The organism is Prevotella illustrans, assembly GCF_017426725.1.
In the GTDB taxonomy this organism is placed as follows: domain Bacteria; phylum Bacteroidota; class Bacteroidia; order Bacteroidales; family Bacteroidaceae; genus Prevotella; species Prevotella illustrans.
The window spans coordinates 1-50,096 of sequence record NZ_JAERMS010000018.1 but is presented as its reverse complement, the minus strand read 5'-3'; the positions used below and the strand labels follow the sequence as shown (position 1 = coordinate 50,096).

40 protein-coding genes, 2 tRNA genes and 1 pseudogene are annotated in these 50,096 nt (G+C 44.6%); 21 read left to right on the top strand and 22 right to left on the bottom strand.

The window, feature by feature from the left end:
* Positions 1–1,378: 1,378 nt before the first annotated feature.
* Positions 1,379–2,584: a nicotinate phosphoribosyltransferase gene (pncB, locus tag JHU38_RS07080; protein WP_107581091.1), complete on the top strand. Its 1,206-nt coding sequence runs from the start codon at positions 1,379–1,381 to the stop codon at positions 2,582–2,584.
* A 73-nt stretch (positions 2,585–2,657) separates the two neighbouring features.
* Here the strand turns inward: pncB and JHU38_RS07075 are convergent, their stop codons facing one another.
* Together JHU38_RS07075 and JHU38_RS07070 are read right to left on the bottom strand one after the other, a co-directional pair.
* Positions 2,658–3,287: a DUF4230 domain-containing protein gene (locus JHU38_RS07075; protein ID WP_107581090.1), complete on the bottom strand. Its 630-nt coding sequence runs from the start codon at positions 3,285–3,287 to the stop codon at positions 2,658–2,660.
* Entirely contained in the window at positions 3,277–3,948 is a 672-nt protein-coding gene (locus JHU38_RS07070) for a DUF4230 domain-containing protein (RefSeq protein WP_107581089.1), read from the bottom strand. Before JHU38_RS07070 ends, JHU38_RS07075 begins: the two co-directional genes overlap by 11 nt.
* An 80-nt stretch (positions 3,949–4,028) precedes the next feature.
* Here JHU38_RS07070 and JHU38_RS07065 point away from each other — a divergent pair, with 80 nt between their 5' ends.
* Positions 4,029–4,637, top strand: coding sequence for a DUF4738 domain-containing protein (locus tag JHU38_RS07065; protein ID WP_107581088.1), 609 nt, complete (start codon positions 4,029–4,031; stop codon positions 4,635–4,637).
* A 73-nt stretch (positions 4,638–4,710) separates the two neighbouring features.
* On the opposite strand, the gene JHU38_RS07060 is transcribed toward JHU38_RS07065, so the two are convergent.
* From JHU38_RS07060 to JHU38_RS07050, 3 genes are read right to left on the bottom strand one after another with little or no spacing between them, the layout of a single operon-like run.
* Positions 4,711–5,097, bottom strand: a complete 387-nt coding sequence (locus JHU38_RS07060; RefSeq protein ID WP_107581087.1) for a hypothetical protein — start codon at positions 5,095–5,097, stop codon at positions 4,711–4,713.
* Positions 5,098–5,107: 10 nt separating this feature from the next.
* On the bottom strand, positions 5,108–5,584 hold the full coding sequence (gene ribH / locus JHU38_RS07055) for a 6,7-dimethyl-8-ribityllumazine synthase (protein WP_107581086.1): 477 nt from the start codon (positions 5,582–5,584) through the stop codon (positions 5,108–5,110).
* Positions 5,585–6,283, bottom strand: coding sequence for a tetratricopeptide repeat protein (locus JHU38_RS07050; protein WP_107581085.1), 699 nt, complete (start codon positions 6,281–6,283; stop codon positions 5,585–5,587).
* 161 nt (positions 6,284–6,444) lie between these two features.
* Between JHU38_RS07050 and recF the strand changes: the two genes are divergently transcribed.
* Together recF and JHU38_RS07040 are read left to right on the top strand one after the other, a co-directional pair.
* Positions 6,445–7,548 (top strand): DNA replication/repair protein RecF, encoded by a 1,104-nt coding sequence (recF, locus tag JHU38_RS07045; RefSeq protein WP_107581084.1) that lies wholly within the window; start codon positions 6,445–6,447, stop codon positions 7,546–7,548.
* Positions 7,549–7,566: 18 nt separating this feature from the next.
* Positions 7,567–7,857 (top strand): DUF721 domain-containing protein, encoded by a 291-nt coding sequence (locus tag JHU38_RS07040; RefSeq protein ID WP_107581083.1) that lies wholly within the window; start codon positions 7,567–7,569, stop codon positions 7,855–7,857.
* Here the strand turns inward: JHU38_RS07040 and JHU38_RS07035 are convergent, their stop codons facing one another.
* The 10 genes from JHU38_RS07035 to JHU38_RS06990 all read right to left on the bottom strand — a co-directional run bounded on the left by JHU38_RS07035 (position 7,858) and on the right by JHU38_RS06990 (position 17,155).
* Positions 7,858–8,415, bottom strand: a complete 558-nt coding sequence (locus JHU38_RS07035) for a 5-formyltetrahydrofolate cyclo-ligase (RefSeq protein WP_107581082.1) — start codon at positions 8,413–8,415, stop codon at positions 7,858–7,860.
* A 15-nt stretch (positions 8,416–8,430) separates the two neighbouring features.
* On the bottom strand, positions 8,431–10,119 hold the full coding sequence (locus JHU38_RS07030; RefSeq protein ID WP_107581081.1) for a S41 family peptidase: 1,689 nt from the start codon (positions 10,117–10,119) through the stop codon (positions 8,431–8,433).
* Entirely contained in the window at positions 10,119–10,598 is a 480-nt protein-coding gene (locus JHU38_RS07025; RefSeq protein WP_107581080.1) for a deoxycytidylate deaminase, read from the bottom strand. The genes JHU38_RS07030 and JHU38_RS07025 overlap by 1 nt, the downstream gene beginning before the upstream one ends.
* A complete protein-coding gene (locus JHU38_RS07020) occupies positions 10,573–12,660 on the bottom strand; it encodes a M3 family metallopeptidase (protein WP_107581079.1) in 2,088 nt (695 codons plus the stop codon). The genes JHU38_RS07025 and JHU38_RS07020 overlap by 26 nt, the downstream gene beginning before the upstream one ends.
* A 101-nt stretch (positions 12,661–12,761) precedes the next feature.
* Positions 12,762–13,430, bottom strand: a complete 669-nt coding sequence (locus JHU38_RS07015; protein WP_107581078.1) for a Crp/Fnr family transcriptional regulator — start codon at positions 13,428–13,430, stop codon at positions 12,762–12,764.
* Positions 13,431–13,456: 26 nt separating this feature from the next.
* Positions 13,457–14,509 (bottom strand): FAD:protein FMN transferase, encoded by a 1,053-nt coding sequence (locus tag JHU38_RS07010; RefSeq protein ID WP_107581077.1) that lies wholly within the window; start codon positions 14,507–14,509, stop codon positions 13,457–13,459.
* 4 nt (positions 14,510–14,513) lie between these two features.
* Positions 14,514–15,209, bottom strand: a complete 696-nt coding sequence (locus JHU38_RS07005) for a DUF6048 family protein (protein ID WP_199222636.1) — start codon at positions 15,207–15,209, stop codon at positions 14,514–14,516.
* Complete coding sequence (locus JHU38_RS07000; RefSeq protein WP_107581076.1) at positions 15,157–15,636, bottom strand: DUF6452 family protein; 480 nt, start codon at positions 15,634–15,636, stop codon at positions 15,157–15,159. Before JHU38_RS07000 ends, JHU38_RS07005 begins: the two co-directional genes overlap by 53 nt.
* A 1-nt stretch (position 15,637) precedes the next feature.
* Positions 15,638–16,588 (bottom strand): glycosyltransferase family 2 protein, encoded by a 951-nt coding sequence (locus tag JHU38_RS06995; RefSeq protein WP_107581075.1) that lies wholly within the window; start codon positions 16,586–16,588, stop codon positions 15,638–15,640.
* A gap of 15 nt (positions 16,589–16,603) precedes the next feature.
* Positions 16,604–17,155, bottom strand: a complete 552-nt coding sequence (locus tag JHU38_RS06990; protein ID WP_107581074.1) for a DUF4199 domain-containing protein — start codon at positions 17,153–17,155, stop codon at positions 16,604–16,606.
* A gap of 1,179 nt (positions 17,156–18,334) precedes the next feature.
* On the opposite strand from JHU38_RS06990, the gene JHU38_RS06985 reads away from it, so the two are divergent.
* From JHU38_RS06985 to JHU38_RS06970, 4 genes are all read left to right on the top strand, one after another.
* Positions 18,335–23,671: an FG-GAP-like repeat-containing protein gene (locus JHU38_RS06985; protein ID WP_107581073.1), complete on the top strand. Its 5,337-nt coding sequence runs from the start codon at positions 18,335–18,337 to the stop codon at positions 23,669–23,671.
* The gene (locus tag JHU38_RS06980) at positions 23,671–24,219 is read left to right on the top strand and encodes a DUF3997 domain-containing protein (protein ID WP_107581072.1); all 549 of its coding nucleotides are present in this window, start codon (positions 23,671–23,673) and stop codon (positions 24,217–24,219) included. Before JHU38_RS06985 ends, JHU38_RS06980 begins: the two co-directional genes overlap by 1 nt.
* 88 nt (positions 24,220–24,307) lie before the next feature.
* Positions 24,308–25,111 (top strand): hypothetical protein, encoded by an 804-nt coding sequence (locus tag JHU38_RS06975; protein ID WP_146156972.1) that lies wholly within the window; start codon positions 24,308–24,310, stop codon positions 25,109–25,111.
* Positions 25,112–25,188: 77 nt separating this feature from the next.
* Positions 25,189–25,674, top strand: a complete 486-nt coding sequence (locus JHU38_RS06970) for a hypothetical protein (RefSeq protein ID WP_146156971.1) — start codon at positions 25,189–25,191, stop codon at positions 25,672–25,674.
* Between the two features lie 714 nt (positions 25,675–26,388).
* Here the strand turns inward: JHU38_RS06970 and JHU38_RS06965 are convergent.
* Together JHU38_RS06965 and JHU38_RS06960 are read right to left on the bottom strand one after the other, a co-directional pair.
* Positions 26,389–26,955 (bottom strand): annotated as a pseudogene (locus tag JHU38_RS06965) (IS982 family transposase); the annotation flags it as partial.
* A tRNA-Thr gene (locus JHU38_RS06960) sits at positions 26,945–27,018 on the bottom strand. The gene JHU38_RS06960 and the pseudogene JHU38_RS06965, both read right to left, overlap by 11 nt.
* A 251-nt stretch (positions 27,019–27,269) precedes the next feature.
* Here JHU38_RS06960 and JHU38_RS06955 point away from each other — a divergent pair.
* From JHU38_RS06955 to queF, 3 genes are all read left to right on the top strand, one after another.
* The gene (locus JHU38_RS06955) at positions 27,270–28,211 is read left to right on the top strand and encodes a calcium/sodium antiporter (protein ID WP_107582289.1); all 942 of its coding nucleotides are present in this window, start codon (positions 27,270–27,272) and stop codon (positions 28,209–28,211) included.
* Positions 28,212–28,381: 170 nt separating this feature from the next.
* On the top strand, positions 28,382–29,071 hold the full coding sequence (locus JHU38_RS06950) for a queuosine precursor transporter (RefSeq protein ID WP_107582288.1): 690 nt from the start codon (positions 28,382–28,384) through the stop codon (positions 29,069–29,071).
* Between the two features lie 6 nt (positions 29,072–29,077).
* Entirely contained in the window at positions 29,078–29,551 is a 474-nt protein-coding gene (queF, locus tag JHU38_RS06945) for a preQ(1) synthase (RefSeq protein ID WP_107581069.1), read from the top strand.
* Between the two features lie 21 nt (positions 29,552–29,572).
* Here queF and JHU38_RS06940 read toward each other — a convergent pair whose 3' ends face one another.
* A complete protein-coding gene (locus JHU38_RS06940) occupies positions 29,573–30,424 on the bottom strand; it encodes a lipocalin-like domain-containing protein (RefSeq protein WP_107581068.1) in 852 nt (283 codons plus the stop codon).
* Positions 30,425–30,629: 205 nt separating this feature from the next.
* Here JHU38_RS06940 and JHU38_RS06935 point away from each other — a divergent pair, with 205 nt between their 5' ends.
* The 4 genes from JHU38_RS06935 (at position 30,630) to JHU38_RS06920 (ending at position 36,092) form a co-directional block, all read left to right on the top strand.
* Positions 30,630–32,405, top strand: a complete 1,776-nt coding sequence (locus JHU38_RS06935; RefSeq protein ID WP_107581067.1) for an oxaloacetate decarboxylase — start codon at positions 30,630–30,632, stop codon at positions 32,403–32,405.
* A 22-nt stretch (positions 32,406–32,427) separates the two neighbouring features.
* Entirely contained in the window at positions 32,428–32,967 is a 540-nt protein-coding gene (locus tag JHU38_RS06930; RefSeq protein ID WP_107582287.1) for an HDIG domain-containing metalloprotein, read from the top strand.
* An 85-nt stretch (positions 32,968–33,052) separates the two neighbouring features.
* Complete coding sequence (locus tag JHU38_RS06925; protein WP_107581066.1) at positions 33,053–35,887, top strand: putative LPS assembly protein LptD; 2,835 nt, start codon at positions 33,053–33,055, stop codon at positions 35,885–35,887.
* A 131-nt stretch (positions 35,888–36,018) separates the two neighbouring features.
* Positions 36,019–36,092, top strand: a tRNA-Arg gene (locus tag JHU38_RS06920).
* A gap of 62 nt (positions 36,093–36,154) precedes the next feature.
* Here JHU38_RS06920 and JHU38_RS06915 read toward each other — a convergent pair.
* The 3 genes from JHU38_RS06915 to JHU38_RS06905 form a co-directional block, all read right to left on the bottom strand.
* Positions 36,155–36,799, bottom strand: a complete 645-nt coding sequence (locus JHU38_RS06915) for a nitroreductase family protein (RefSeq protein ID WP_107581065.1) — start codon at positions 36,797–36,799, stop codon at positions 36,155–36,157.
* 9 nt (positions 36,800–36,808) lie between these two features.
* A complete protein-coding gene (locus JHU38_RS06910; protein WP_107581064.1) occupies positions 36,809–37,894 on the bottom strand; it encodes an FMN-binding protein in 1,086 nt (361 codons plus the stop codon).
* Positions 37,895–38,025: 131 nt separating this feature from the next.
* Positions 38,026–38,574, bottom strand: coding sequence for a tetratricopeptide repeat protein (locus tag JHU38_RS06905; protein WP_158267264.1), 549 nt, complete (start codon positions 38,572–38,574; stop codon positions 38,026–38,028).
* A gap of 875 nt (positions 38,575–39,449) precedes the next feature.
* Between JHU38_RS06905 and JHU38_RS06900 the strand changes: the two genes are divergently transcribed.
* The 6 genes from JHU38_RS06900 to asnA all read left to right on the top strand — a co-directional run bounded on the left by JHU38_RS06900 (position 39,450) and on the right by asnA (position 48,192).
* Positions 39,450–40,199, top strand: coding sequence for a hypothetical protein (locus JHU38_RS06900; RefSeq protein WP_232369875.1), 750 nt, complete (start codon positions 39,450–39,452; stop codon positions 40,197–40,199).
* Positions 40,200–40,680: 481 nt separating this feature from the next.
* Positions 40,681–41,493, top strand: coding sequence for a hypothetical protein (locus tag JHU38_RS06895; RefSeq protein ID WP_107581060.1), 813 nt, complete (start codon positions 40,681–40,683; stop codon positions 41,491–41,493).
* A 79-nt stretch (positions 41,494–41,572) separates the two neighbouring features.
* On the top strand, positions 41,573–43,381 hold the full coding sequence (locus JHU38_RS06890; RefSeq protein WP_107581059.1) for an SGNH/GDSL hydrolase family protein: 1,809 nt from the start codon (positions 41,573–41,575) through the stop codon (positions 43,379–43,381).
* A 138-nt stretch (positions 43,382–43,519) separates the two neighbouring features.
* Positions 43,520–44,743, top strand: a complete 1,224-nt coding sequence (pepT, locus tag JHU38_RS06885; protein WP_107581058.1) for a peptidase T — start codon at positions 43,520–43,522, stop codon at positions 44,741–44,743.
* Entirely contained in the window at positions 44,743–46,998 is a 2,256-nt protein-coding gene (locus JHU38_RS06880) for a cation:proton antiporter (protein ID WP_107581057.1), read from the top strand. Before pepT ends, JHU38_RS06880 begins: the two co-directional genes overlap by 1 nt.
* A 156-nt stretch (positions 46,999–47,154) precedes the next feature.
* Positions 47,155–48,192 (top strand): aspartate--ammonia ligase, encoded by a 1,038-nt coding sequence (gene asnA / locus JHU38_RS06875; RefSeq protein ID WP_107581056.1) that lies wholly within the window; start codon positions 47,155–47,157, stop codon positions 48,190–48,192.
* Here the strand turns inward: asnA and JHU38_RS06870 are convergent.
* On the bottom strand, positions 48,189–49,991 hold the full coding sequence (locus JHU38_RS06870) for a DNA polymerase III subunit gamma/tau (protein WP_107581055.1): 1,803 nt from the start codon (positions 49,989–49,991) through the stop codon (positions 48,189–48,191). The genes asnA and JHU38_RS06870 overlap by 4 nt on opposite strands.
* Between the last annotated feature and the right edge of the window lie 105 nt (positions 49,992–50,096).

Below are 50,096 nucleotides of genomic sequence, written 5' to 3'. Positions count from 1 at the left end.
AGATAAGACTTTTTTGCCTTAGTGAAAACAACTTCCTTCACTTTTTTGAAAAATATTTAGGACACTATTGGGTAAAACGTGCTTTTAAACGCTAAATGCCACTTTTCAAAAGTGTTAAAATTCGGGATGGAATATTTACAAAAGCGCAACATTTTCAAGCATGGTTGTACCAGCCTTCTCTAAATGAACGAAGGTGGAAAAGCAGATTGTCGAGATAAAAATTAAGACTGTCTCACGACAGCCTTAATTCCAATTTTTTAACTAACTTATTATCAACTATTCATTACTATAGCATAATGGCGCAAAGTTACATCTTTTTATTGCAATTCGGAAAGAAAAAGCGTATAATGTACGCCGGTTCGGAATATGTTTTTTAAAATTCCGATTCTATATTCGTGTCCTGTCATAGCGTGGGATTTGTTTTCGTCTTTCAGGAGAGTAACCTTGCCGGAACTTGATACAGTGGGTAAGCTCGTCAACCATAGTGGTGGAAAAGCGCGGATACGCTATTGATGCGGCACAATCTGCGCAATCGTTTGCTTCAAGGAAAATGCTTTTATACGTTATTTTATGGCGCAGGATTTTCGGATTCGTCCTATCTTTGCGCCAGAATAAGGGAAGGCCTGTCGGGAAACAAGGCCTAAAGCATAGCAAAAAGATATTAGTTTTGGGTAAATGGATTGTTTTTAGAGACGCATAGAAATAAAGGATTTTAAATAGAAATAAAGGATTTAAAAAGGTTAGGCTACTTTGGTTGATTTTTGATAGATTGAAATTAAAAAGATCCTCGTCAAAGGATAAGATAAAGTTTTTGTTGATTTAGTGAAAATGCCGTTGCAGGGATGTAACGGCGTTTTTTATTTTGTCGGTTGTTTTTTCGTCGTTTATAAACAAAAAAAATCGGAGGGGATAACCCGCCCGACCATTAGGTTCGCACCTCACGGTGCTCCCCTTTATTTCATCTAATCGTTAACCTGAAAGTCTTTTTTACTTTACCTTAAAACTAATACTTAAACCTGAATAATCTTTAACCTAATAACTAAAAACCTAAAAAAATCTATTACTACTAACCTAAACAATCTATTAACCTTTTGATGACGCAAAGGTAGTGATTGTGCACGCGCACACCAAATGTCGGATGTTTATTTTTTCCGATTTGCATGAATTATTGATATGGGTCAAAAACATTGATCTTCATCAATGAGGAGGTTGGCTTCATTCAAGAATTGTTAATATCTTTATTTTTAGTGGCATTGTAGATGGTTAACTGCGAATAATCTATACCTTTGTAAATGGGTTGGATGGATGGGCTTAGGCAAGGCTATGGCGGCAGAAGGAGTATTCTCTGCGGTTGTGGAATAATAATGAAGATAAAATTATGCGGCAAATAATAACTCATTTTACAGACGATGATCTTTATAAGTTTTCGATGTGCTGTGCGGTAATTGACAATTATCCACGGGCGCATGTCAAATATTCTTTTGTGGATCGCGACAATACTGTTTATCCGGATGGCTTTGCCGAACGGCTGAGAGAGCAAGTCATGATGTTAGAAGAACTCGTGATCACGGAAGAAGAGATTGCTTTTATGCGGAATAAATGCTACTATATTCCTGATTGGTTTTATACTTATCTGAAAGGTTATCGATATAATCATGAATGGGTAGAGATTTGGCAGGACGCCGAGAATCATCTGCATATCGAGTTTGAGGGTAATTGGTCGGACACCATTTTGCTGGAAGTGAAGGTTCTGGCAATCGTTTCTGAGCTGTATTATATAATGACGGGACAGGTGGAGCGGCTTGATTATGAGCATTATTATGAGAAAACATACCGTAAGGCAGAGAAACTGCTGGAGGCAGGCTGTATTTACAGTGACTTTGGAACACGCCGCAGAGCCTCGCAGCAAGCTGAAGACATCGTGGTGAAGGCAATGAGTGACTGTTATCGTTCGAAGTCGTGGCCCGGGAAGTTTGTGGGTACAAGCAATGTTTACCTGGCCATGAAGTACGACGTGCTGCCTGTGGGAACGATGGCACATGAGTTTGTATGTGCCATCGGTGGTATGTATGGTCCGCAGATGGCTAATCATATAGCGATGAATAAATGGCGATACACGTTCAGAGGCGCTTTGGGAACTTATCTGTATGATAGTTTTGGCTGGAATATCTTCAGTAAGAACTTCTCAGAAGATTTTGCCAATTTGTTTAAAGGCCTTCGGGTAGATAGTGGAGACAACTATGACCAGTTGCAGAAGATTGCCGCCAAGTATCGCTCACTGGGCATTGACCCACGATCAAAACAGGTGATATTCAGCAACGCGCTCCATACCGATGACGCCATCGAAATACAAAAATACGCCCGAGAGCTTTGCCAGCCATCGTTTGGGATAGGAACGCACTTCACAAACGATTTTGATGGCGTGAAGCCGATGAATATTGTAATCAAGTTGGTGGGCGCCAAGATAACAGAGTCGTGGGATTTCTATAACGATACCTGTAAGTTATCGGAGGATAAGGGCAAGCATACGGGCAAGCCGGAAGTAATCAGGCGGTTTATGGAAAGTCTCCACTTTGAAGAATGAGCATCAGCCTTTATCTTGCGTTATGATATGAGACACCCGCCCGGTAAGCGGAAAGTTGGACGGTCGGGTGGATTTACCGATTTTGAAATCTGATTTTTACATGGTCATATCCCATAGACGTCAGTAGGTGATAAAATTGTCTGCCGGCGTTTTCTTGCGCGCTTTTAATATTTGAGGGTGTCATGCAGCGTCGCAGCATGGCATTGTATGCCTTTTGATAAAGCTGTTCACGGGCCTGCTCATTCCATGATCCGCTTTCGTAGAAAGACCGGGTCTTGGCTTCGTCGATGAAGTCTTTATCAAGCAGTTTGATGGGTGGGAGAGTAGCCACGATCGTGTCTTGACCGGCCCGTATCCATCCCGGTTGAGCCTCTCGTAGATTGATTCCTAAGCGAAGGGTGCCGTAATAGATTCTCACGAGTTCACTGTCACCGAAGAAACCTTTGCGTAGCGTGTCTACCAGTTCTTCGTCCGAAATGGCAAGAAATTCCCATTCGCCAATGTCTTCGATGGAACGGATCTGCGTTGGCGTGATTTCGATATTTTTGTTTTGTGAGATGGTTATGGAATTATCCTTATTGAGCAGATATAAACTTATGATGAGAAGTATTGAGATCGTGAGAAGGGTCGTGGGCAAAAGCCAAAACGTCTTGGAGGAGTGGCTGAAAAAGTATTTGAGATAACGAAGTGTCTTATTTTCCATTTTCTATCGTCGTTTTATCAATGAGCTTTTCTATGTCATTCAGATTAAATTGTTTTCTGAATGTAATCGTGATGTCTTCTTCGGCATATCCCATTTGCTTGATAAATGGGATGAGTGTTTTGGCGGCATTCTCTTTCGCTATGCCGATCATGTCAAGCGAGGGAATATCTTTGATAATAGCTGTTCTGCCTTGATTTTCAAAAGAAGTAAGCTCTTCGTCCGTGAAGTTTGACCGGGTAATAGCTACATATTGTTTCACCTCTTGATGGTTAATTTTTGTGCTTGTAAGAACGATATGTGGGTCGGGAAGAATAATCTCGATCTTTTTTCCGGCTTTTTTGATATTCTTGGACGTGAAATTACTGAAATCGACATAGGCTTTCAGGGTAGCATCAAGTGGAATGGCAATTTTGCGTTTGCCGACAGGTAAGTCTATATGAAAGGATTGATTGAATATCTTCCCTGTTATTGACTTGACATCGTTATGCGTGATAATCTTATGCAGGTGGTATTCCGTGGTATAAAGTCTGGATGTTTTTTGTATTTGCAATACCATCATCGGGATCGTATCGAGCTGATAGGACTTGGCTGCTGTTTTCTCCTTGTCGCCGCATGACATTAAAAGTATGGCCAAGAAGATCATATAGGCGATATTCTTCATATTATGCTTATCTTATTATGCAAAGATAGTGCAAACCCATGATATTTTTATTAACTTTGCGGTATAAATTCTTTGTGACTATGAATAAGTTTTTGCGTTTTTCCGTGACCATCTTTTTTGTCGGATGTTTTTTGGCCTTTACGGGTTGTCATGAAAAGAAGAAGTCTGATATAATTATTACACACAAGTCGATAAAGAAAACTGAGCGCACGATATCCAAAGTGGGCGATTATAAGCAGGAGCGTGATGTGGAATGGTTGGGGACTAATTATAAGGTTATTGTCGAGCGTAAGGCAGACTCCGGTTTGCCGATTGTGGACGATGGTAATGGTTCTAAGTTTTACGATAACGTTATTACCGTGACGATTAAGCGCAAAGACGGAAGTCAATTCTTCAGCCGTACGTTTAAAAAAGCTGACTTTGAGGATAAGGTTGATGATATATACAAGAAGAACAGTGTGCTCTTGGGAATCGTGCTGGATATAGTTGAAGGCAACCGCCTTGTTTTTGCCGCGAGTGTAGGCTCGCCGGATAAGATGAGCGATGAGTATGTGCCGCTTGTTTTAAAAATCGATAATCTGGGTGGTGTCGCGATCTCGAAAGATTCACAGTTAGATACGGGGTCGGATCGTGTGGCTCCGACAAAGAAAAAGTCTGAAGCGGAACTCTCAGAAGAGGAAGGAATCTGATTTATATACACGAAAAAAGGCAGAGAAATTAAAATAATGTCTCTGCCTTTTTGTATTCTGTTGTTTTATTCTTTTATGGTTTTAAGAGCTCTTGGTGGGCCTTTTCGAATTCTTTAGGATAAGTTCCTAAAAAGCAGAGGTTCACCAAACAGTTGGCTAAGATGTCCGTGTCACTCAAGTCTACGCCTCTCTCACGCGTAACATCTTTACCTAAGCTCACCTCCCATGTCCCTCTGAAGTCTACATCATTGGCTCCCATGTATTGTTCGCCATTTCCTCCAGGCGCGTCCATGATTTTGTAATGAATCGATTTCTTTGACGCCACAGGCTTCAAGGTCGTCATGATGTCGTATGCTTTCTTGAGAGGTTCACGGTATTTCGATGTTCCGGGAAACATTTCGTTGATAATGGGCATGAGCTCATCAAAGTCGTAGGCAAAAAATAGTTGTTGGAGTTTCATGCTGTTGCGATTAGAATTTTGCCATTTTGATAGCGTCAACCGCGCATTCATCACCCTTGTTGCCTAATTTACCACCACTTCGGTCTTTCGCTTGTTGAAGATCATTTGTGGTAAGCAAGCCATATATTACCGGAATATCTTGTGAAGCGTTCAGCCGGGCTATGCCATAGGTGACTCCTTCGCAGATATAATCAAAGTGAGGAGTTTCGCCTCGGATGACGCTTCCCAGTATGATAATGGCATCATATCCTCCATTCAGAACCATCTGACGGGCTCCATAGATAAGCTCAAAGCTTCCCGGAACAGTCTTTACGTGAATGTTCTCAGGAATTGCTCCATGCTTTTCGAGTGTTTTGACAGCTCCGTCGAGCAACGCTCCGGTTATTTCCGGATTCCATTCTGCCACAACAATGCCAAAACACATGTTGCTTGCGTCCGGAATTTTAGAGAAATCGTAGTCTGAAAGGTTATGTAATGCGGTTGCCATTTATTTATTTGATGTACGTTCGATGTATTTGTCAATCTCCTGACTCTGTACCAACGCGCTGTTGACGTATTTCTTTTTGATGTCCTGATATATCTTCAGCGCTTCATCCGTCTTATTCTGGCTCTCAAGGATTTCGGCTGCCTGCAACATGAAAGTTGGAGAAATACTGTTGTTTACACCGTCTTTTGCTTCACCGTCGGCCATGCTTGCGGCCTTTTTTAAGTTGCTTACGGCTTTGTCAAGTTCATTTACGTGGGCATAAGCATTGCCTAATGCCGCTACAGCCGATGGGCTGACCATGGCGTCGCCGGATGGTGAATAGGCGTCAAGATACTTCACGGCATCGGCCCATTTGTTTAAGTTGGCATAACTCAGGCCTGCGTATAGATTGGCCAAATTGGCCGCGTCCGTACCGCTGAAGTCTGATGTGATCTTCACAAAACCTTCATATCCGGCACCATCTCCGTTAAGTGCTTTGTCAAACATCTCATTGTTAAAGTAGTCCTGTCCTTTGGCCAAAGCCGTGCTGGCCTTGTCTTCTCGCGGTCCTGAATAGTACGCTTTGAAGAGCACGCTTCCTACAATAATTACGATGAGAGCGCATACAACGCCAAGGATAGCTTTCTTATTCTTATTGAAGAAAGCTTCTGACTGGTTGAGAACTTCTTTTTCAACCATTTGATCTTTTTTATTTGCCATTTGATTTATGTTATTTGTTATAATTCAAACACATGCTGATTTAGTGCTAAATCATACTCTAAATCAGTGGGGCAAAATTACTGAATTAATCCCATATATTGAAATTTATTGATTACTTTTTTCGTTTTTCATTCCCAAATCGACTAACTTTGCAATGAATTATGATACTCGATAAGATTTCTGTAATCAATTACCGTAACATCAAGGCCGCATCCCTATCGATGTCGCCTAAAATTAATTGCTTTATTGGTAATAATGGTGAAGGAAAGACCAATATGCTTGACGCGATTTATTATTTGTCTTTTTGTCGGAGTGCCTTTAATCCTATAGATTCTCAAGTTCTTTCCCATGAGGCTCCTTTTATGACGATAGAAGGGGATTATCAGACAGATGACGGCGAAGCTGTTTCTGTTTATTGTGGCATGAAGCGCGGATTGAAGAAGCATGTCAAGCGAAATCAGAAAGAGTACAAGCGACTTTCACAGCATATCGGGTTTATTCCACTTGTTTTTATTTCGCCCGCCGACAATTCTTTGATTGATGGTGGAAGCGACGATCGGCGAAAGTTGGTGGATGTTGTCATCTCTCAGTATGACAATTCATACATGGATTATCTCAATACTTACAACAAAGCATTGCAGCAACGGAATGTCATGCTGAAGCAGGAACAGAACTCCGATATGTCATTAATAGAACTTTGGGAGGAGCAGATGGCCGAGGCTGGCGAAATCATCTGTCGTAAGCGAACAGATTTTATCGACCGGCTGATTCCGGTTTTTCAGAATATTTATCGTTTGATTTCGGGAGGACAGGAGGAAGTTTCACTTCGTTATGTCTCACACGGACAGCGTGGCCCTTTATTGGATGTCATTCAGCGCGATCGAACAAAGGATTTCGCCGTGGGCTACTCTTTGCATGGAATTCATCGCGACGATCTCGAAATGCTCATAGAAGGGTATTTGATGAGACGCGAAGGGAGCCAAGGGCAGAACAAAACCTTTGTCCTGGCTATGAAATTGGCACAGTTTGAGTTTCTACGCCGCACGGTGCCGCATAATGTTCCTTTACTTTTGTTGGACGATATCTTTGATAAGTTAGATGCCAACAGGGTAGAGCAGATTGTCAAACTTGTATCAGGAAGTCAGTTTGGACAAATCTTTATTACTGATACCAATCGCGATCATTTAGACCATATCTTGCGACACTCGTCCAAAGACTATGCGCTTTTTACGGTCCATAACGGCGAGTTCGTTCGTGAAAGTTAATTTTCTGATGTTTATATAATGTTTAAACGGGATGTAAAAACAATCAGCGAGCTCCTTCAGCAGGTTTTGCGGCATGAAGGATTGGAGACTCCACTTCTTCAGAAGCGGCTGATAGATTCATGGGAAATCGTTGTTGGGCAGACCGTTGCACGTTATACCGCAGAAAAATTTATCAAGAATCAGACTCTTTACGTGAAAATCACCAATCCGGCGTTGCGTCAGGACCTGTCCATGATGCGTGCCCAATTGGTCTTGCGACTCAACCAACAGGTAAGCAGCCAAATCATTACCGACATCAAATTGTTCTGATTATACCGTCTTTTCTTCTCCGTTGTCGATCACTTCATCCATGCGGATGTCGTTCTCATCTGTCGGCACTTCATTTACGCGCTGAAAATGAAAGCATACACCTATTTTATATATAGAAGATATTGCATTCAGGAATCGGTCGTAATATCCTCGTCCTCGTCCAAGTCTGTTGCCATGGTGATCAAAACTCATCCCCGGAACAATAATTACGTCTATCTGTTCCGGTTTCGTGTAGACCTCTCCCGTAGGTTCCTGTATATGAAATGTGCCGTCTTCTTTCAGGTTTTGCCTGCCCCGATATATCCTTGGTTCTATCGTTTGTCCATCCGTTATTTTAGGCAGTAGTACCGTTTTTCCCTCCTCTGCCAGTAAATCGATAACCTCATGGGTATATACTTCGTCCGGCATAGAGTAGTATAGCATGATGGTCTTTGCGTTGCTGACACGTGGATGCGCCAGCAACTTGTTGATGATAGGAAGCGACAACTCCCTCAATTGCTCTTCGGTAAATTGTCGCTTCCTGTTTCTGATCTCCTGCCTGAGTTCTCTTTTCTGCATATTCTGTGTCTTCTTCTATGATCGTTTTGCCACGTCTCTTTTCCACAAGGCCGTTTTCTCCTTTACGTCAGGCTTCTTGGGTTCGGGTGCTTTGGGGAATGCGGCTTTGTTACGGAATACGCTCAAGGTCGAAGCAATGACCGGATCGCCTTGGTTCAGATATTCATTCCAAGCCTCTTCATCCAGCATGTTATAGATAATCCGGCTGTTGATGTAGCGCTCCAGCAGCGGATAGCTCTTTTTGATCATTAGATTGCGGCGTTGCAAGCCATGACTATCTGCGTACGTGGCAAATTTTTCCACCATGTTTTGCTTTACAAGATAGTCACTCAGTTGCGTCATCTCCTTGAAGTTATTCAGTTTGATTCGATTGTCATCCGTGTAAGTAAAGGCAAACTGCAGAATCAACCCGCTCATACTGGCTTGTTTGTAATAGGATGTGACATTTGTCGTATCTTCCGGTACAAAGATGTCCGGCGTGATACCGCCACCGCCATATACCACTCGGCCATTGCTTGTGTGATATGCCGGTCCTTTATGCTTGATACTGTCCTGCGAGAAGAATTCGCCGTGTTGGTATCGGGTCAGCAGGTCCTGCATATAGCTCTGGTCCTCACCGCTTGTGTAAGGCTTCTGGATGCAACGTCCAGAAGGCGTATAATAGCGTGCCACCGTCAGCCTGATCATACTTCCGTCGGGGAAGCCGATCTGTTGCTGTACCAGTCCTTTACCGAAGGACCGGCGTCCGATGATTGTAGCTCGGTCGTTATCCTGCATTGCTCCCGCAAAAATCTCGGAAGAAGATGCCGAACCTTCGTTTATCAATACGACCATCGGAATGTTCTGGTAGCTGCCGTGCCCGTCCGACTTGTAATCCTGCCTTGGAGATTTGCGACCTTGCGTGTAGACAATCAGTCGGTTCTTCGGTAAGAATTCGTTTGCCATCTGTACAGCACTTTGCAGATAGCCGCCTGTATTGTCGCGTAGGTCTATCACCAGGTTTTCAAAACCTTCTTGCGATAATTTCGCCAGCGCAATCAATAGTTCCGGATAGGTCGTCTCGCCAAAGTTCTTGATGCGGATATAGCCTGTTGTCTTGTCAAGCATGTAAGTAGCGGAAATGCTCTTTTGTGGTATTTCACCACGTGTTACCGTGAAGAACTTGATTTTCTTTTCACCGTAACGAATCACGCCAATCTTCACTTTGGTATCTTTAGGGCCTTTCAATCGCCGCATCGCTTCATCGTTTGTTACGATTTTACCTACAAACGGTTTGTCATCCACACTCACGATCTTGTCGCCGGCCAACAGTCCGGCTCGTTCTGCCGGTCCGTTCTTGATGACGTTCTGTACGTGAATGGTGTCTTGCCGAATCGTAAACTCAATGCCCACACCCGAGAACGAACCTTTCAGGTCATCATTAGCCGACTGCACGTCCTTTGCGCTGATATAGACAGAGTGGGGGTCCAGTTCTGCCAATATCTTGGGGATGGCCTGATCCACCAATGAATCGATGTTTACCTTGTCCACATATTGGTCATCAATAATGTGCAACAGGTTGTTCAGCCTGTTACTTCCACTATTGATGATGTTCAGTCGGTTGCCGGAAAAGTGATTGGCAAAGAAGTTTCCAATCAATATTCCGATGACGACACATAGCGTCATCAGGATAGGCATGTATCTGTTATTCTTTTTCTGATCCATTATTCCTGTTTGTTTTCTTTCGTGTATTGAATATCTTTTTCCGTAGTTTCATCTTTCAGATTCATGTATTCCACCTCAATGCCTGCTTTTCTCAGCAGGTCTATACCGTCTTCCAATCGGTATTTCTCCGCATATACCACACGCTTGATTCCTGATTGTATAATCAGTTTCGCGCATTCAATGCAGGGCGAAGCCGTTACATATAGTGTACTGCCGTCACTGTTGTTGCTGCTTCTGGCCAGTTTGGTGATGGCGTTGGCTTCTGCGTGAAGCACATACGGAAACGTTGTATTATCGCTGTTTTCGCATATATTGGGAAAACCACTTGGTGTGCCGTTGTAGCCGTCGCTGATGATCATTTTGTCTTTTACCACCAGCGCCCCTACTTTTCTCCGTTGACAGTAGCTGTTCTCCGCCCAGATCAGTGCCATTCTCAGGTAGCGCAGGTCCAGTTTATGTTGTTTGTCTTTTGATTCCATTTCTTTCTAATAACGCGTCTATACTTGGTTCTTGTCCTCGGAATCGTTTGTAAAGAGTCATCGGGTGCTCTGTACCACCCTTTGACAAGATGTTGTCTCGGAAACTTTGTGCGGTTTCCCGGTTAAAGATTCCTTCCCTCTTGAATACGCTGAAAGCGTCGGCATCGAGAACTTCCGCCCACTTGTAGCTGTAATATCCGGCGGCGTAACCACCTGCCATGATGTGTGAGAATTGTACGGTCATACAGGTGTCGTGTCGTTGTTTTGTGACAATGGCTTCTTTCCAGGCCTCTTTTTCAAATGGAATGATGTCGACCTTGAATTCGTCTTTCTTCGTGTAGTAAGCCATGTCGAGCAGTCCGAAACTCACTTGGCGCATGCAGGCATAAGCCGCCATGAAGTTGCGGCTCTTGACGATGCGTTCTATTAGTTCGTCGGGCAGAGGCTCCCCCGTTTGGTAATGGAACGCAAATGTACGCAGAAACTCTTTCTCGATGGCGTAATTCTCCATGAATTGCGACGGCAGTTCCACGAAGTCCCACCATACGTTAGTTCCACTCAGACTGCCAAAACGAGTGTTGGCAAACATGCCGTGCAGCGAATGTCCGAATTCATGCAGGAAAGTTTCTACTTCTCCCAATGTCAGCAGCGCCGGCTTCTCATCGGTTGGCTTCGTCAGATTCATCACGACGCTTACGTGTGGGCGCACATTATTACCTTTATGGTCAATCCATTGTCCCTGAAATTCAGTCATCCATGCACCGCCCTGCTTTCCTTTCCTTGGATGGAAGTCGGCATAGAACACGGCTAAGTAGCTGCCGTCCTTATCAAAAACTTCGTAAGCTTTCACGTCGGGGTGGTAAACGGGAATCTCTTTGTTTTCCTCGAAAGTAATGCCATATAGCTTATTGGCCAGTCCGAAAACTCCTGCTATCACCTTGTCCAACCGGAAATAAGGGCGTAGCATTTCAGCGTCTAAGTTATATTTTTCCATTTGCAGCTTGTGCGAGAAGTAGCTGAAATCCCAAGGCTCCAGTTCAAAATCGGCTCCTTCCAGCGATTTGGCCAGCTGTTCTATTTCCTCCACTTCCTTTTGGGCTGTGGGCTTGTAGGCGTCGATCAGGTCATTGAGCAGCTTATATACATTATTTATATTCGTGGCCATCCGGTGCTTCAGCACGTAGTCGGCATAGGTCTCAAATCCAAGCAGTTGGGCCATCTCCCGTCGCAGGTTCACCAATCGTTTGCAGATTTCCAAGTTGTTTTCGCCATTGTCGTGAATACATTCCATATTCTTGGCCATATATAGTTCTTTACGCAGCGTTCTGTCCTTAGCATAGGTCATGAAAGGTGAGTAGCTCGGAAAGTCGAGCGTGAATATCCAACCTTCCTTCTCCTTTTCCTTGGCAGCCAATCGTGCGGCTTCACGTGCGGTGTCGGGCAGCCCTTCCAATTGGGCCTCGTCTGTTATATGTAGTTCGTAGGCCTTATTTTCTTTCAATAGATTTTGTGAGAACTGCAATGCCAGCATACTTGTTTCTTCCGTGAGCTGTCTCAGTTTCTCCTTGCCGGCTTCATCCAGCAGCGCACCGCTTCTGACAAAGCCGTCGTAGCTTGTTTCGAGCAACATCTGTTCTTCGGGCGTCAATTCCCGATGATGTTCATATACATATTTAATACGTTGAAAGAGTTTCTCGTTCAGGCTGACGTCGTTGGCGTGTTTCGTAAGGATGGGACTCATCTTCTGGGCCAATGCGTCCAGTTCGTCATTCGTTTCCGCGCTCATCATACACGAGAATACGTTCGACACACGGTCCAAGAGGTCATAATAGTGCTCTCCTTTCGACGTGTCTACCCTGATGATCGTGTTTTCGAATGTCGGTGTTTCGGGATCATTGATAATTTTTTCAATTTCTTCGTCATCACGCCTGATACCTTCCATGAAAGCTTCTTCGTAGTCTTCAGTCCGTATCTTTTGAAAAGGCACGGTGTTATGTGGTGTCCCGTAAGGTTCAAAAAAAGGATTAACTCGTTCTGTCTTCTCTACGCTTATTTCATTCATACTAATTATTACTCCTTTATCCTTGCAAATTTATAGAAAAAATGGCAGACCTGATGTGGGACCCGAACGGAATTATCAAATATTAATTAATTTCTTCTTCTTTAGAAGAGCTTTTCCAATTGCGGTATTTCTATGTGCCCGCGTGACAGCGTGACCAGCCCCTGATCTTGCAGGGTGTTGAGCGCTTTCGACACATTGAGTCTGCTGTCGTTGATTTCTTTTCCCAATTGGCTCATTTTGATCTTTACGCCTACGCGTCCGGCCGGCCGCAGGCAGCGGTCGGCTATGAATCTTACGATTCGCTCCGTCAGCTCCGTAGGCGACTGTCGATAGTTGCGTTGCTGCTGTTTTTGAATCTGCGCGGAGAGGATATTCAGCAGATTGATTTTGAATATATTGTAGGAATCGGCCAGTCTCAGAATCTCACCCTTGTCTATCATGATGAAATTACATTGCTCCAGTGCCTTGAAAGTCTTGGTATAGCGCTGGTTCAGCCCGAAAAGATTCTCGGGTTGCAGGATGTTGGGGGCTGTCATCAGCTCCTCTATTTCATAGGAATGATCATGGCTGACGGTCGTCACTCCCAGTCGCCCGGCTTGCAGCAGATAGGCGCCCGTGCAGGCATCACCCTCCCGGATGACCGTCTGGTCTTTATGAAACTTCTGAAAACCTAATCTGGTGTGCGCCACGATTTCTTGCAGGTCGTCGGCGTTAAGCCCAAGAAACAACGGCAATTCCAATAAAGTCTTGTATCGTCCGATTTCTTCCATATTCCTACTCTTTACTTCTATGGTTGCTATTCTCTTTTCCGTGCGTCTATCAGTCCCTCCGAATACCACGTGGAATAGTTTCCCTTGTGGTCGGAGTAGATGAGATATGCTTTCAGTTCAGGGTGCTTCTTCAGCACTTTCTTGGCCTTGTCTATCCCCATTACCATAAAAGAAGTGGCATAGGCGTCGGCTTGGGCGCAGCGGTCGGCGATGACTGTGGCCGACAACAGATTGTGCTGCACCGGGTAGCCTGTCTTCGGATCGATCGTGTGAGCGTATTTTTTGCCACCTTTATAGTAGAAGTTACGATAGTTGCCACTCGTGGCCATGGCCTTGTTTGTCACGTTGAGCACCGTCTGCAGTTCATCGTTGGTGTTGAGTGAGTCGTCGCCGGGTTTCGCTACGCCGATCTTCCAAGGCAGCCGTTTCTCGCTGACTCCGTTCGCTACGACCTCACCGCCTATCTCTATCATGAAATTCTTGATGTCGTGATGGCGCAGCAACCGTGCCACGCGGTCACTGCCGTAGCCCTTGGCGATGGCACTGAAGTCAAGCATGACGGCTTGGTCTTTTTTCCGCAGCTCCTTAGCGGCCTTATACCCGTTTGTGACAACGGTCAGCTTGTCCATTCCCACGTGTCGCAGCATGTCTTTCACGTCTTGTGACGTGGGCATTTGCTGATTCTTGAATCCGAATCCCCAGGCGTTGACCAATGGAGCCACCGTGATGTCGAAAGAGCCGTTGGTCTCGCGGTTGATGTCTGCCGCCATCTGATAGACTTCTTCAAACATCGGACTCATTGTCAGTCGTCCCTTTTGGTTGAAAGCTGTCACGCTCGATTGTTTGTTGAACATGGAAAACTCGTCATCCACCTTTTTCAGTTCTGCCTCAATCTCACTTTTCAGATTATCGTCACTTTGGTAGGTCACGTGGTAAACTGTGCCGAAGACAAAGCCTTCGTCGTGCTGGTAGGGCATGTTTTTCTGTTGCAGAATGACTAGTATCGTGCCCACAATGAGCAGTATCAAAAAAGGAAGCTGCCAGATGGCCTTTTTCTTGCGTGCGTTATGAATTGTCATGTGTCTAAATTTCTATGCTTACGTTGAATGTCCCGCCCAAGCGGGTATTGCCTCCGCGCCCGAATCCCGGCACATACCAGGCTTCGCCTATATCGCCATGCTTATGAAAGAGTCGTCGTTTGTATCTCACGCTCCAGCCCATTCTGACAGGTCCCCATATCTTGGCGTCGATACTGAGCACGCCTTCCAGCCAATGATAGCTGCCATCCACGTCCGTAGCGCCGAACGGAACTTTCTCGCGCCATACGGGATCAGTGATGCCTTGGCTTAACACGTCGTAGCTGAACTTACTGAAAGCGTATCGGAAGCCGCCATAGAGACGGTAGATATCGTGCTTGTTTTTCATCAGGTTATAGTCTACGCCGATTCTGCCATACGGCGCGCTGGTCTTATAACCTAAGGTCGTCGATGGGTCGGTGGCGTCGCATTTGCCCAGTCCTAATTCAACGACGGGGAAATACTTGTCTTTGAGGTTCACTTTCAACGCGGCTTCATACTGTCCGTAATCACTGACCGCCATCTGGATGAGTCCCACCATGTCGGCCGATATCTGTATGCCACGCAGCAAGGGAATCGTATCGGGGGCTATGGCAATCACTTTTCTGGGCTGTTGGGCCGGGGCAGTCAGTTGCTGAATGAGCAGCAGACTAATGAATATCGCTCTTGAGATAGAGGAAGAAGTTACTCTTGGAAGGTCCATTGGTCACATGTTTGTTGTTGACGACAATCGAGTCGATGAAATGGCGCGTGTGTCTCACGCCCTTGATTTCATGAAAAAAGATAGGGTTGCAGTCTACAGCCTCAAAATGCGGTATGTCTTCTTTCGTGATGACAACCGTATCGGTCGGCGCGTTTGCCGTCGTGTCCGATTTGAAATAAAAAGTGTCTTCGTGATGGTTGTAGCTCATGGGCAACTGAAAACTGTCGGCATCAGCCAACTTGTTGAGAATTACGCTGTCGTTGCCATCGCCCAAATAGGCCGTTACCGTCAGCGGAGTGGCCAGTTTCTTGACGTCGCCGGCCAGCTTATAGGTGGCGGCTACTCGCGAGTTGAGCGAGCAGTCTATTGTAGAGCAGGCTGCCACGAGTATCGCCATGGCGGCTAAAAGCCAGAACATTTTGCGCATATCAGATTTCTTTTTCTATTTGGTAGTCGTTACGGTTGGGGTTTTGGCGGGCCATCAAGTCGCCCAAGAAACCGGCTAAGAAGAACTGGCTGCCCAGCAGCATTGTCGTCAAGGCAATGAAGAAGTAGGGCGAATCGGTGATGAGACGTTGTGGAATGCCGTTGGTCAGGGCGTAGAGCTTGTCTACTCCGATACATACGACGGCAATAAAACCGATCAGAAACATGATACTGCCTAAAAAGCCGAATACGTGCATCGGCTTCTTGCCGAAGTTATTGAGGAACCACAGCGTCAGCAGATCGAGATAGCCGTTGATAAAGCGGTTCAGTCCGAACTTGCTTTGTCCATATTTGCGGGCCTGATGGCGCACGACTTTCTCGCCTATTTTGTCGAAACCGGCGTTCTTGGCCAGGTAAGGTATGTAGCGGTGCATCTCACCATACACTTCGATATTCTTCACTACGTCATGGCGATAGGCTTTCAGTCCGCAGTTGAAGTCGTGCAGATTGTGGATGCCGCTTATTTTGCGGGCCGTGGCGTTGAATAGCTTAGTGGGTATGGTTTTCGACAGTGGGTCGTAGCGTTTCTGTTTGTAGCCCGATACGAGTTCATACCCCTCTTCCACGATCATCTTGTAGAGTGCCGGTATCTCGTCGGGTGAGTCCTGCAGATCGGCGTCCATCGTGATGACCACGTCGCCCTCGGCAGCCTTGAAACCACAGTAGAGAGCCGGGCTCTTGCCGTAGTTGCGACGAAATTTAATGCCTTTTACACAGGCGTCTTTCTGCCGCAATTCTTCTATCACCTCCCAAGAGCGGTCGGTACTGCCATCGTTTACGAAGATGATTTCGTAAGAATATTGGTTGGCGTTCATCACGCGCCGTATCCAAGCGTGCAATTCGGGTAAAGACTCATCCTCATTGTATAGAGGAATAATCACTGATATATCCATATCTGCTGTTTATGTTTATTTTATTTCTGTTTTGTTGTTATGAGGGTGTTTTGCGTCCTTGCGCCTGCAGAGCAGGGCTATCACTACGGCAAGCGGAGCGCAGATCATGAGGTAGTACATCATGAAGATGAAAGAAATCTGCAGGGCCGACAGATGGCTGATGGTGTCGATGGCGTCGTACACCTCCTTGGGGTTGCTGCCCATGGCCTGGTAGATGGCGGCACCGTCTTTGATACCCTGAAACAGGGTGGCAAAGAACTGCCCCTTGTCAAACATGAAAAGGTAGATAAAAAGCCCGAAGGCAAAAAGAAAGGAACCGTTGAAGAATGTATAGGCGCTGTAGGCCAGTCCCCGTCTGAACGAAATCCTACCGTCCAGTGCCTCGTCCCTGAATCTGCGCAGCAGCCAACCCGCGAAGAGAGGCGTGCAGAGAATCATGACACTGCCGAAAGCCAAGTCGGGAAAATAGAGTGTCAGCAAGAAACTTACAATCCAGTAGGCACCCAGAAACGCGCCGTCTTGCCGTGCGTATGCTTTTAATTGTCTGATCGTTTGGAAGTCAACCACTTGTTATATCCTAATTTTATAACTATTATTAAACTGCAAAAATAGCTAATTTCAGCCATATAATAGGTGTGAGGCTTTGAAAATAGTGTTAAATTAATGCTTGATTGCCAATGTGGAACGTGACGTTAAAATTCAGAATAATCTTTACAAAACGCTGAAAGATTTTGAATTGAGAAAAAGTTGGACGGATTTATGCCCGTTATTCGTGACTTTTAGTAATGTTTGTAGATGTTTGATAATTAGCTACTTGTGATTTTTGACGAGTTGGTTGTGGCCATTTCGGCCGCTAAAAGGGCTGCTTTTGGCTTGTAATAGCAGCCCTTTGAGCGTGTAAAAGCATAGCTTTGGGCGGCTGAAAGCAGGCATATTGCATGGCGAAAGCTATGCTTTTACGTCTTTGAAACGAATAACCGGCCCCAAAAACGACTTATTTTCGCTCTGTTCTTTGCTGGATTGAACATTTTGAAAGGCCGTTTTTCTGACTTTTTATTTATAATTTTCGAGAAATCAGGGCAGCACACTTTGTCCCGAAATGAGGCTCACTGATAGATCATGGAGGCGTTGGGATGGGAAAGAAAGCAAATTTCTTATCCCGAACCGGCGTATAGTTGTTTACGTTTAAACAGACACCTCTTTGTTGCGTATAGCGCTTTGTCCCGAGGCCATTATCGGTTACCACGCTTAGAATATCATGCTTTGCTATAACTACAAATCGATCATGTTTTTGGAAGATATATCAGTCAGGAAAGTACTCGGCCTAAAAAAATACGGAATTAATTTCATTTTTTTGCTTCATTTCTTTGTTTGTAATCTATCTTTTACTATTTTTGTCAGCAGAAACAGTTTTTACCTTAGATAACCAGAAACAGACAGTGAACCTCAATGACAGTGAACCTCAATTTTTTTGTTAATACGAATAATCTAATCAATTATATTTTAGCTTATGGGAAAATATTGTTTATCCTTCTGCCTATTATTACTACCATTTGTTTCTGTTGCACAGAATAAGATTGGGTATGGTTACGATGCGGCCGGCAACCGTGTAAAACGTGAGATAGTCATGGTTTCCCCTAAAGGAATAGTGTGAAAAATCGGGGGATAGTCAATAAAATTCATTTTGACTATCAATCGATAGGGACAAATTCACGGCCGTTTACGATAGAAGACCAGCAGGGACATATGAATGTATGCCTGTCATCCATCACGAGTTCATGCAACAATTCTGTCTATCGAAAGTATACGTTAGAATATGATGGTCGTTTTTCTAAAAAAATAGAGGAATGGGCCCGCCTTGTAAAGGTGGTGGAAGAGAATGGTAAAGGAGAAGCTTTGCCTCCAGTCATATTGAATTGGAACATTCCTACAGACTCGTACATTCGAACCTCCAAGATTAATGTGTCAACGTCCGATTCCAGAAGTTATATAGAAGAGGGTGAAAAGTCGTTTCTTGCCGTGGATTTAACGGGAGATGGTATTAGTGATATTGTCAGAATGAGCCCGGTAAAGGTCGTGGAAGCTGTTTGGAACGGTGGAAAGAAATGGCATAATGAAACATGTGTATATATTAGCAGAAGCAGAGTCGGTCCGGCAGGAAATGTAACCTATGAAAATCCTATAGTCTTTTCATTACCTGCTTCTTTCTCAATGGGAGATTTGGATATGGTGATAGGTGGAACATCTGCAATGGATTTTGACGGAGACGGCTATAATGACTTGGTAATGCCATATCATAATCAAGCTGATGGTCACTGGAATGAAGAGGATTTCTATATTATTTTAGGAGCTGATGTCGTCGCAGGTCGGGCTGGGAGAGTAAAAGTATTCCCCATACAACTCCAAACTTCCGATGACAAGCCCCTATTTACCATTTTGGATACGGATGGGAATGGAAAAGATGATGTCATTTGTGTGGAGCGAGACAAAAAAGACGGTTTTTATCCTGCCACGATTGTAAAACTTAAAGATGGGACCCAACTGGATAGGACTGAATTTAAAATAACTCTTCCAGATGATCCCAAAAGAATGTTCGTCGGAGATTATAACAACGACGGTCTGTCGGATTTAATATTCTTATATGATGACGGTTATAAAATCTATTATAATAATGGAGGAACTCCTACCGCTGTAAAGTTTGCGGAAACAAGCACGAAATCAGGGACGGACTTTTGTGACCATTGGAGGGTGTTGCAGGGAGACTTTGATGGTGACGGATTGATAGATTTTGTTTATAATGTATCTGGCGAATCCTACCTGTGGATTGCTCACAACAATGGTGATGGAACGTTTACATCTTCAAAGACAGTGAATATTGGCGTTGTAGAAGGATTCAGTGGAAAGGATGACGACAGATTCTCTATATCCGTATGTGATATAAATCACGATGGACGATCAGATGTAATGGTCGCAAAGTCACAATATAAGAAAGGTTCGTTTCCTGGCTATAAGACAAAATATGTCAATACACCTGTCAAATGGCTGGTCTCTACAGGTAGAGCTTTGGAGTTGATCCATAGCTATATAAAAGACCGGGAGGAAGATGCACGGGAGATCACGATCTTTATGGGGGATTTTGATGGTGATGGATATATGGAACTTGCCAATTATGGGAGCAAGCTGAATAGTACGGATGATACGTTTGACGAGAAAATTAACGTATATAAAATCGGGGATGGCATGTCTTCGTTCGGGAAGATAGTAAGCATAATGGACGGAATGGACAATACCAGCAGAATTCAATATGCCTACACTACTAATCCGCTTGTCTACAAACGGACGCTTCCGCAACAATATCCGGTCAATACTTATACGCTTCCTCTGTCTGTTGTGGCAATGGTGACAGTTGACGATGGAGCCGTAGGAAGCCGGACAACAAAGTATTTTTACGAAGACCTGCGCATTCATATTGCCGGTCGTGGAATGCTTGGTTTCAATACGGTCATTAAGGAAAATACAACATTGGGAACCAGAGAGGTGACTGATATTACCCGTTGGGATGAAAAACATTGGGTTCCAACAGAGGTGAAGATTACGAATACAATAGGTGGCAGTTCGTCTGTAGTTATCACGAAATCTACCATTGCGGAGCAGGGCAAAAGAAACTATTTTGCGTATGTGGCTCAAAAGGACGTTACCGACTTGGATGGCAATACCGCTACCACGATTACACATTACGATGTGGAAAAGGGTGTCGTTACGGACGAGACTGTCAAAAATGGTGGAGAGGACATGTATAAGAAAGTCTCCTATTCAGGGTTCCAGAATAAGGCCGGTGCTTGGCTTCCAACCACATTAACGATGATACAGAAGCACAAGGATGATTCGAGTCCTTTTACAACGGTTACGACCTATGGCTATGACGACAAGGGTAATACTTTAACTACTACTATCAACAGCGGAACAGGATTGGCTCTGAAAACCACTTCGACTTACGATGTATATGGCAACGTGTTGTCATCCGTGGCTACGGGCAGTGGCGTGAAGGCCGTGACAAAATGCAACGATTATGACCCATCCGGGCGTTTCATCGTGAAAACCTATACTTATCCGGCTTCCGCCGTCAATACTTTCACATACGACATTTGGGGTAACTTGTTGACAGAGAGCGACGTCACCGATCCTTCTAATCCGCTCACGGCGAAACATACTTATGATGGATGGGGACGGAAGTTGAGCTTACTGGCCCCTGACGGTACATTGACGGCTTATGAAACAGGATGGGGAACCGCTGACGCAAAGAAATATTATGTGAAGGAAGCGACAATAGGAAAGCCTGCTGTTACGACTTGGTACGACAAAGGCGGGCATGAGGTTCTACGGGAATCGACAGGCATACGGGGAGTCCCTGTGGTTAAGACCACGGCCTATAACCATAGAGGCGAGGTTACGCGCATATCGAACAAGACCGGGCTGTTGGTGATTACGCAGACTCTTGCGTACGACGAGCGGGGTAGAGTGGTTTCGGAAGAATCGAGCTCGGGAAAATCAACTTCTTATACCTACGGAAATCGTACCGTCACGTCGACGACCGCGGGGCATAGCTACACCAAGACTACCGATGCGTGGGGAAATGTCATCAAGGCTACTGATCCTGTCGGAGAAGTGACGTACACTTATTTCTCCAATGGTAAGCCGAGTCGTGTCAAGACGAATGGCTCTACAGTGACGATGGATTATGACGCGGCTGGCAATCAGACGAAGCTCACGGATCCCGATGCAGGAACTACGACCTATACATACGCGGCAGACGGAGCCTTGCTCACGCAGATCGACGGCAGGGGCATCAAGACGTCGAATACCTATGATGATTTGGGACGTTTGTCTTCTGCCCGATTGGGACAGCATACCGTGACCTATGTCTATGGAACTTCCGGAAATGAAAAACTCAGGCTCGTTAGCAAAGCCATGGGAGGCAATGCCGTAGAATACACCCACGACCGCTTCGGGCGTGTAATAGCCGAAAAACGGAGCATAAGCGGAAATGGAACCTTTGTCTTCTCATACGAATACAACAGCAAGAATCAACTTGCGAAAACCCGTTACCCCGGTGGCTTGGAAGTAACCTACTCTTATGATGATAACGGCTTTAAAACAGAGACTGCCGCAAATGGCAGCACGATTAACAAGCAGGAATCGTATAATGGCTTGGTTACTGCGAACTTGTTTAAAAAAGCGTTGAGGGCAGTCCGTAGACTGGATGGAAGAGGGTTTGAATGTAATGCCATGCTCATCAATGGAGCTACCCAGATCGAGTGTCTGACTACTGAATATGAAGGCACTACCGGCAATCTGCTGTCTCGGAAACGTAATCAAGGGCTTGTGGAATCATTTGAATATGACAATCTCGATCGGTTGACAGGCGTCAAGGAAGGAAATACTGAGCGTATGAGGATTTCCTACGCTCCCAATGGGAATATCCTGTCCAAGACCGGTGTGGGGAATTATAGCTATGAAGAGACCAATTATCCACATGCCGTTGCCGAGGTGGATAATACGGACGGCAAGATTCCCAGTGACGTCCTGACCACCTCATTCAACGACTTCGGCAAGATTCAACTGATTGCAGATGAAGGCAAGAAACTCCGCATGGATTTTGTTTATGGTCCGGACCGGGAACGATGGATATCAGAATTGTCAAAGGATGGTGCCGACATTCGGACGACCATCTATGCAGGCAATTATGAAAAGGTTACGGAAAAAGGAATAACGCACGAATTTTATTACCTCGATGGCAATACGATACTTATCAAAGAAAACGGTGCATTTAAATCCTATCTTGCCTTTACGGACAATTTAGGTAGTATTATATCCGTTATCGATGAGAACGGGGCAAAAGTTTTTGAAGCCTCATACGACGCGTGGGGCAGACAAACCGTAACGCTCAATTCCATCGGCTTGCACCGTGGCTACACGAGACACGAAATGCTGAATGAGTTTGACATCATCAATATGAACGGTCGTCTGTATGATCCTGTTCTCGGTCGCTTCTTCAGTCCCGACAACTACGTGCAGCTGCCCGACAACAGCCAGAGTTTCAATCGCTATAGCTATTGTCTGAACAATCCGCTGAAATATACAGATCACAGTGGGGAACTGTTTGGTATTGACGACGCCGTTTTCGCTTTTGCCTTGTTTGGCGTAGCCAACAGCATGATGCAGGCAGCCTATAATGGCAAGAACGTTTTGTCGGCGGGTTTATTGAGTCTGGCCTATTCGGCAGCCACCTATGGAATAGGCTCTCTTTTGGGCAATGTCGGCGGTCTAGGACGCGAATTGTTGCGTGCCGGCATGCATGGACTTGCCGGTGGGCTTTATGGATTAGCGAATAACGAGAAATTCGGCAGTAGCTTCCTCTCAGGTGCCCTTTCTTCCGGCATAGGTTCTTTTGCTCAAGGTGTACATATAAATGGGGGCTTAATGCTAGCCTCAACAACGACGATGGGCGGATTGGCTGCGTGGGTTACGGGCGGCGACTTCCTGCAAGGAGCGATACAAGGAATGATGATAGGAGCATTGAATCATGCGCAGCATGACCAGTATGACCCCATGAATAACCCGGAAGCAGCGAAAGTAAGATCAAGAAATCGAATAAAAAAAGATCCTAAATATAAGCAAAAAATCATATCAGAAATTCAGAAAGATGGAAAGCTATCTTTTGAAGAGGCATTCTACTGGTATGGATATGGTGATGGCAGCGATATTTATGTTGATGCTTCAAAATTAGATTTAGAAAAGATTGACATTACTAACAGAAAAGTTGGTGAGCATTGGTCAATACAAACCTTGACTTCGTCTGGAAACTATAGTGTAGGGCTCGTGTATGGAAGAATTACAGTAGAGTATCAGGGGAATAATTCATTTCGTATATTGCCTGATACGTATGATTTTGATATACATACCGACAATTTTTTCAACTGGCATACGATAAAGCGCAACATCGAAACCATAGGTGCCGGTATCCTGCATGGTACGGGAACTCCATTTAAAATAATTTTTAACGGGTTATACCATAACAAATAATGTGTAGAAGAATATTAAATATCGTTGTCCTGCTCTTCTGTAGCCTCCTGACTTCGTGTCTTGGTGTGTTCTATATAGACTTAGGCAATCATTATGCATGGTTGGAGGACAGAATAATAGTTAAGATAAAAGAAGAAACGGAAAACAGCCTTTTCTATGATCTTCTTATCCGCCCACAGGTCTTGAATTATGGCTATGACAATAAATTCATTATAGCCTATCAGCTTTACGATGGCAGTGAATGGTATGATTCCAATCAAATTGCGGAAGAAAAAGACAGTTTGTTAATCCAATTCGCAAAACTGAAAGAAATGAAACATTGCTATTGGATTATAGATAAAGAGACAGGTCAGGTCATAGGTCCTATGAGGAAGCTCGAATTTGACAGAAAATGTGAGGCACTTCATGTGAAGGCAAAAATGCGCCATTTCCATGAAAAGAAATTCTGGGAAGGCATGAGCATGGAAGATATTGATCCGGACAGCACTCAGAGGAAGATAATGGACGCGGCCATGGATACGGTGACGAAAGGGAGCTCTGCGCAATGAATATAATTCTCTCAGCTCTTGGCTTGACCTATAAACCAACCAAAGTGGCTATCGGTGACTAACGGGTTGCCAAGCAGAGATTACTACCTTGAAGAGTGAGAAATTCGGCAGTGCCTTCCTCTCAGGTGCCTTTTCTTCCGGCATAGGTTCTTTTGCTCAAGGGGTACATATAAATGGGGGCTTAATGATAGCCTCGACAACGACGATGGGCGGATTGGCTGCGTGGATTACAGGCGACGACTTCCTGCAAGGAGCTATGCAAGGAATGATGATAGGTACACTCAACCATAGTCTACATGATGAGAGAGAGGGCAGTACACCCTTGAAAGTTTCCGTCACGACAAACAAAGCTGGAATGTATGAGTTTACCGTGATAGGGGCAAGAAAAGGTGGAAAAGGAGATGTCTTGTCTATCGCTGCAGGAATAAGCACTTTTGCAAATTGCATTGGAATGTCTTTAAAGAGAAACAGTGGAAACTCTACAATTAGCAGCAATGGAAAATTCTATTGGCATGTTGCAGGCGAGCGTGGATTCTATGGAAACCAATATGTTAATACAACAAAACTGACGACAGTAGGTAAACGAATTACTAAAGTTACTGGTCCTGTAAATATTGCAATGTCAGGTTATGATTTGTATGAAGGGTATCAATTAGATGGAGGACAGATTAAAACTGTTGGTTATAACACAGCCCGAGCTACAGCTGATGTTGCTGGTGGCTGGGCAGGTGTTGCTGCAGGTCTAAAGATAGGAACGTCTATTGGGAGTATGTTTGGCGGTGTAGGCGCAATCCCAGGAGCAATAATTGGCGGAGCTGTAGGTGGTATAATTGGAACATATGGTGGTAGTTGGATTGCAACAAGTTCTGTTGATATGATATATGGAAGATAATTTTATAATTATGAATAAAAATTATGAATATTTTTTGAATGCGGTGCATTATTGTATATATAGGAGAAAAATGGTCAATGAAAAAAGTCGATAATGGTATGTTGCGTATAATGTACTATTTAGCTGTTCTTTTTTCTTTTGAAAACTTCTACAATAAGAAAGTGGATGAGAGAAAGAGGGATAAAGCATTGTGGAATTATATGTATGGGAAGAACGTAGGGGTATCTATAGGTTTAGCTCACCATTGGTTTGGTTATTTCTATTCTTGTTATCCTGGCTTTTTCTCTTGGCTCTTGCTTGGCATTGCAAGTAGAGTTTATGGGGATGAAGTAAAAGGCATGGTCGTACTGCTTATATTTTCCTTTCCCGTAGCTCTTGGTTACATCCATGCATATAGAGCTGTTTTTTCAAAAGACCGTTATCTGAAATACTTTAAGCAATTTGAGAAAGAGGATGAGCAATGGCGTAAAAAGTGGAAAAGGATAACATGGGCGTTTTGTATTGGAGCTATAATAACCATGGCAATAGGATTCTTTTGTATGGCAATCATTACAAGTGTATAAACTGAAAATGCAAAAAACTTTCTATAAGAAGTTATACAAGAAATGAAAATAGATCTATTTATGCTGATTATCAGAATAATGGCTATACAGACGGCTACAATACATTTAGAACAACAGTTTCGGAACTGGAGTTTATACGGTTTATGGAAGTAAATAGAAAGAAAAGATGGAAAGAAATAAGTTTGAGTATTTTTTGAATGCGGTGCATTATTGTGTCTATTTGGAGGAGATATGGTCAAATAAAAAATAGAACATTTTTCAGCAACCATTGTTTAAGCAAATTCGCAACATTCTGAACGAATATGGCTATGACGTGTATGATATTTCAAAGAATGATTTCTATCCTCTAACTGCACGCGATATAAGAATCTATCACACTCTGCCGGATTCGTTATCGCTAAACAGCGTGGCTATAAATGGAATCATTTTCCTAAAATGCAAGAACGTAAATATACGGAAAGGGGCTCGGAATGTTGATTCATGCTCATAATAGCATTCGTAGCCGTTAATAACATGTTGAATGTTTAGTATATGATAAATTTAGATTTCATCTCGTGTTCTTTGCTCTATACCAAGCTAAAAGCTGTTGCGTACATAATAATTAAAAGAAAAAGCAAATCTTGGATGGAGCTGTGCTTCTGCAAGAACAAACTAATCCAAAAGAGATTGCCCATTATACCATAATAAATACGCCAGTTCGGGATAAGCCTTTGCTTAGAACTGCTCTAACTGTCTGCTGTTTTCAATGTGTACAGGCCATGCCTCGGGCTTGTTTTCGAAGAAGCAATACGCTGCCAATGCCGCACATAGGTTCATGATGAAGTTATGAATGGAGCGGTGCCTTGAATGGACGAGGTTAGCCTTGTTCTTGAGCAATTCGTTGATGCATTCTATAATGTAGCGTTTGCGCAGCATCATCTTGTCCCACAAGGGCATGAGCTTGTTCTTCATGTTCGACTTGAGGCCATGAACCAGGTGGATGCCTTGGTTGAACAGGCTCTCGAAGAGTTCTTGTTTGATGTATCCCCTGTCCGCAAAGACCTTGCCATAAAGCACTTTTGTAAAAACTTTCCACACTTTGGGGTCCCTGTCGTCGACGTTGGCCGGCGTCAGACAGAAGGTGATGACATCGCCCGTATCGTTGCATAACAGGTGCAGCTTGAAGCCGTGACACCAGCCCATCGTTCCCTTGCCATCCTTGGCTATCCCGGGCGTTGGGACGGGAAAAAAAGCAAAAAAAAGACAATCGGCGAAATGTCGATTGTCTTTGAGCCTCTTGTCGGATTCGAACCAACGACCCCGAGATTACAAATCACGTGCTCTGGCCAACTGAGCTAAAGAGGCGGGGTGGGCAAGCGATTCATATCGCGCCGCTACAACCAAGTACCCTTGCTATGTTCCCATCCTGGGGGATTCCGAGGGAGCTGGCCGTATGAGACTTGCCCATTTGTGACGGTCTTTCATTTCTGAAAGCGGGTGCAAAGGTAGCAAAAAGTTTGGATTTATAGCTTGTTACATATGCTTTTGCTTTGTTTTTAATATATTTTTAGAATTAAACTTCTTTGATTCTGGCGCTTCTCCATAACTTTGTCATCATGATTTTGAATTTATTGATTATCGTAGTCAGTATAGTAGCCGTTGTTTACGGTGCTGATAAGCTGACTGAAGGTTCGGTGGGCATAGCCGAACGATTAGGGTTATCCCAAATCGTGATAGGCCTGACCATTGTCGCCATGGGTACGTCGATGCCTGAGTTCTGCGTTTCACTGGTGTCGGCACTTAAAGGAACATCCGACCTGGCGGTAGGTAATGTTGTCGGTTCGAATATCTTCAACGCGATGCTCATTGTGGGATGTGCGGCGCTGGTGGCGCCAATGACAATCTTATCTGTAACCGTGCGCAAAGATATTCCTTTTGCGTTGGTAGCGTCTGTGATGTTGTTGCTCATGAGCATGGATGGCGACGTGTCGCGGTTGGACGCCATGTTGTTGGTGGTGATGTTCGTTCTGTTTATGTATTTCACGTTGCGCGGTGCTCATGAGGGTAAGGCTGAGCCTACGGCATCGTGTGATGACGGAAAGAAATTGCTGCCGATATGGAAAGCGACGGGCTTCGTGCTGTTTGGTTTGGCGGCTTTGATATTCGGTTCAAACTTCTTTGTAGATAGTGCCACGGAAGTGGCCAGGGGCTTAGGCGTGAGCGACGCGATCATCGGACTGACCATTGTGGCCGGTGGAACGTCAATGCCCGAGTTGGCAACCAGTATTGTGGCTGCCCGTAAGGGAAACAGCGGTATTGCCATTGGTAACGTGTTAGGGTCGAATGTGTTTAATATTCTCTTTATTTTAGGCGCCACGGGGCTGATAACTCCGTTGCGATTAAAGGGAATTACTTCGGTAGACATGACCATGCTGATTGTCTCGATGATATTGCTATGGCTGTTCTCTTTCACCAAATACACCATTCAGCGGTGGGAGGGAGCCGTGCTGGTTGTTGTTTTCACGGCTTATATCTCTTATCTGGTATCGATGGCGTGAACAGTAATCGGAAGAAATATTTGTAGGTGCGGAATTGTTTTTGTAATTTTGTGCCCGCAAATTAAACATACAGAGTGCTTGATACCTCTTAAAAAAACAAGGCAGAGTTCTTGAAACCTCTTTAAAAACAAGAGAAAGAGTGCTTGGTAAACCTCTTTAAAAACAAGGAAATGAAACAAAAAACTCAATCGGTGAGTGTACTGTTTATGCTTTTCAGTATACTCTTCTGTGTTTGTCTCATCGCGGCAAACTTATTGGAAACAAAGCAAATCGCTGCCGGCCCGATTAGCTTGACGGGTGGCTTGATCGTTTTTCCCGTCTCTTACATTATTAATGATTGCGTGTGCGAAGTATGGGGCTATCGCAAAGCCAGGCTGTTGATTTGGACAGGCTTTGCCATGAACTTCTTCTTCGTCATTGTAGGTGCCATCTGTGACGTGATTCCCGGCGCGCCTTATTGGACCAATGAAGCCGGCTTTCATGCCATCTTTGGCTTGGCTCCCCGCATTGCCGCTGCGTCGTTTATCGCGTTTCTCTTCGGTAGTTTCATTAACGCGTACGTGATGAGCAAGATGAAGTTGCGTGACGGGAAGCGGAGATTCTCGGCACGTGCCGTGCTCAGTACGGTCTTTGGAGAGAGTGCCGACAGCATTATCTTCTTCCCATTGGCTTTGGGAGGCGTCGTGCCAATAGAGGCTTTGCCGGGCATGATGATAGGACAGGTGGTGCTGAAGACGCTGTATGAGGTGATAGCGTTGCCGGTGACGATTCGTGTAGTAAAGGCTTTGAAGCGACATGAGGGCGAAGACGTCTATGATGAGGGAATCAGTTATAACGTATTGAAGGTGTTTCAAATATAATCCGATATGGCAGAAAACAGAAAAGATGAAGGTCTTCAGGCGCTGGGAGCAAAGACTCGCTATCGTATGGATTATGCTCCCGAAGTGTTGGAGACATTTAACAATAAGCATCCGGAGAATGATTATTGGGTGCGGTTTAACTGTCCGGAGTTCACGTCATTATGTCCCATAACGGGACAACCCGATTTTGCGGAGATACGGATTAGTTATATTCCGGCCGAGAAGATGGTGGAGAGCAAGAGTCTGAAGCTTTATCTGTTCAGTTTTCGTAATCATGGCGATTTTCACGAGGATTGTGTGAACACGATTATGAAGGACTTGATAAAGTTGATGGAGCCTAAATACATAGAGGTGACCGGCTATTTCACGCCTCGTGGCGGAATCAGCATTTATCCCTATGCCAATTATGGTAAGCCGAAAACGAAGTTCGAACAATTGGCCGAACATCGGTTTATGAATCATAACATGGATCGTGGCTGAGAGGTAGCCCTGCGTTTACGCTTACTCTTTTGTGGTTTGCCTGAACGCTTTGGTCTTTAATTCCGCGGCAATCTGCTTAGCCTTGACGTTGACATCATTGATATCGTTCTTGCGGTAATAGCTGCGTGTTCCCCAACTGTCGCTTAACACCAACGAGTCAGGCCCGAGATAATCGATGTTGCATGTGTCGTATTGCAGGTTGGTAATGGTAAGTTTGTTATCGGTTTTAGATAGATTAGGAGTCCCGTTGGTAACAATAAGCTTGCCGTTCCAAATACGCCATTCGGTGAAGTAGCCGAGTTGTGGATAAACGACGGGACTTTCGGCTTCGAGTGAACTGGCTTCACTGACATAGCCTACACTCTGGCATTCCCAGTTGCGTTTCATCCAAAAACCATATTCACGTGGAATCATATAGGTGGCTTTTACCGAATCGGGCATGTTGCGCTCAATGCGTCGCTGCAGGCTTTTGCTCATGTGTTCCCAGTCACGCATTTTGGGCATCACTACATAGCACCAAATGCCTTTGAGCTCATCGATATTGATCACGAGATCTACTTTCTTTTTGTCATGCTTATTGATCATGACGCCGATCCGGTCGCCTATGGCGGGCTTCCCGATGATCTTGTTATTCTGTGAAGCTTCATAGCAATTATAGCGTATAGGATCGCTTCCGTCGGTAGGTAGCAGGATGACGACAGAATCGTTGCATCCTTCGCATGCTATTCCATATACGGTGCTGTCCCCTTTCAAGCGTTGTTCTTCCACGCTTTTGCCTTTTTTTCTTAAATTGTCAAGTTTGTTTTGAGCTTGGTTGCATGCGGTAAAAAATATCACAACCAAAGCGATTGCGGCTGTCCACTTTGTTTTCATCTTTGAGTAAACGTATTTTTAGACCTTGCAAATGTAGTAAATATTCATTAGTCGGCCAAATACCACCTTACTTTATATTAATCAAAAAACACTAAAAAATAGGAGGTGGGGGATGTTATTCGATTTTTTTGTATAAATTTGCAGTCCGATTATTACTGATGACAGAGTAATAGATTTTCTTTAGATCATTAATTTCTTGAATAATATGAAGAAAAAGATTCAGTTCAGTCTCGTTTATCGAGATATGTGGCAGAGTTCCGGTAAATTTCAACCGCGTAAGGATCAGTTGGAGCGTATAGCTCCCGTCTTTGTGGAAATGGGCTGTTTTGCTCGCGTTGAAACTAACGGAGGAGCCTTTGAGCAGGTAAACCTCCTGGCCGGTGAGAATCCTAATCAAGCAGTTCGTGCTTTCTGCAAGCCTCTTCATGAAGCCGGTATAAAGACACACATGCTTGACCGTGGCCTGAACGCGCTCCGTATGTATCCTGTTCCTGATGATGTTCGTCAGTTGATGTACAAGGTAAAGCACGCACAGGGCACTGATATTACACGTATTTTTGACGGTTTGAACGATGTCCGCAATATCATACCTTCTATCAAATGGGCAAAGGAGGCCGGAATGACGGCACAGGGCACACTGTGCATCACGACTTCGCCCGTTCATACTTTGGAGTATTATACCAAGATAGCCGACGAATTGATAGAGGCCGGCGCGGAGGAAATCTGCCTGAAGGATATGGCCGGTATCGGCCAGCCCGCGCTCTTGGGTCAGCTGACCAAGGCTATCAAGGATAAACACCCTGAAATTTTGATAGAATATCATGGCCATTCGGGTCCGGGATTGTCGATGGCTTCCATCCTTGAAGTCTGCAACAACGGGGCCGATATTATCGATACGGCCATCGAACCCTTGTCTTGGGGAAAGGTTCATCCGGATATCATCTCCGTATTGAGCATGTTGAAGAATGAAGGCTTTGATGTTCCGGAAATCAACATGAGTGCTTACATGAAAGCCCGTGCCCTTACCCAGGAGTTTATCGATGAGTGGTTGGGTTACTTCATCAATCCTGCCAACAAGATTATGTCGTCTTTGTTGTTGGGCTGTGGCCTGCCGGGCGGCATGATGGGCAGTATGATGGCCGACCTGGGCGGTATTCGTCAGACGATTAACAACTTGCGAAAGAAGAAAGGCGAAGAAGAATTGTCGATGGACGACATGCTTGTGGAACTTTTCAATGAGGTTGAATATGTATGGCCGCGTGTAGGTTATCCTCCATTGGTAACACCTTTCAGCCAGTATGTAAAGAATATCGCTTTGATGAATCTCCTTACGATGGAGCAAGGCAAAGGCCGTTTCGTCATGATGGATGAGTCTATGTGGGGTATGATACTTGGTAAGAGTGGTAAGATTCCCGGCACGATCGATTCCGAATTGATAGAATTAGCCAAGAAGCAAGGCCGTGAATTTACGGATGCGGATCCCCATACGTTGCTTGCCAATGCACTTGATGACTTTAGAAAAGAGATGGATGAGAATGGCTGGGAGTATGGACAGGATGACGAAGAGCTCTTTGAATTGGCCATGCACCCTGAGCAGTATCGTAATTACAGAAGCGGCCAAGCCAAGAAAAACTTCTTGGCAGATTTGCAGAACGCTAAGGACGCGAAGTTAGGCACACAGGTAAGTCCGGAGCAGGCAGCCGCTTTCAAGCATGCCAAGGCCGACGCTATCGTGGCACCTGTTAAGGGACAGATATTCTGGGAGTTCCAGGGCGACGGCGAGGCAGTGGCTGCCGTAGAGCCATTTATCGGTAAAGAATATAATGAAGGCGATGCTTTCTGCTACATCTGCACACCTTGGGGCGAGTTTGAAATGATTCCAGCTGCGCTCGGCGGACAGCTTGTAGAGATCAATGCCAAGCAAGGCAGTAAGGTCAACAGAGGCGATGTAATTGCCTATATTCAAAGAAATGAAGAGTAGTCTTGAAACTGACATTTCCTTCATGTTGTGGAAGGATGTGTTCAGGCATTGCTATCCGGAGGATAACGATTTGCGTCGTCTCCTCTTGCAACATAGTCAATCTGTAGCGATCAAATCGCTACAGATTGTTTCTTTACATCCGGAACTGAACGCAAACCGTGATCTTATTATCAACGCGTCCATGCTCCATGACATCGGTATTAAAGAATGCGATGCGCCGGGAATCTATTGTCATGGAACAAATCCTTATATTCAACATGGAATATTGGGAGCGCGAATCTTGCGTGCGCAAGGTGTTGAAGAGTGTTATGCCCGTATATGCGAACGCCATACAGGCACCGGAATCACCCGTGAGGATATCGTGAGCCGGCACTTGCCTTTGCCATTGGAGGATTTATTGCCCGAAACGATAGAAGAACAGATTATTTGTTATGCCGATAAATTCTACAGCAAGAGTCATCCCGAGCGTACAAAGACGATTGAGCAGGCCCGAAACAGTATTTTAAAGTTCAGTGATGAGGGACTGAGGCGCTTTGACAGATGGATTGAAATGTTTGAATAGAAAAGTTAAAAATACATTGAATTGAGCTAAATCTTATAGAAAGAAGACATACGTGTGTCTTCTTTTTATTAATTTTGTAACTCACATGAGAAGGAAAACGTTTATTGTTCTGCTTTTCCTGGTTGTTGTTTACGTAATGGCCAGTACGAATATGCCTCTTTTCAAGTCGTTGAGAAAGAAGCCTATCACTGACTCTTTGGCAATGAATGATTCCTTGAAGCACGATTCTTTAGGCACAAATGCGGTGGACACGACAAAGATGGACTCATTGCAATTGGCCATTTACCGTTATAATAAGCAAATAGATGATTCTATTCGATTGGATTCCCTGAACCGGAAAAGATCGACAGGCATTGAGGCGCCCGTCGTGTTTTCGGCGAACGACTCTATGATCTATAATGCGCAGAGCAAAACGGCCCATCTTTACGGTTCGTCTAACGTAAAGTACACGACCATGGATCTCAAGAGCGAGAAGATCTATATGAGTCTGGATAGCAATATTGTTCATGCCACAGGTGTTTACGAAGACTCGACGAAAAAGAAACTTACGGGAACACCGGTTTTCCAGATGGGATCTGATTCTTATGAAAGCGACACGATGGCTTTCAATTTTAAGACTAAGAAGGGACTTATTCAAAATGTGTATACGCAGCAGGAAGAAGGCTTCTTGCGTAGTGAGCTATCGAAGCGAAATGATAACGGAGACGTTTATCTGCAACATGGGCGATACACTACGTGTGACGCGTCGTGTCCCGACTTTTATATTTCTCTTTCCAGAGCGAAGGTGCGACCGGGCAAGGATGTTGTTTTCGGACCGGCCTATTTGGTTGTTGCCGACGTACCGTTGCCGTTAGCCATTCCTTATGGCTTCTTTCCTTTCACCAAGAGCTATTCAAGTGGCTTTATTATGCCAACCTATGGTGATGAGAACGACCGAGGTTTCTATCTAAGAGACGGCGGTTATTATTTTGCCATGAGTGATAAATGGGACTTGAAACTATTGGGCGAGATATATACCAAAGGTTCATGGGGACTCAGCGCGGCTTCCAATTATCGAAAGCGTTATCGTTATAATGGCAGCTTCTATGTGAGCTATCAGGACACTCGTACGGGCGACAAGGGCTTGCCGGACTATGTCAAGCAACAGAGTTTTAAAATACAATGGAGCCATCGACAAGACGCGAAAGCCAATCCATACAGCTCTCTGTCGGCCAGTGTCAACTTCGCTTCGTCCAGTTATGAACGAAATAATCTGACCAGTCTTTACAATCCGCAGACTTTAACCCAATCAACAAGAACTTCTTCTATCAACTGGAGCACGACATTCTCAAGCATAGGAATGACTCTTAGCTCTACCGCCAACCTGTCGCAGAACATGCGCGACTCGAGCATTGCGATGACATTGCCCGATTTGAATATTTCGATATCACGTTTCTATCCATTCAAACGGAAGAACGGAGCGGGCGAACAAAAGTGGTATGAGAAAATTTCGATGAGTTATACCGGGCAGTTGAGCAACTCAATTTCGACAAAAGAGAATAAGCTGCTCCATTCCAATCTCATTAAAGACTGGCGCAATGGCATGCAGCATCAGATACCTGTCAGTGGAAGTTTCACCCTGTTGAATTATATCAACGTGAATCCTTCGTTCAATTTTACTGATCGAATGTACACCAATAAGGTGAAACGACATTGGAATGAAGTGACCCAACGCGAGGAGGCTGATACGACTTATGGATTCCACAATGTCTATAACTGGAATCTAAGTCTGAGTGCCAGTTCTAAGGTCTACATGTTCTATACCCCTATCCGCAAACTTTTTGGTGATAAAATCCAGACGATTCGTCACGTCATTACGCCGACAGTCTCCTTCTCCTATGCGCCGGATTTCGGCATGTCTCGTTACGGTTATTATGATTCCTACCAGAAAACAAACGCCGATGGTACAGTGGAATTGGTAGAATACTCACCTTTTCAAAATGCTCTTTATGGCGTTCCCGGTAAAGGAAAGACAGGAAGTATCAGCTTCGGATTCAACAATAATATTGAAATGAAAGTGAAATCCGATGATGATTCTACAGGTTATAAGAAGCTATCTATCATCGATGAACTCGGCTTTAACATGTCTTACAACATGGCTGCAAAGGTAAAACCTTGGAGTGATCTGTCGGTCAACCTTCGATTAAAATGGTGGAAAAACTATACTTTCAATTTAAATGCGGTCTTTGCCAGCTATGCTTACGAGCTGGATCAGGACGGTAGGCCCTATGTTGGCAATCATACCTATTGGGGAATGGGCAAATGGGGCCGGTTCCAAGGTATGTCTCAGAATATCTCTTACACGTTGACGCCCGAGAAAATACGTAAGTTGTTCGGTGGCGGAGACGACATAGAGAAGAAAGGAAGTAAGAGAGAGAAGGATGATGAGGGCATCGATACCGATATTGAGAGTAATGTTGATGAGGATATGGTCGACGCGCAACATGCCGCGAAGCAAAAGAGAAGTAGTGGAAAAGCGGAAACCGACGAAGACGGTTATATGAAATTCTCTATGCCTTGGTCGATAACTTTCGGTTATGGTATCACTATGCGCGAAAATACCGACATCAAAAAGTTCAATACCAAGACGATGCGTTATCCTTATAAGTTTACTCAGACATTGAATATGAGCGGTAACATTCGTATTAGCGAGGGTTGGAATATCAGTTTCTCCTCCGGATATGACTTTGAAAATCATTCGATGAGCATGACAACCGCCAGTCTGCAACGCGACCTGCACTGCTTCAATATGAGTTGTTCGGTGGTTTTAGCACCTTACACAAGCTATAATTTCACTTTCCGTTGCAACGCCAGTACGCTTACCGACGCCCTGAAGTATGACAAGAAGAGTGGCTACAGTAATGCCGTCCAATGGTATTGACAGTCCGTCGTCATCCCAATATTTACTTTTGAAACATCTTTTATTTGCGTATCGTAAAGGCGCATCGGTTTAAAAATACACTTTTCTTTTTGGTCAATCTATTATTTTGTTGTACATTTGCACGTGTAAAAGGTCCCGTAGCTTAGCTGAATAGAGCGTCAGATTCCGGTTCTGAAGGTCTTGGGTTTGAATCCCAACGGGATCACAACATGAAAAAGCGGAAATTCCATCGACAGGAATTTCCGCTTTTTGTATTTCCCATATAGCTTATTCGGCTACATCTTTTCCACCAAATGTATTGTACGAGATATTTGCAGGCTTCCATTTGTCTTTGGGCCGAGGTGCTTCTTTGGGATAGCCGATGACAACCGTGGTCAGCGGAACGATTGTTTCCGGCAGTTTCAATAGCTCTCGAATGGCCTTCACCTTGTCCTTGATGGGATAAACACCTGTCCAAACGGCACCTAAACCAAGCGCGTGGGCCTCCAGCAGCAGGTTTTCCGTGGCAGCCGACACGTCCTGCACCCAAAAGTCTCTGCCTTCACCGTCCAGCGCTTTCTTCATGTCGCCACAGACAACAATGGCCAATGGCGCCCCGGCTGCCATGCCTGTGTTAGGTGTCAGCCGAGCGATCTGCCCGAGCGTGTTCTTGTTGTTGATTACGACAAAGTGCCAAGGCTGTTTGTTCACGGCAGACGGGGCGGCCATGGCGGCCCGCAGCATTTTTTCTACTTTGGCTTTTTCTACCGCTTGCTCCGTATAGGCTCTGACGCTGGTGCGCGAGAGGATGGCTTGATACACGGCGGCGTCATCGGCTGTCTGCTGTCGGGAGTCGCTCTTGGCGCTTGTTAACTGAATACTGACTGCCAGCAGCGCAATGGCCAGGGCAGCCATCAATAATTTTGATTTCATAGATACGTGTTATTTAAGTTGACTTACTTTGAACAATGTTCCCGTAGGACATACAAAGCGGCAATAGGGCCGCATGACGACGGTCGAAAGGAGGGTGAACGCCACGGCAATGCCTATGACAACCCACGATACCGACCGGAAGATGAAGGCCGAGAAGGGTTCGTAGTCCACCCAGCCCGCCCAAGCACCGGTCCATAGGCAAACCATGAGCACGGCCCAAAGCGTTTGTCGGAACGTGTCGAGCCGCTTGACGGTCTTCGAACTCAGCTTCAGGTTCTTCTTTACGCCTTTTCCGGCCAGTTCCTGCAAGCTGCCCAGCGGACAAACGTTGGTGCAGTAATAGTTTTTCTTGCCGAACAGCGGGTAGACAAACGCCATGACGAGCATGAGCGTCGGCGTGAGCAATGCCACGACATTCAGGCCGTTTGACATGAAGCCGATGATGGCGGAGTAGGAGAGAAACGTACCGCACCAGAAACCCAGCACCACGATGTTCAATAGTTGCTGGACCATACGGTAACGCTTGTTCTTATAGACCAGCGGAACGATGGCCGCCATCAGCGCCACCAGCAGGCCGGCCAGTGTCTTCAGGCTCATATCGGCCTTTTCCCACCAGCTCTTCTCCGCGGTCGCTTTGCCGGCGTATTGCAGTCCGCGCTCCATATTGCCGATGATAGCCTTCGATGAGAACGTCGCTCCCGATACGGCGTCCACCTTCATGATCGCCGCCTCTTCTACGGTCTTGCCGTTCCATCGTGTCAGCAGTTGTCGAGCTTGGTCGAAGAAGTCGGGCGTCTCGGCGTTGCCGAGGGCTTTCACGCTCTTGATTTTCCCGTTCTTGACGGTTATTTCCAACGGCACCGGGCCGCCATAGCCGATAATATCCTTGCCCAGCTGGGTTGTATTGATGATGTAAGCGCCGTCAGCCGTCATCCTGATAGTGTCGTTTGCTTGTGATTTGACCGCGGCGGCGGTTTTCTTCCCCATCTCCTGCCCCAGAAGTTTGCCGTCTCTTCGGATAGAAACCACGGCAACGAGCATGACGCAGACAATAAGGCTCAGTAATTGGGAGAGCTTGTCATTCCATTTCTTCATCTTGTCGATTCTCTATAAAATGTAAAAAAAGTCTTATCTGTTTCTAATGACGAATCCGACGGGCGCGGGTTTACGGCTGCCGGAATCTTTTAACAAACTTTGTCAGGCATGTTTATGTTCCTCCGGGGCTTCTATGAGCAAGGCTCCCCATCGCGCCAGGGATATAGGCCGCTCTCTATTTCCGCAAGTTCTTCTATGGCGGCATCATACCCTTGGTCTGCGGCAAGCCTGAACCAGTACACGGCCTTTTCCATATCCTTGGGAACACTTTCGCCGTTGTAATAGCATACGCCAAGGTTGTATTGTCCGCAATCGTTCCCTTGCAGGGCGGAAAGGCGATAGCATTCGAAAGCTTTCTCTAAGTTCTTCCCGACGCCGTTGCCGTTGATGTAGCACGTGCCCAGCGCGGCCAAGGCATCCGCGTCGCCTTGTTCCGCGGCCAACCTGTAGTATTTGATAGCTTCCGCAACATCCTTTTCCACGCCCGTTCCGGTCTCATAGCAAAGGGCGAGGTTGAACTGGGCGTCAACGTGTCCCTGGTTGGCGGCTTTCTTATAATATTTGGCCGCAAGCCTGTAGTTCTGTTTGATGTTGAGTCCCTCTTCATAGCATACGCCCAGATCAAACTGAGCGTCGGCGTTGCCTGCGTCGGCAGCCTTTCGCAATGTTTGACTGTACATAAGTTCGTCGTTGTCGGTCATCGGTGCATGTCTGTTTGTAAGTTATTGCAAAAATACGGAATTTACATCAGTCGTCAAAATTTTATTAACCTACCCCGGCCCTCCCTGGGAGGGCCGGGGTAGGTTACCATTTGTCAATATTCGCTCACGAAAAACAGACTCTGATTTTTCTTCATCCGGCATCGGAATGCGCATCTTTTGCCTCTTTTCCGTTCTTTTTTCGTTTCCGTCATGCCCGTTTTCCTGTATTTTCATCTCCAAAGCAGTGCTTTTACCGACCAAAATCAGCACTTTCACCCGTTAAAAGGGCAGCTTTTGGCCGCCAATAGCTATGCTTTTGCCGTCTCAAAGCATAGCTATTGCAAAGTATGCGGCCTTGATTATCTCGTTAAATCGCGTTAACTTCTTGATAATCAGCTCATAATCCAAAGCTCATTTTCCTGCCGTTTTTTTCGTCCACTTCCTTTTCTTTTCTGAAAACACGCACTTTTTTCGACCTGTTTGTCAATAAAATTCATGGTTATTTTCTTTTAGCAGTCTAATCAGATATAAGGATAAAGAGGCGGAACGTGATGAATCACGTCCTCGAATATCGCCCTGTCGTCTTCATATACTCAAAAATAAGGGTAATTTATAAACTTTTACGCACCGAAAAATGTCGCACTTACTAATTGAATCTAACCTTGGGTTCATCTTTTTTTATTTTTTATTTGGAACTTATTTCTTCTTTTCTTATATTTACAGCGTGAAATGGAAGCGTCCGTATCACAACTGATATCATGTGTCATTAAAACCTATTCTTATGAGAGCAATCTATACTTTTCTATTTTTTCTTTGCACGTTTCTTTGTGCATATAGCCAACAGCATGTCTCCTATGCCTACGACGCAGCCGGTAACAGGAGCAGCCGTTCATGGATATCCTTTGAATCCAAAAGTTGACTATGATAAGACAATAGTTAAAGGGGTAAGAAAGATAATCACCACAACACACGATAAATGGAGTATTGTTTGTTATTTCGACAGACAGGGCTATCTTATGCGTGAGCAGATTTTTTACAAAGGAAAATTGAAGTCTGATAATGCGTATGATTACATGATTACGGATAGTGTCGTGGTGACAAGAATAACTGATATAAGTGGCCCGTATCCCAAATTGGTGAAGAAATGCGAAGAATTCTTTTCTCCTTTTGGAAAATGTTATAAGCGTAGGGTCTATATGAATGGTTCGGATACCGCAACATTATACATTGACAACTTCATATATGATGGCGATTTGCTGATCAGTAATGAAGAGGCAACTGCTTGGCAAAAGAAAAATGAAGCATTTAGCAAAGTAAACTATTATTATAATGAAAAGAAGCAGAAAATTCTCGAAACCAAGTATTTCAATGGATCAGACAGTATATTCTATTCTTATGATAAAATGGGGCGGTTAACTGATGAGGTAAAAAAAGCTGATAATACATCAGTTCTGAGTGGTATAGTTCCCTATGCTCGCAACGAATTGAATAAATTACATATTATATATTCTAATTATGATCATGAAGGAAATTGGACAAAGAGTTATTTTGCTACTCAAAAAGGAAAGAAAACTCGCTCCAAAAGAAAAATAGAATATTGGTGACGCTATGCAAAGAGTATCACCTTTATAGAATGGCAATCTCGATTTGAAAATACTGTCCTGGGTATGACCTAAATGATTTCAGCATCATTTCTTTCTTTGCATCATTGTTTAAAAGAAAAAAACTGGGCATAAGTGACAAATATTTATAAATTCATCAAGGACTATGACTTCAAAGGACCGTTGATGGAGTTTTATACATCAAACCCCGAACTATATGATTGTACAGTGAAGCTGGTCTTATTATTAAATGTAGAAGCTAAAATGCTATATATTTTCTTCGATTGTATACGCATTAGAAAGAATGAATGATATACTTATTTCCGTCAGATTCTTTCCAAGATTATAGGGCGGATGGAAGGAAAAGAGGAAGTAAGAATATACGATAATGGACGATTTATTATTAATGTAATGAATTCAGGAGGGTCAACTACAAGGTTTACAAATGTCAAAAGTTTCCACTTGATTTTCGGAGTATATTAGTATGAAAGCATTTTTTTTAAGTTTAATCCTGATGGCTTGCAGCAATTTGCTGATGGCACAACAAGATAAAATATACTTTTACTATGACAAGTACGGATATGAAGATGTTGCCCAAGGGCGATTTATGGATTTATATTCAAAAGAAAAAAGTAGTAAAGTTCCTGTTTTTTCAACAACTATGGTATCAGATAAATACAAAGAAGAAGAGTTGGATCTCATATCAATACCCATTTTGGAGTGGAACCACCAATCATATAGGTGTGGAGATAATCTTGAATCTTTGGTAGCATTTAAGCAAAATTTCTTATTCCAGAAGGTATTTATTGTAATGAAAGAAGGTCATTTAAAGGTTGGGACTTTTGAGATTTTTGATTCTTACGATGAAGAAAACCGAAGGAAAGACAGTATAAATCACGTGGAGTATTCGTTGCATGGAAGGCCTGTCATGGCAGATAACAAAAAAATGGAAAAGAAAATCTATAAATATTGTTGTGAAAATCCCAATGTTTTCGTTTTTATGATTCGAGGTTTGCATGGCTATTGGGGTGTCATCGATGGAAAACTTGTAAAATTAATCGTGAAAGGTAGTGAAATCATCGGAGAGGCTGGCAGTGAATTTGTTTGTAAAAACTATGGAGAACAATTCATTAATGATGCTATTGCGGATTGTTTTAAGACAGGTTATGGATACGCAGTATGTCCCGATTGCAAAGTAAATAGCCCCATAAATATTGACATTAAGATTGCGAGTTCGTGTAAAAAGCTATATAAAGCGGAGAGAAGATTAAATGAAAATCTTGATGTTACAAAATGATATGATTTTCTTTTCGGAATGAAATATTAATTGTATTTTTGCAGTGTTGACAAAGAAAACCAATTAAAAACATTATAAAATGAAAACACGATCGATTCTTGTCGTTTTAGGTTTAGTCCTTTCATCGGTTTTGTCTGCGCAGATAAAGTGGTTCAGTCCGATGAGTGGCAGCGTTCCCGCGGTGTTTGGGCGGGCGTGGAACGCGGAAATTGGAAACTGTTATGACCGACTGCCCGAGCGATTGCGGGCGAGTGTGCCCAAAGCAGTTTGGGAGCTTTCGCATCACGGCAGCGGACTTTCTGTCAGGTTTGTCACCGACGCAAGGAATATATATATAAGGTATGGATTGGCGGATGCGCGAACCTTGCACAACATGTCGGACATCAATTCGTCGGGCGTTGACCTATATGCTCGAACCGGCCACGGCCGTTACCATTGGGTGGGTAACCACATGAACTATTCTTTTGGGAAGACAGAGAAAGACACGCTGGAGACAGTTTATAAGGACTTGAGCGTGAAAGGAAGCACGGAATATGAACTCTATCTGCCGAACTACAACAGCGTGAAATGGCTTGAAGTGGGCGTGGACGAAGGCTGTAACGTGGAGTTTAAGTCGCCTGCAGAAACCATGGAGAAGCCTATTGTGGTTTATGGCAGCAGCATTATTCAAGGCGCTTCGCCGTCGCGTCCCGGGCTGTCTATCACCAATATCGTGTCACGAATCCTTCATAAGCCTTTTGTCAACCTGGGTTTTTCAGGTAGTTGCTATATGGAACCCGAAATGTTTAAGGCGCTTGCCGAGATCGACGCGCAGGCCTATGTGGTGGATCCGATTCCGAACTCCTGGAGACTTGACGCCGCAACCGTCAAAAGCAGAGTTGCGGAAGGCGTAAAACTGTTGCGTCAGAAGAGTAACGCGCCCATTTTGTTGGTGGAAAACCACGAACTGAGCGACAGCGTGATGCACGCCAAAGCCTACAAGCTCTATCGGCGGGGCAACGAAGCGCTTTGCGAAGCCTACAAGGAATTGAAAAAGGAGGGCGTTGACAATCTATACTTGTTGCCGCATGACCGGCTCGACCTGACTGAGGATGGTATGATAGAAGGCGTTCACCCCAATGATATCGGTTCGATGATTTACGCTCAGGCATACGCCAATGCGTTGAAAGCCATCGTCGGCCCGAAGATAATCGCCCATCGTGGCTATTGGGACACCGAGGGGAGCGCGCAGAACTCGATTGCTTCGTTGATGAAAGCCGATAGTATTCATTGTTATGGTTCAGAGTTTGACATTCATGTGACGGCTGATGGTAGACTGGTAATCAATCACGATGACACCATTGACGGTATCGTGATAGAAGACGCCAAATGGAAAGACATCATTGACCGCAAGCTGGTTAATGGCGAACGACGTCCGTTGTTGCACGAATATCTGGCTGCCGGCAAGAATTGCACGACGCGTCTGGTTTTGGAAATCAAGGCGCATAAGTCGGAAAAGAAAGAAAATCTGTGTGTGGACGAAGCAGTGAAAGCCGTGAAGGTTTCGGGAATTGCCGACCGTGTAGACTACATCTCTTTTAGCAAGAACGTCTGCCGGCGGTTGGCCAAGAAGCTGAAGGGAGCCAACATCGCCTATCTGAACGGAGACGCGACGCCCGATGAGGTGAGGTCGTGGGGATGCAACGGCATTGACTATCATTATAAAGTGCTGAAGAAGCACCCCGAATGGATTCGCCGGAGTCATGAATTGGGTATGACCGTCAACGTGTGGACGGTGAACAAGCCCAAGGATATCAAGTATTTCATCGAGGCCGGTGTGGATTTTATCACTACCAATAACCCGGTGGAAGGACTTCAACAGATCGGCAAGATGGATGAACCGAAATAGAACGGCATGATTTGCCGTGGCAATCAAAGGCAATGGGGCAACGCTCCGTTGCTTTTTTGTTAAACAAGGTTTGCGGATTTTGTTCGGATTGTTTTTTTATGTACATTTGCAATTACAACTATTTTATCGATTTTATATATGGATCTTACGGAAAGGTTTATCAATTACACCAAATTTGACACGCAATCGAGCGAAGACTCGGAGAGCGTGCCCAGTACAGCCAAGCAGTTGGAATTTGCCAAGTATCTTACCAAGGAACTTCAAGACGAAGGCTTGTCCGACGTAGAGATGAACGAGATGGGGTATATCTACGCCACCTTAAAGTCAAATACGAAAAAGAAAACACCGACCATAGGCTTTATTTCGCATTACGATACCAGTCCTGACGCCAGTGGGAAGGATGTTAAAGCTCGTATAATCCGCAATTATGACGGAAAGGATATCGTATTGAGCGACGGAATCGTATCTTCTGTGGAGAAGTTTCCCGAGCTGAAGGAGCATGTGGGCGAGGATTTAATCGTGACCGATGGTACCACATTGCTGGGTGCCGACGACAAGGCCGGCATTGCCGAAATCGTTCAGGCCATGTGTTATCTGCGTGATCATGACGAGATAAAGCACGGAGATATTCGCGTGGGGTTCAATCCGGATGAGGAAATCGGGATGGGTGCCCATCACTTTGATGTGGAAAAGTTTGGCTGCGATTGGGCCTATACCATAGATGGAGGTGATGAAGGAGATTTGGAATATGAGAATTTCAATGCCGCCGGCGCTAAAATCCATATCAGGGGCGTGAGCGTGCATACAGGCTACGCCAAGGATAAGATGGTGAACGCCAACAGGCTGGCCTGCGAGTTCAACGCCATGATACCCGAAACGGATATACCCGAAGCCACAGAGGGATACGAAGGTTTCTACCATCTGCTCAATATCGACAGCCGGACGGAAGAAGCCAAACTCAGCTATATCATCCGCGACCATGACCGCGCTAAGTTTGAAGAACGAAAAGACTTCATGCAGGATTGCGTGAACAAGATGAATGCCAAGTATGGCGAGGGAACGGTGACGATAGACATGAAGGATCAGTATTATAATATGAAAGAGAAAATTGATCCCAACATGCACGTCATCGACATCGTGTTGAGAGCCATGCAGGAGAGTGGCGTGGCGCCCAAGGTAGAGCCGATACGTGGCGGAACGGACGGTGCCCAATTGAGTTTCAAGGGACTGCCGTGCCCGAACATCTTTGCGGGAGGAGTCAATTTCCATGGTCCACATGAGTTCGTAAGCATTCAGGTGATGGAGAAAGCCGTCAGCGTGATTACGAAAATATGTGAGATTACCGGAAATTTTGAAGATTAATGATAAGAGACCTTGCGTTGATTCTGATTGTAGCGGGTATCACTACAATCGTTTTCAAGAAACTGCGTCAACCTTTAGTGTTAGGCTATCTTGTGGCGGGATTTTTGGTCTCGCCACACATGCCTTATACGATGTCTGTCGTTGATGAGGCTAATATTCATTCCTGGGCTGAAATCGGCGTGATGTTTACGTTGTTCAGCTTGGGATTGGATTTTTCTTTTAAGAAGATACTGAAGATGGGAGCGTCGCCCATCATTTCCACCGTTATCATTATATTCTGCATGATGGCGTTGGGCATAAGCGTAGGCCATATTTTTGGCTGGGCTAAGATGGACTGCATTTTTCTGGGCGGAATGCTGGCCATGAGTTCTACGACGATTATCTACAAGGCTTTCGATGATTTGGGCGTTCGGCAGCAGCAGTTTGCCGGAAAGGTGATGAGCGTGCTTATCCTGGAAGATGTTTTGGCCATTATCATGATGGTAATGCTGAGTGCCTTAGCGACGGGGCATGCGAATGGCGGCACGATGCTGACATCGGCTTTGAAAATCGTATTCTTCTTGGTATTGTGGCTCGTAGTTGGTATTTATGCCATTCCGATGTTTCTGCGATCCGTTCGCAAATTAGTCAATAATGAGACTATGCTCATCGTGGCTTTGGGTTTATGTTGCGCGATGGCTGTATTCTCAACCGAGGTTGGATTCAGTGAGGCTTTCGGCGCTTTTATCATGGGCAGTATCTTGGCCGAGACGATAGAGGCCGATCGTATCATAAAATTGGTGGAGCCGGTCAAGAATTTGTTTGGCGCTATATTTTTCGTGTCGGTAGGTATGCTGGTTGATCCACAGGTTATAGTGCAGTATGCTTTACCTATATTTATATTAGTGTTGACGATTGTGTTAGGGCAGGCTATATTTGGAACGCTGGCTTTCATGTTAGCCGGTGAGTCGCTGCGGTCTGCCATGAAGTGTGGTTTTTCCATGTCGCAGATCGGTGAGTTCAGCTTTATCATAGCTTCCATGGGCTTGTCGCTGGGTGTTATCGGTAGATTTCTTTACCCGGTTGTTGTGGCGGTAAGTGTCATTACAACATTCCTTACTCCTTATATGATTAAGTTGGCAAATCCTGCTTATGGTCGGCTGGAAAGGCATTTGCCCGGTAAGTTGATACATTGGCTCAACAGCATGCAGATGAGTCGCCCCAACACGATACAGCAAAACAAGTGGAAGCGTCTGCTTAGTCAGATGTTGCTTAATACAGTGGTATATGGTATTCTTTCGGCCGCCGTGATTGCCATTATGTTTACCTTTGCGTTGCCGATCGTTCGTCGCCTTTTGCCGGGGTGGGAGCTTCATTGGTATGCCAATGCGATAACGGGAATCGTCACCATCATTTTAATAGCTCCTTTTCTTCGGGCGATGGTCATGAAGAAAAATCATAGCGATGAGTTCAAACGCCTTTGGCTCGAAAGTAATTTAAACCGGCCTCTGTTGGTATTTACCATTATTGTACGATTCATGATAGCCTTGGCTTTTATTTTCTATATTATTAATTTCCTTACTCGTTTTACCAACGCGCTGATGATTTGCATTGGTGCCGTTGTGGTCGGTTTGATCATGCTTTCGCGTGTAACAAAAACACGAAGTATCAAAATGGAGCGGCAGTTCATGTTGAATCTGCGCTCAAGAGACATTCAGGCTCAGGTGCAAGGACGGAAAAAGCCACTCTACGAGGGGCACTTGTTGGACCGTGATATTCATATCGGGAATTTTGAGCTTCCGGAGAATTCTTCGTGGTCGGGACGGAAATTGGCTGATCTGCAGATGAGAAATCGTTTTGGCGTTCATTTGAGCAGTATCTTACGGGGAGCACAGCGCATAAATATTCCAAATGGAGAGACAATCCTTTTTCCCGGCGATCATTTGCAGGTAATCGGCAATGATGATCAATTGAAGAGATTTGGTGATAGTATCGAAACGGAATTGATACCGGCTGATACCGAAATAGAGAAGCGGGAGATGAAACTATGGCAGATGATTATTACGAGTAAAAGCGGCTTTGTTGGCAAAACATTGGAGGAAAGCGGAATCCGAGATGTTTATGATTGTATGGTGGTAGGAGTAGAAGAGGGACAGGAAAACCTAACGATGATTGACCCTATGCGCAGATTTGAGAAAGGCGATATCATTTGGGTGGTCGGCGAGCTTGATTCGTTAAAACGATTATCTTTGGTAAATACGGTAATCTCTTCATAATACTTTGTCGGAATATACTATTGACAGTAAATAGTTGCTTTTTGCGACGATGTGTAAAAATAGTCAATAAGATGTATATCGTTTTGCTATAAATGCGGTATTTTTGTAGCGTCGTAATAAAGAAATAATTTTATAAATCATATTTTATACAATTACATGAGTGAATTGATAAAGCCTACAGGTTACCGGGCATTGCTTGATATGCGCCAGACCGAACAAGGGATAAAACTTATCAAGGAGTTCTTTCAGCAAAATCTGTCAACCGAATTGCGTTTGCGTCGGGTGACAGCTCCTCTGTTTGTTTTGAAAGGCTTGGGAATCAATGATGATCTGAATGGGATAGAACGTCCAGTAACATTTCCGATAAAAGATTTGAATGACGCAGAAGCAGAAGTTGTACATTCTTTGGCTAAGTGGAAGAGATTGACCTTGGCGGAATACCAAATAGAACCCGGTTATGGTGTGTATACGGATATGAATGCTATTCGTGCAGATGAGGAGCTTGATAATTTGCATTCTTTGTATGTGGACCAGTGGGACTGGGAAGCTGTAATTACCAAGGAACAACGCAGTCTTGTTTTTCTTCATGACATTGTTCGGCGCATTTATTCGGCCATTCGTCGTACGGAATACCTTACTTGTGAGACCTATCCTCAGTTGAAGCCTTTCTTGCCCGAGGAAATTTTCTGTGTGCATAGTGAGGATTTGCTTCAGATGTATCCGGGAATGACGGCTAAGGAGCGTGAGGACGCTATTTGTAAGAAATATGGAGCCGTCTTTATAGAGGGTATCGGCAGTAAATTAAGCAATGGCGAGAAGCACGACGGTCGTGCTCCGGACTATGACGACTGGAGTACGGTGGCAGAGAATGGTAAAGTAGGGCTGAATGGTGATATCTTAATATGGTATCCCGTGTTAGGAAGGTCGTTTGAACTAAGCTCTATGGGAATTCGTGTTGATTCGGAAAGTTTGCTTCGACAATTAAAAATAGAAGGCAAGGAAGATAGGAAAAAGTTATTCTTCCATCAGCAACTTTTGCTAGGAAAACTCCCATTGAGTATTGGTGGCGGTATAGGTCAGAGCAGATTGTGCATGATATTGCTTCATAAAGCGCACATTGGAGAGATTCAAGCCAGTATTTGGCCTGATGCCATGCGTATGGAGTGTGAGGCCGCAGGCATGCCACTTATTTAAGCCAACTCTAAATCCAGCAATGAGCGAAGCCTTTCTATTGCCGGATTTTGTGTTCTTATCTCTTCAAAAACTTCGCGTTTGCTTAGTATCTTCTTGATTTCTTCACCTTGTGCCAGTCTGAAATCAAGTGTCAAAGCTGCATTATGTAGTGCATTGGCCAATGTCACCCGAATGCGGCCTTTGATTTTTTCAACTTGATTGAGTAAAATGTTATTGTCGAAAACGACTTCGATAGCCGGATATTCCGTTATTTTGGGAATCGCGTTTTTTAAGCGCGAAGCCATTCCGACCATTTGTTGCGGCATGCGGTTGCACATTGACATCCATTGTAGCTCCAGCTCTTCTTGTGAAAATTTGTTGGTCGCCTTTTGGTCTTTTACTTCCGGCTCTTTCTGGTAGGTTGGCTTTTCCGGGCCTTTTCTTATATCATTAAAGGTAAAGCCGATATTACCCAGTTTATATTTAGGGTCGGCAGAACTATTTGGTTCAGACTTTATATTCGTAGAGTTGCCTGTAAGCGTCTGAACTTTCTGTTGGCTTGGATTCTCCGTAACAAGTGGATTCTCCGTAACAACAGGTTGGGGTGAAGGCATCGTCTCAACCTCGGCCACCTGCTCTGCCTGTTGCGGTTGAGATTTAATAATTTTGTGGAACAGGGATTTTAATCTTTTAGGGCTACGCCCCGCGACAGGCACATCTTTGTCTTCTGCCTGTGTTATTTGTGCGATTTGGATAAGTGTCAGTTCGACCAACAGTCGCTTGTTACCGCTCTGCTTGTAATTGACATCGCACTGATTCATTAATTTCAATGCTTGGTAAAGAAACTTGGTGGGACACTTTTGAGCCTGTGCGTGATAGTGTTGTGCCTGTTGTTCGCTGCATTCCAGCAAAGGGAGTGTAACGGCGTCTTTGCTCATCAGTAAGTTGCGGACATGCATTGACAGGCCGTTTATTAGGTTGGCTCCATCAAAACCTTTGGCCAAAATACTATTCAAAAGCAACATGATGTCGCTTACTTCATTGGCCAGGGCATAGTCTATAATCTTGAAATAATTCTCTACGTCAAGGACATTCAAATCCTCAATTATCTTTTGATAAGTGATACTGCCTTGACAAAAGCTGGCGGCTTGATCAAAAATTGACAATGCGTCGCGCATACCACCATCCGCTTTCTCCGCAATCAATTCCAACGCTTGTTCTTCATAAGTAATCCCCTCTTTTTCCGCAACTTTCTTCAGATGGGTAACGGTATTGGCAACGGTCATCCTCTCGAAGTCATAAATTTGGCATCGTGACAGAATCGTTGGCAATATCTTATGCTTCTCGGTGGTGGCTAAAATAAAGATTACGTGAGCGGGCGGTTCTTCTAAAGTTTTAAGAAACGCGTTGAAAGCTGCCGTTGATAGCATGTGAACCTCATCTATAATGAAAACTTTGTAGCGTCCTACCTGTGGCGGTATGCGCGTTTGCTCCATCAATGTTTTGATGTTTTCGACAGAGTTATTGCTGGCTGCATCGAGTTCGAAGATGTTGAGCGAGCGTTGTTCGTTAAACGACTTGCAACTTTCGCAGGAGTTACATGCCTCGCCGTCCTGTGTAGGGTTTTGGCAGTTGATGGCTTTAGCAAAAATGCGGGCACATGTGGTCTTGCCTACACCGCGAGGTCCGCAAAAAAGATATGCGTGTGCTAATTTACCGCTTTTAACGGCATTTTTAAGAGTAGTGGTGAGTGATGATTGTCCTACGACAGAGTCAAAAGTCATAGGACGATATTTGCGTGCAGATACAATATATTCCATTTCTATTATATAGTAGCTTATTGCAAAGTTACTGTAATTAAGTGAATAATAGCAATAGTGTCCTAAATAATTTTTGTGAAAACGCATACAAAGTTGCATCAAATA

What these genes read in the sequence shown, in the direction of transcription:
- pncB (WP_107581091.1), top strand. Translation starts at nt 1,379, where the DNA reads ATGCGGCAAATAATAACTCATTTTACAGACGATGATCTTTATAAGTTT.
- JHU38_RS07075 (WP_107581090.1), bottom strand. Translation starts at nt 3,287, where the DNA reads ATGGAAAATAAGACACTTCGTTATCTCAAATACTTTTTCAGCCACTCC.
- JHU38_RS07070 (WP_107581089.1), bottom strand. Translation starts at nt 3,948, where the DNA reads ATGAAGAATATCGCCTATATGATCTTCTTGGCCATACTTTTAATGTCA.
- JHU38_RS07065 (WP_107581088.1), top strand. Translation starts at nt 4,029, where the DNA reads ATGAATAAGTTTTTGCGTTTTTCCGTGACCATCTTTTTTGTCGGATGT.
- JHU38_RS07060 (WP_107581087.1), bottom strand. Translation starts at nt 5,097, where the DNA reads ATGAAACTCCAACAACTATTTTTTGCCTACGACTTTGATGAGCTCATG.
- ribH (WP_107581086.1), bottom strand. Translation starts at nt 5,584, where the DNA reads ATGGCAACCGCATTACATAACCTTTCAGACTACGATTTCTCTAAAATT.
- JHU38_RS07050 (WP_107581085.1), bottom strand. Translation starts at nt 6,283, where the DNA reads ATGGCAAATAAAAAAGATCAAATGGTTGAAAAAGAAGTTCTCAACCAG.
- recF (WP_107581084.1), top strand. Translation starts at nt 6,445, where the DNA reads ATGATACTCGATAAGATTTCTGTAATCAATTACCGTAACATCAAGGCC.
- JHU38_RS07040 (WP_107581083.1), top strand. Translation starts at nt 7,567, where the DNA reads ATGTTTAAACGGGATGTAAAAACAATCAGCGAGCTCCTTCAGCAGGTT.
- JHU38_RS07035 (WP_107581082.1), bottom strand. Translation starts at nt 8,415, where the DNA reads ATGCAGAAAAGAGAACTCAGGCAGGAGATCAGAAACAGGAAGCGACAA.
- JHU38_RS07030 (WP_107581081.1), bottom strand. Translation starts at nt 10,119, where the DNA reads ATGGATCAGAAAAAGAATAACAGATACATGCCTATCCTGATGACGCTA.
- JHU38_RS07025 (WP_107581080.1), bottom strand. Translation starts at nt 10,598, where the DNA reads ATGGAATCAAAAGACAAACAACATAAACTGGACCTGCGCTACCTGAGA.
- JHU38_RS07020 (WP_107581079.1), bottom strand. Translation starts at nt 12,660, where the DNA reads ATGAATGAAATAAGCGTAGAGAAGACAGAACGAGTTAATCCTTTTTTT.
- JHU38_RS07015 (WP_107581078.1), bottom strand. Translation starts at nt 13,430, where the DNA reads ATGGAAGAAATCGGACGATACAAGACTTTATTGGAATTGCCGTTGTTT.
- JHU38_RS07010 (WP_107581077.1), bottom strand. Translation starts at nt 14,509, where the DNA reads ATGACAATTCATAACGCACGCAAGAAAAAGGCCATCTGGCAGCTTCCT.
- JHU38_RS07005 (WP_199222636.1), bottom strand. Translation starts at nt 15,209, where the DNA reads ATGGACCTTCCAAGAGTAACTTCTTCCTCTATCTCAAGAGCGATATTC.
- JHU38_RS07000 (WP_107581076.1), bottom strand. Translation starts at nt 15,636, where the DNA reads ATGCGCAAAATGTTCTGGCTTTTAGCCGCCATGGCGATACTCGTGGCA.
- JHU38_RS06995 (WP_107581075.1), bottom strand. Translation starts at nt 16,588, where the DNA reads ATGGATATATCAGTGATTATTCCTCTATACAATGAGGATGAGTCTTTA.
- JHU38_RS06985 (WP_107581073.1), top strand. Translation starts at nt 18,335, where the DNA reads ATGAATGTATGCCTGTCATCCATCACGAGTTCATGCAACAATTCTGTC.
- JHU38_RS06980 (WP_107581072.1), top strand. Translation starts at nt 23,671, where the DNA reads ATGTGTAGAAGAATATTAAATATCGTTGTCCTGCTCTTCTGTAGCCTC.
- JHU38_RS06970 (WP_146156971.1), top strand. Translation starts at nt 25,189, where the DNA reads ATGAAAAAAGTCGATAATGGTATGTTGCGTATAATGTACTATTTAGCT.
- JHU38_RS06955 (WP_107582289.1), top strand. Translation starts at nt 27,270, where the DNA reads ATGATTTTGAATTTATTGATTATCGTAGTCAGTATAGTAGCCGTTGTT.
- JHU38_RS06950 (WP_107582288.1), top strand. Translation starts at nt 28,382, where the DNA reads ATGAAACAAAAAACTCAATCGGTGAGTGTACTGTTTATGCTTTTCAGT.
- queF (WP_107581069.1), top strand. Translation starts at nt 29,078, where the DNA reads ATGGCAGAAAACAGAAAAGATGAAGGTCTTCAGGCGCTGGGAGCAAAG.
- JHU38_RS06940 (WP_107581068.1), bottom strand. Translation starts at nt 30,424, where the DNA reads ATGAAAACAAAGTGGACAGCCGCAATCGCTTTGGTTGTGATATTTTTT.
- JHU38_RS06935 (WP_107581067.1), top strand. Translation starts at nt 30,630, where the DNA reads ATGAAGAAAAAGATTCAGTTCAGTCTCGTTTATCGAGATATGTGGCAG.
- JHU38_RS06930 (WP_107582287.1), top strand. Translation starts at nt 32,428, where the DNA reads ATGTTGTGGAAGGATGTGTTCAGGCATTGCTATCCGGAGGATAACGAT.
- JHU38_RS06925 (WP_107581066.1), top strand. Translation starts at nt 33,053, where the DNA reads ATGAGAAGGAAAACGTTTATTGTTCTGCTTTTCCTGGTTGTTGTTTAC.
- JHU38_RS06915 (WP_107581065.1), bottom strand. Translation starts at nt 36,799, where the DNA reads ATGAAATCAAAATTATTGATGGCTGCCCTGGCCATTGCGCTGCTGGCA.
- JHU38_RS06910 (WP_107581064.1), bottom strand. Translation starts at nt 37,894, where the DNA reads ATGAAGAAATGGAATGACAAGCTCTCCCAATTACTGAGCCTTATTGTC.
- JHU38_RS06905 (WP_158267264.1), bottom strand. Translation starts at nt 38,574, where the DNA reads ATGTACAGTCAAACATTGCGAAAGGCTGCCGACGCAGGCAACGCCGAC.
- JHU38_RS06900 (WP_232369875.1), top strand. Translation starts at nt 39,450, where the DNA reads ATGCCTACGACGCAGCCGGTAACAGGAGCAGCCGTTCATGGATATCCT.
- JHU38_RS06895 (WP_107581060.1), top strand. Translation starts at nt 40,681, where the DNA reads ATGAAAGCATTTTTTTTAAGTTTAATCCTGATGGCTTGCAGCAATTTG.
- JHU38_RS06890 (WP_107581059.1), top strand. Translation starts at nt 41,573, where the DNA reads ATGAAAACACGATCGATTCTTGTCGTTTTAGGTTTAGTCCTTTCATCG.
- pepT (WP_107581058.1), top strand. Translation starts at nt 43,520, where the DNA reads ATGGATCTTACGGAAAGGTTTATCAATTACACCAAATTTGACACGCAA.
- JHU38_RS06880 (WP_107581057.1), top strand. Translation starts at nt 44,743, where the DNA reads ATGATAAGAGACCTTGCGTTGATTCTGATTGTAGCGGGTATCACTACA.
- asnA (WP_107581056.1), top strand. Translation starts at nt 47,155, where the DNA reads ATGAGTGAATTGATAAAGCCTACAGGTTACCGGGCATTGCTTGATATG.
- JHU38_RS06870 (WP_107581055.1), bottom strand. Translation starts at nt 49,991, where the DNA reads ATGGAATATATTGTATCTGCACGCAAATATCGTCCTATGACTTTTGAC.